The following is a 53,856-nucleotide window of genomic DNA, read 5'->3' on the forward strand; positions in this document are numbered from 1 at the left end:
GACATGTCCACCCCCACGGCCATGGCGCAGAGCTTCTCGCTGGCCAACATGGTGCCGCAGGACCCCAAGCAGAACGGCGGCCCCTGGGCCCGCATCGAGCAGGACACGCGGCGCTATGTGCTGCGTGCCCGGGGCGACGTGTACGTGATCACCGGCCCGGTCTTCACCGCCGAGAGTCCCACCATCGGTGGCAACCGGGTGCGCGTGCCGGCCTACCTGTTCAAGCTGGTGTACGACGCCAGCACGCAGCGCGCCTGGGCGCACTGGCAGGCCAACCGCGCGGGCGAGCGGGCAGGCCCGCCCATCAGCTACCAGGAGCTGGTGAAGAGGACGGGGGTGGAGTTTCTGCCGGCCCTGGCGGCGGCGCACTGACGGGCGCCGTCCGCAGACCGGGAGGGGCGAGGGAGGAGCGAGGAAGGAGCGGCATAGCGGCCAACAAAAACCGCATCTGCAAACTCGCATTCCTTCGTTGGAGGCGCTGGCCTGCCTGCGCAGAATGACACGGGTCGGTGCCAACAGGGGAACCAGGCGCCGGCCCCTTCGTCTCTCCTCCCAACGCAAGGACTTCACCATGTCACTGCTTCGCCACCCCGAACTCCTGGCGCCCCGTGCGCTGTCCGTGCTGCGCATCATCTCGGCCTTCCTGCTCATCCAGCACGGCTCGGCCAAGCTGCTGGGCTTTCCGCACGTTGCGTACTTCGACAACCTGCAGATCGTCTCCCTGCTCGGCCTGGCCGGCATCCTGGAGCTGGTGGGCGGGGTGCTGCTGCTCGTGGGCCTGTTCACGCGGCCCACGGCCTTCGTGCTCTCGGGCCTCACGGCATTCGCCTACTTCATCGGCCATGCCACCAAGGGACATGTGCTGGCGCCTTCGCTCAACCAGGGCGAGGCCGCCGTGCTGTTCTCCTTCGTGTTCCTGTACATCGCGGCCGCTGGCGCAGGGCCCTGGAGCATCGATGCGCGCCGCACCAGGGTGCCCACGCAGGCACCGCTGCCCGTAAGCGCCTGAGCCCCCACGCCCCCCGCGCTCACTCGGTTGATTTGGCTATATGCAACTGACGCAAAAGTCGTTCCATTGCGGCCACCCGCTTCCGACAATCGCGCCACACCGCTTGCCTGCGACGACGACGAACCTGGAGCCTGCGCCATGCTGCCCGTGACCACCGAAGACATCGACCTCAGTCCGCCCGACGGCGCCTTCTGGAAGGCGCTGCGCAACCTGGCCATCAGTGCGCTCGTGGTGTGCGCGGTCGCGCTGATCGCGGGCTTTCTGGTCGCCACCTCCGCCCAGGCACAGCCGGTGCAGCCAGGCAGCCCGGGCACGGCGGCCCGCGCCTGAATCCAGACCCCTCGCCATGGCCCGCGACGACGCTCTTCTTCCACCGGCATCACCCGCAGCGCAGGCACGCCGCGTGCTGGCCCTGACGGCGCAGGCCTGGGGCGTGGCACCAGACTCCCCCGCGGCACTGGCACGCCGCGCGCCGCACGGCCATGTGCGCACGCGGGTGCTGCGGCGCACAGAGGCCCAGGTGGCGGCTGCAGCGCAGGCGGCACGCGCCTCCCTGGCGGCCTCCTTGCCCCGCCCTCTTCTGGCGCATTCATGGTGAGCGGCCCCTTGCGGCGCACGCCCTGGCGCAACCTACCTCCACCCCTTTGACCCACAAGGCACACCCCATGTCATCCAGCATCAAGGCCATCAACGTCCGCAACCAGTTCCGCGGCAAGATCCGCGAGATCATCCGCGGCTCCGTCGTCTCCGAGGTCGACGTCGAGACGCCTTACGGCATCGTCACCTCCGTCATCACCACACGCTCGGTCGATGAGCTCTCGCTCGTGGTGGGCTCGGAGGTGGTGGCCCTGGTCAAGTCGACCGAAGTCTCCATCGCCAAACTCTGAGGCGGCGGCGGCACCCGCCACGCCCTCGTTCCAGTCTGCGCCCGCACTCCCTTCCAGGGGGTGGCGGGCGCGGTCGTTGCTCCACTGCCCACCATGACCACTCCCCGTCCCCAGATGCACCTCGGTGCCTTCTTCTTTGGCGTAGGCCACCACCTGGCCGCCTGGCGCCACCCCGACGTGGACCCGGCTGCGGCCGGCCGCATCGAGTCGCTCAAGGAATGGACGCGCATCGCCGAGGCCGCCAAGTTCGACGCCATCTTCTTCGCCGACAACGTGGGCCTGCCCGGCCCGCCGGACGAGGTGGTGGCCAAGAACGCCCTGTGGTATCCGCTCGATCCGCTCATCAGCCTGGCGGCGCTGTCGCAGTCCACCACGCACATCGGCCTGGTGGCCACGGTGTCTTCCACCTACCTGCCGCCCTACCACCTGGCGCGCAAGTACGCGTCACTGGACCAGGTGAGCGGCGGGCGCAGCGGCTGGAACCTGGTCACCTCGGGCAGCGATTTCGAGGCGCGCGCCTTCGGACTGGAGCAGCAGCTCGCGCATGCGCACCGCTATGCCCGGGCGCACGAGTACGTGAAGATCGTCAAGGGCCTGTGGGACACCTGGGAGGACGAGGCCTTCATCCACGACAAGGCGGCCAACCGCTTCTTCGACCCGGCCCGCTTGCACCGCGTGGCCCACACGGGCGAGCACTACAAGGTGCACGGCGGCCTGCAGACGCCGCGCGCGCCCCAGGGCTACCCGGTACTGGTGCAAGCCGGCTCCTCGGGCGATGGGCAGGACCTGGCCGCCGCCACGGCCGAGGTGGTGTTCACCGCGCAGCAGAGTGCGGCCGAGGCACGGGCCTTCTACAGCGGCCTCAAGGCACGGCTGCCCGCCCATGGCCGCACGCCCGAGCAGCTCAAGATCCTGCCCGGCATCTCGCCCTTCGTCGGGCGCACGCAGCAGGAGGCGCAGGACAAGTTCGATCAGTTGCAGGGCCTGATCGACCCGGTGCTGGGCGTGGGCCTGCTCTCCACCTTCCTGGGCAATGTGGACCTGTCGGGCTACGACATCGACGGACCGTTTCCGAACGACCTGCCGGTGACCGAGGGCTGGCGGAGCCGCCAGGAACTCTTCGAGGGCATGGCCCGGCGCGAGAACCTGTCCATCCGCCAGCTCTACGAGAAGGTGGCCGGCGCGCGCGGGCACTGGACCATCGTCGGCACGCCCGAATCCATTGCCGACCAGCTCGAGCACTGGTTCACCACCGGCGCGGCCGATGGCTTCAACGTGCTGGCACCCACCCTGCCGCACGGCCTCAAGGACTTTGCCGAGCTGGTGATCCCCGAGCTGCAGCGCCGCGGCCTGTTCCGCACCGAGTACCAGGGCCGCACGCTGCGCGAGCACCTGGGCCTGGCGCGGCCGGCGCACCCTGCGGTGCGGCGGCTTGCATAGATGAATTGGTTGTTAGGTATGCACGATTCATTCGTTCCCGCACACCCGGCTCGGCCCTAGAGTCTGCCGCTTGGACCAACGAACGAACGACTGAACAGGGAAACGACATGGCAGGATGGGGCAAGGAACAAGACACAGGCCTGGTGGCACGGGCAACGAACACGCAGGCACGGCAAGCCGCACAGCGCACCCGGCCTTCGCTGGTCCGGCGCACCCTCGCGCTGGCAGCCGCCACTCTGCTCGGCCTGGCGCCCCTGGCCGCGCAGGCCGAGGGCAAGATCAGCATTGCGCAGCAGTTCGGCATCGGTTACCTGATCCTGGACGTGGTGCGCGACCAGCAGCTCATCGAAAAGCATGGCAAGCAGCAGGGCCTGGATGTGCAGGTGGAGTGGGCCGCCATCTCGGGCGCCACGGGCATGAACGAGGCGCTGCTGGCCGGGTCGCTGGACGTGGTGTCCGCCGGCGTGCCGCCCATGCTCACGCTGTGGGACCGCACGCGCGGCAAGCAGAATGTGAAGGCCGTGGCGGCGCTGGGCTCGCTGCCCAACTACCTGCTGACCAACAGCCCCACGGTCAAGACCTTGAAGGACCTGGGCGAGAAGGACCGCATTGCTGTGCCAGCTGCGGGCGTGGGCTTCCAGTCGCGCACGCTGCAGATCGAGACGGCGCGCGTGTTCGGCAAGGACGACTTCAAGCGCTTCGACAAGATCTCGGTGAGCCTGCCGCACCCGGAGGCCACGGCCGCGCTGATCGCGGGTGCCACCGAGATCAACACGCACTTCTCGAGCGCGCCGTTCTACTACCAGGCCCTGGCCGCCAACAAGAACGTCCGCAAGCTCATCAGTTCCTACGACATCCTGGGTGGGCCGGCCACGTTCAACGTGCTCTACACCACGCAGAAGTTCCACGACGAGAACCCCAAGACCTACAAGGCGTTCTACGCCGCGCTGGTCGAGGCCGCGCAGATCATCAAGGCCGACAAGGCCAAGGCCGCCGACATCTTCATCCGCGTGCAGAAGTCCAAGCTCGCGCCCGAGCTGGTGCGCAAGATCGTGGAAGACCCGGAGAACGATTTCACCGTGTCGCCGCACCGCACCTTCGTCTATGCCGACGAGCTGGAAAAGCTCGGCGTGCTCAAGAACAAGGCCGCCTCGTGGAAGGACTATTTCTTCGAAGAGGCCTACGCGCAGCCCGGGTCCTGAGGCGGGACACCACCGTGCGGGTCTGGTAAGGTCCGCGCCCATGTCCACACCGCCCCTTCATCCTTCCACGCCGGCCCTGGCGGCATCGCTGATCGACGATCCGTTCTACCAGGCCGTCACCATCGATTTCGCGCACGATGCGGCTGCGCGCCTCGCGGTGCTGCAGCACTACCTGGACTGCGCCGTGCGCGAGGCGCAGCATGGCGGCCTGTGCCACACGCCCGACGATCCGCGCCTGGGCATGGCCATCTGGAGCCTGCCCCGTCCACCTGAAGCCGAAGCGGCCAGCGCACGCGCCAAGGAGGCGCAGCTAGCGGCCGTGCTGGGCCCGCGCGGCATGGACAACTACCACCGGATCATTGCCTTCATGGGCCCGCGCGCCAGCGGCGCCGAGCTGGCGGGCGCCTGGTACCTGTCGATCCTGGGCATCGCCCCTGCCGCCCAGGGCCAGGGGCTCGGCGCCCGGCTGCTGGCGCCCGCGCTGGCCTCGGCAGACCAGGCAGGCGCGGCTTGCTACCTGGAGACGTTTTCCGCACGCAACGAAAGCTTCTACGCCCGGATGGGGTTCCGCGCCCTGGCCTCGCACCTGGAGCCCGTGACAGGCGCCCCCTATACGATCATGCTGCGCGCAGCCCACGGGTAGGGGGACCCGGGGTCATCGCATGGTCATCGTGCACGTCCATGCCTCCATCAGAATAGAGGCTTCAAGGATTGTCACCTGCGCCCCTTCCCATGCACCTGCCTGACCTCTTCCACGCCGTCACCTCGCACCGCGGGGAATTCACCTGCGAGCGGATCAACCACCTGCCGCAACAGACCAAGTCCGTGCACTTTGCCCACACGGCGACCCCGCCCGGCGACAACGCCGGCCTGCCCGCCGTGGGCCGCCTGGCCGAGTTCTACGGCACCTTCGGCAGCGTTCTGTTCTATGTGGATGCCCTGACCGGAGAAGCCGCCAAGCACATCGTGCACCCGAGCCAATGGGCCGTGATGCACGACGATTTCAACGACTGGATCGAGCACCTGGACGACGAAGAGCGCGCGGAGATCCTGCCGCAATGGATAGACCACTGCACGGCCATCGGCGAGAGCCCGCGCACGGGCAACTACATCCTCATGGTGCTGGAGGGCGACGAGGCCGGCAAGGTGTTCGAGTTCGACCACGACGGCTTCGAGTTCATCGAGCGCGCCGACGACCTGGTGGCCTACGCAGAGAACCTGCTCGACCTGGATGCCGGGCTGCTGCTGGACATCGCCTCACACATGCGCTTCATCGAAGCCGACCAGGTGCAGTGGTGGATCCTGGAGATGCTGGACAACCGGGGGAACCGGGTCCGCACGGAGCGCTGAGCGCCTCAGCCCTGCCGCACGGGGTGGGCTGCTGCCCAGTCCTGTGCGGCCTGCCAGCTGGGCGGTACGCAACCACGCTCCTGTACGCACAGGCTGGCGCTGGCCAGGGCATGGTGCAGGGCCTGCTGGTAGGTAGCAGCAGGCAGGGCTGCAATGAAGTCTGCCATGCCGACGGGTGCCAGCGTGCCCTGCTGCGCCTGCGCGCGCAACAGGTAAGCGAGCAGGCCCGCGAGAAAGCTGTCACCAGCACCCACGGTATCGACCACGGCCAGCGGCTCGGCCTCCTTCGCGAACCATTGGCCACCGTCCTCTCCCTGCCGAAGCAGCCAGGCACCCTCGCCGCCCAGCGTCAGCGCCATGAGGCGGGCGCGCGGGTTGGCGGCAAGCAGGTGGCGGGCACGGGCCAGTGGCCCGGTGCCGGACACCTGCAGGTGGTCCAGGTCTTCGTCGCTGGCCTTGATCAGGTGCGCCTCGGCCAGGGCCGCATGCACCTGGGCCCGGTAGGCCGGCAGGTCGGGCATGACGGAAGGGCGCAGGTTGGCGTCCACCACCACGCAGCGGCCGGCCGCGCGCTGGGCCTGCAGCCAGGGCAGGTAGATGGCGGTATCGCGCGCATCCAGGGCCAGGGCGCCGGTGCAGACCACCTGCAGTGCGCCGCCATGGGCGGCACAGGCGGCGCCGAGCCCTGGCGCCGTCACGGTGCGGTCGGCCACACCTTCGCGGTAGAAGGCGTAGTCGGGGTGGCCCTGTTCGGTGAGGTTGACCACGGCCAGCGAGGTGACTTCACCCACAGGGATGGGCTGGGCCAGTTGCACCCCGTCCGCCACCAGCTGCGCCGCGAGTTCACGGCCAAAGCGGTCGCGCGACAGGGGGTTGAGGTACTGCGTGCCCACGCCCTGGCGCGCCAGCGCCCGGCCCAGGTTGTACAGCGCACCGCCCAGGCAGGGCTCGTAGTGGCCGTCGGCACGGCGGATGAGATCGATCAGCGCTTCGCCGGCAATGGCGACCTGCACGGGAGAGGGTGTGGACATGGTTGAAAGAACGAACGGTTCAGAAATGGGGCAGCAGCGCAGGGTACAGAGCCTTGAAGCGCGCATGGCGCTCCTGCAGCAGGGCCTGTTGCGCAGGCTGGGGGGTAAAGCGGGCCTCTGCTGGCAGGCCCAGGCACCACAGGGCTTCGTCGCCACCGCAGGCCATGGCGGCCAGGCGCGCGGCGCCCAGGGCGGCGGCGGCATGGGCACCTTCGGGCCGCTCCAGCGGGCAGCCCAGGCCGCTGGCCAGCAACTGGGCCCAGGCATCGCTGCGGGCACCACCGCCGACCAGGGCGAGGGATGCGTCCGACGATCCCACCGCCTCGCCAGCGGCCGCCTGCATGGCCTGCAGCCCGTCCATGAGGCCGAAGCCCACGCCCTCCATCACGGCGCAGGCCATGTCGGTGGCACCGTGCTCGGCGCGCAGGCCCATGAAGACGCCGGTGGCGGCCGCGTTGTTGTGGGGCGTGCGCTCGCCGCTCAGGTAGGGCAAGAAGATCGGGGCCTGTGCATGGCGCGCCAGATCCATGCCCTGCACGGCGGCGGACAGCTGAGCCTCGGACTGCCTGGTGATGCGGGCCAGCCAGCCAAAGGCACTGGCCGCGCTGAGCATCACAGCCATCTGGTGCCAGCGCCCTGGCAGCGCATGGGCGAACGCATGCACGGCGCTTTCGGTGGCCGGCGCGAACCGCTCGGACACCCGGAACACCACGCCCGAGGTACCCAGCGAGACAAAGCCTTGCCCTGCCTGGCGTGCGCCCACGCCCACCGCGCTGGCGGCGTTGTCGCCGCCGCCGCCGGCCATGACCACACCGGCGGGCAGCCCCCAGCGGGCAGCCACATCGGCGCGCAGCACACCGGTGGCATCGCTGCCCTCGGCCAGGCGCGGCATATGGGCGCGGGTCAGGCCGCAGGCGGCCAGCAGGGTGTCGCTCCAGTCGCGGCGCGCCACGTCCAGCCACAGGGTGCCCGACGCATCGGACATGTCGCTCACCGCATCGCCCGTGAGCTGCAGGCGCAGCCAGTCCTTGGGCAGCAGCACGCTGCGCGTGCGTGCAAAGACCTCGGGCTCGTGCTTGCGCAGCCAGAGCAGCTTGGGCGCCGTGAAGCCGGGCATGGCCAGGTTGCCGGTGATCTCGCGCGAGGTGGGCACAACCTGCTCCAGCTCGGCGCATTCGGCCGCGGCGCGGCCATCGTTCCAGAGGATGGCGGGGCGCAGCACCTCACCCTGCGCGCCCAGCACCACGGCGCCGTGCATGTGGCCCGACAGGCCGATACCGCGCACCTGGGCCCAGGCGGCAGGTGCCTGGGCGCGCAGCTGCGGCACGGCGGCCTCGGTGGCCGCCAGCCAGTGGGCCGGGTGCTGCTCGCTCCAGCCGGGTTGGGGGCGGTGCTGGGGCACGGGGGCATCGGCCACGGCGTGCACCTGCTGGTCCTCTCCCAACAACAGCAGCTTGACACCCGAGGTGCCCAAGTCAATACCCAGGTACATGCACTATTCCTGAAGCAGTGGGAGAAGTGCTGTCATGCCTTGATCCCGAACCGGCCGGCGCCCTGCTTGCGGTATTCGCTGGGCGTCATGCCCTTGATGTCCAAAAAGCGGCGGTTGAAGTTGGCCATGTTGTTGAAGCCCACGTCGTAGGCGATGTGGGTGATGTAGCGCTCGGACTCCATGAGCAACTGGCAGGCGCGGTTCACGCGCACCAGGTTCACGAAGTCGGTGAAGGTGTTGCCCGTGGCCCGGCGGAAGAAGCGCGAGAAGCGGCTTTCGGTCATGCCCAGCTCCTGCGCCAGGTCGGCGGCCGACAGGGGCTCGGCCAGGTGGTCGGTGATGCGGCTCACCACCGCATTGATCTGGTCGAGCTGGGTGTCGTTGTCCTCGCTTTGCAGCTGCGTGCTCGACAGCAGCCGAAAGTCGGTACAGCGGGCCAGGTCGCTCAAAAATTCGCAGAACGCGCCGAACCGGGCCAGCCCCTGGCGCGCCTTGATGCGGTGCCAATGCTCCTGCGCCTGTGCCTCCATGCCAAAGAACTCGATGCCGTGGCGGGCCCGCTCCAGCAGGGGCAGCACCTCGCGCAGCTCGGGGATGCTCTCGCTGCTGGCCATGAGCGGGGCATGCGAGAACTGGATCACCAGATCACGCAGCGGCACGCCGCCTTCGGGCAGGTCCATGCTGATCCAGTTGTGCGGCAGGCGCGGCCCGGTCAGCACCAGGTGGCCAGGCTGGAACTGGCCGATCCAGTCGCCCACGAACACCTTGCCCGAGGTGGCGGTGATCAGGTGCAGCTCGTACTCGTCGTGGTAGTGCCAGCGCGCCAGCGGCGTGGGAAAGCCGTGCGACAGGCAGCGGATGAAGCCCGCTGTTTCGGGCGGCTCGTAACCCAGCTCGGGCGAGCGCACATAGTCGTGCTCCAGCTCGGGCTTGGTCTGGCGCGGGGAGACAGGCGTGGTCTTCACGGTCATGGCGTCATTCCTGGGGGCAGGCTGCTCCACTTACCCCGGTGATTTTGCACGTTCCGCCACGAAAGCCTGCACCCGGGCGTAGGCTCTGCGCAGCGTAGCGACCAGGCGTGGGTCCGAGGCCATCTCGCCCCACAGCGTCGCATCGGCGGCGTACGCGGCGACCGGGTCGGCCGCATCGCAGATCGCGTGGGCCACGGCCGGGTCCATGGCCTGGTCCTGGTAGGCGTAGGGGATCTGCCCGGCATGCCAGCGCTGCAGGTAGGCCAGGAACAGCGCGGGCAGCATGGCCACGCTGTCGAACGAACCATTGCGCGCCAGCTGGTCGCGGATGGTGGGCGCGATCATGCCGGGGATCTTGGAGAACGCGTCCATGGCCACGCGCTGGTTGGTGTCGGCGATGGCGGGGTTGCCAAAGCGGTCCAGCACCACGTCGCGGTACTGCTCCAGGTTGATGGGGCATGGCTGCTCTGGGGTGTGGAGCACCGGGATCGCGTCGTCGGTCACGTAGTCGTAGGCCATCTGGCGGATGGCGGCGTCGTGCGTGCCTTCATGGATGTACTGGTAGCCCGCCAGCGTGCCCGCCCAGGCGATGCAGCTGTGGGTGGCGTTGAGCAAACGGATCTTGGCCTCTTCGTAGGCCTGCACCGAGTCCACCATCTCCACGCCGACCGCCTCCCATGCAGGGCGCCCGGCGATGAAGCGGTCCTCGATCACCCACTGGATGAAGCTCTCGCCCATGAGCGCGGCCTGGTCGTCCCAGCCGGTGGCGGCCTTCACGCGCTCGGCCACGTCCGGCGTGGGGCGCGGCGTGATGCGGTCGACCATGGCGTTGGGGCTGCTGGTGTGCTCCTGCACCCAGGCCTTGAGCGCGGCATCGCCCAGCGCGTCGATGAACTGCAGCAGGCCGCCGCGCGAGCGCTCGCCGTTGTGCCGCAGGTTGTCGCAGTTCATCAGCGTCAAGGGGCCGGCACCGGCGGCCATGCGCGCACGCAGGATGCCCACCAGGGCGCCGTAGATGCTGTGGCCCGCCTGGCCGGCCTGGACCGCTGCGAGATCGGCGCGCAGGTCCGGGAAATTGGCCCAGTCGAGCTGGTTGGCTGCATCCAGGTAGTAGCCGGCCTCGGTCACGGTGAACGAGACGATGCGCGTGGCGGCATCGGCACCGGCGGCGATCAGCGGGGCCAGGTCGTCCTGGTAGGGAATCACGCGCTCAATCGATTCGATGCGGGTGTAGCTGCGCTCGCCCTGGGGCGTGACGGTCTCCAGCGTATAGCGCCCGCCCTGGGCCTGCAGCGCGGCAATGGTCTCGGCCATGTCGGGGCGCAGGTTGCCCCCCACGATGGCCCAACTTGTATCGCCCTGCTGGCGCAGCTGGTGGACGTAGACGGCCTGGTGGGCACGGTGGAACGAGCCCAGGCCCAGGTGCAGGATGAAATTCATGGTGCGTGGATGCGAAAAAATGGGGATCTCAGAGGTCGAAATTGGTCGGCATCATCACGACGTCGCGGATGGTCATGCCGCGCGGGCGGGTGAGCATGAACAGCACCACCTCAGCCACCTCGGCGGCCTCGATGAGGCTGCCATTGGCCTTGGCCTCTTCGAGTTTTTCGGCAGGCCAGTCGGCCAGCAGCGAGGTGATGACCGGGCCCGGCGAGATGGCGCCCACGCGGATGCCGTGCTTGAACACCTGGCGGCGCACGGTCTGCACGAAGCAGTTCACCGCCCACTTGGAGGAGGCGTAGACGGGCTCCCACGGCGTGGGGAAATGGGCGGCCAGCGAACTCGTGACGATGATGTCCCCGCGGCCGCGCCCGATCATGTGGGGCAGCACGTTGTGCACGTTCTTCATCACCACGTTGACATTGAGCTGCAGCATGCGGTCGATGGCATCGGGGTCGGCATCGACCAGGTCGCCGCCCACGTAGAGCCCGGCATTGGCGTGGAAGACGTCGAGCTGGCCCGCGATGGCCAGCGTGCGCGTCAGCAGGCTTGCGCACTGCTTGGCGTCCAGCAGGTCCAGCACCAGCGGCGACGCTTGCTCACCGATGGCGGCGCATGCCTTGGCCAGGGCCGCTTCATCGCGGTCGATCAGCACCACGCGCGCGCCGGCATCCGCCATCGCCTTTGCGCTGGCAAAGCCGATGCCCGATGCCGCGCCGGTGACGGCGGCCACCTGGCCTTGCAGGGGATGCACGGCGGTCACGCGCCCTGCCCCGCCACGACGTGGCCTGCCGCATCGAACCAGTGCGCCTGCGAGGCGTCGATGTCCAGGCTCACGGCATCGCCCGCGCGCAGGCCGGTGCGGTCGTTCTGGCGCGAGACGAACTGCGCGCCGCCGGGCGTGCTCACGTAGATCAGCGTTTCGGCACCCAGCGCTTCGACCAGGTCCACCTGCCCGCCCACCGGCGTGGTACCGGCGTTGCGCACGGCGATGTTTTCCGGGCGCAGGCCGATGGCGCCGCCCGCCGCACCCGCCGGGGCCTGCTGCTGCACCGGCGCGGGCAACTGCTGCAAGGGCACCACGTTCATCTGCGGCGTGCCGATGAACTGGGCCACGAACTGGTTGGCCGGGCGGTCGTACAGCTCCAGCGGCGTGCCTACCTGTTCGATGAGCCCGTCGCGCAGCACCACCACGCGGTCGGCCAGGGTCATGGCCTCCACCTGGTCGTGCGTCACGTAGATGGTGGTAGCGCCCAGGTCACGGTGCAGCTTGGCAATCTCCACACGGGTCTGGCCGCGCAGGGCCGCGTCGAGGTTGGACAGCGGCTCGTCGAACAGAAACACCTTGGGCGCACGCACGATGGCACGGCCGATGGCCACGCGCTGGCGCTGGCCGCCCGAGAGTTCCTTGGGCGTGCGCTCCAGGTAGGTGGTGAGGTTCAGGATGGCCGCGGCGCGCTCGACCTTCTCGCGCACGATGGCCGGGTCGACCTTGGCGAGCTTGAGTGCGAAGCTCATGTTCTCGTACACGCTCATGTGCGGGTACAGCGCATAGCTCTGGAACACCATGGCCAGGTCACGCTTGCTCGAAGGCTGGTCGGTGATGTCGCGGCCATCGAGCATGAGCGAGCCGCCGTCGATGTTCTCCAGCCCCGCGATCAGGCGCAGCAGCGTGGACTTGCCGCAGCCCGAGGGGCCGACGAAGACGATGAACTCGCCTTGCTGGATGGTGAGGTCGATGCCCTTGATGGCGCGGTGCTCACCAAAGAATTTCTCGATGCCGCGCAGTTGAAGGTAGGCCATGGAATCGGGTTCCTGAAATCTTGAAAACTGGGAGAAAAACTGCAGCGCTTACTTGACCGCACCGAAGGTCAGGCCCTGAACGAGCTGCTTCTGGCTGAACCAGCCAAAGACCACGATGGGCGCGATGGCCATCAGCGAGGCGGCGGACAACTTGGCCCAGAACAGGCCCTCGGGGCTGGAGTACGAAGCGATCAGCGTGGCCAGCGTGCCGGCCTTGGCGGCGCTCAGGTTCAGGCTCCAGAACGCCTCGTTCCATGACAGCACCAGGCACAGGAGGCCGGTGGACGCCAGGCCGCCCATGCCCAGGGGCAGCAGCACCAGGCGCACCTCCTGCCACAGGGTGGCGCCGTCCATGCGCGCGGCCTCCAGGATCTCGCGCGGGATGTCCTTGAAGTGCGAGTACAGCATCCACACCATGATGGGCAGGTTGGACAGCGCGAACACGATGATCAGCGCCAGCTGCGTGTCGAGCAGGTGGCTCTTTTGCGCCAGCACGTAGATGGGCACCAGCGCGCCCACGGCGGGCATCATCTTGGTGGAGAGCATCCACATCAGGATGTCCTTGGTGTACTTGCCCTTGAAGAAGGCCATGGCATACGCCGCCGGCGCAGCCAGCATGAGCCCCACCACGGTGGAAAGCACGCTGGTGATGACCGAGTTCTTGGCGTACAGCAGGTAGTCGCTGCGCTCCTGCACCTCGTGGAAGTTTTCGAGCGTGGGGATGAAGAACAGCTGCGGCGGCACCGCGATGGCCTGCAGCTCGGTCTTGAACGCGGTGAGCAACAGCCAGGCCAGCGGGAAGAACAGCAGCAGGGCCACGCCCCAGGCGGCCACGGTGCGCAGGGCCAAGAGGCCCAGGGGGTAGGAGGATCGGCGTCGGGCAGATGCGGTCATGGTGGTGCTTCGTTTATTTGTCGAGGTTCTTGCCGACCATGCGGATCAGGAACACCGCCGCGATGTTGGCCAGCACCACCGCGAACAGCGCGCCGGCCGAGGCCACGCCCGCATCGAAGTTGAGCAGCGCCTGCTTGAAGATCAGGAAGGTGACGTTGGTGCTCGCATCGCCCGGGCCGCCACCGGTGGTGGTGTAGATCTCGGCGAAGATGCTGAGCAGGAAGATGAGTTCGATCATCACCACCACGGCCACCGAGCGCGCCAGGTGCGGCACATACAGGTAGCGCAGCTGCTGCAGGTAGTTGGCGCCATCCATGCGCGAGGCTTCGAGCTGCTCGTGGTTCATGCTCTGCAGCGCGGTCATGAAGATCAGCGTGGCAAACGGCAGCCACTGCCAGGAGACCATGACGATGACCGAGAACAGCGGGTGGTCGGTGAGCCAGTCCACCGGCTGCGCGCCGAAGAACATCCACACCTGGGCGAGTACGCCGTAGATGGGGTTCATCATCATGTTCTTCCACATCAGTGCGTTCACCGTGGGCATGACGAAGAATGGCGAGATCAGCAGCACCCGCACGATGCCCCGGCCCGCGAAGGGCTCGTTGATGAGCAGTGCGATGGCGATGCCGAACACCACCGTGATGAGGATCACGCTGCCGAGCAGCAGCAGCGTATTGACCACCGCCGTGCCGAACGAAGGATCGGTGACGAAGTACTCGAAGTTTTCCAGCCCGGCAAAGCCGGTCTGGTCCGGCTGCATCAGGTTGTAGCGGATCAGCGAGAAGTAGATCGTCATCACCAGCGGCACGATCATCCACAGGAAGAGCGTGGCCATGGCTGGCGTGAGCAGCAGGCGGGGGAGCAGGCGGTTCATGGGAATCCCGGGAGAAATCTGGCGTCGCCAGACAAGGTAGAAGCCGGTGCCAAGGACCTGGAGGCCGAAACTCCCCGCCGCACATGCGCGCAGCGAGGAGTCGCGGGCCCCGATCAGCCCTCGGTGGCCGGCCAGCGGCTTACTTGTAGTAGCCGCCCTTCTTCATTTCGCGATCGGCCGACACCTGGCTGGCCTTGAGCGCCGCGTCCACGCTGGTCTTGCCGGCCAGGGCTGCGCTCATCTGCTGGCCCACGGCGATGCCGATGGCCTGGAACTCAGGAATGGCCGCGAACTGCACGCCCACGTACGGGCTCTTGGGCAGGGTCGAATCGGTCGGGTTGGCCGAGTCGATGGCCACCTTCTCGGCCGCTGCAAAGCGGGCCGCCTTCTGGAACTCGGGGCTGGCGTAGGTGCTCTTGCGCGTGCCGGTGGGCACGTTGGCCCAGCCGTTGGTCTTGGCCACGAGCTGCACGTACTCCTTGCTGGTGGACCAGGTGATGAACTTCTGCGCGGCATCCACCTTCTTCGAACCGGCGGGGATGGCCAGGTTCCACGACCAGAGCCAGTTGGCGCCCTTGGGCGTGTTCATGGTGGGTGCCTGGGCAAAGGCCATCTGATCGGCCACCTTGGACTGCTTGGGATCGCTCACGAAGGATGCGGCGATGGTCGCGTCGATCCACATGCCGCACTTGCCGGAGTTGGTCAGCGCCAGGATCTCGTTGAAGCTGTTGGCCGACGAGCCGGGTGGGCCGTAGTTCTTGAGCAGGTCCACGTAGAAGGTGATCGCATCCTTCCAGGGCTTGGATTCGAGCTGCGGCTTCCACTGCATGTCGAACCACTGGCCGCCGAAGGTGTTGACCAGCGTGGTCAGGAAGGCCATGTTGTCACCCCAGCCCGGCTTGCCGCGCAGGCAGATGCCGTACACGCCGTTCTTGGGGTCGTGGATCTTGGCGGCCAGGTCCTTGATCTGGGGCCAGGTGGGGCGCTCGGGCACCTGTACGCCGGCCTTGTCGGCCAGGTCCTTGCGGTACATCAGCATCGAGCTTTCGCCGTAGAACGGTGCGGCGAACAGCTTGCCATCGATCGACAGGCCGTTGCGCACCGCGGGCAGCAGGTCGTCCACATCGTAGGCGGCGTCGGTCTTGAGCTCCTGCAGCCAGCCCTTCTTGCCCCAGATGGGGGCTTCGTACATGCCGATGGTCATCACGTCGAACTGGCCGCCCTTGGTGGCGATGTCGGTCGTCACGCGCTGGCGCAGCACGCCTTCTTCAAGGGTGACCCACTTGAGCTTGATGTCGGGGTTGGCCTGCTCGAAGTTCTTGGAGAGCTTCTGCATCTCGATCATGTGGCCGTTGTTCACGGTGGCAATCACGAGCTCGGTCTGCGCATGCGCAGCGGCGCCGCACAGCGATGCCGCCAGGGCGGCTACGGCCAGGGCCAGGCGGGTGTGTGGACGGGTGGAACGGGGCATCGAAACGTCTCCTGCGTAGTTGGTATGGATCTGCCATTCAACGCCGGTCGGATGGCTGGCATTGATGGCCTGAACGATACCGATGCTCTGATGCTCAGTTGATACTTTGAAAACCCATACACATACTAATTTTCGCCAGAATCTCAGGATTTATACCTAGATGAGTCAACTGGGTATGTGCATTGTCGGGCCTGCGGTGCCTGCCTTGCCCAGCAGAGAGCGGCCTGCACCGGGAGTCCATGCACCTCCCGTACGCGGTCGACTATTTCCAAAACTGGAACAGTCAGTTCGCGACTTGGTAGTTTTTCTCTGAACACCCCAGGCGTACAGTTCAACCCATCGATGAGCCGAACCCGCAAGGCGACTCACCGAACCCGGTCTGAAGTTGTTTTCTCTCCGGTTTTTTTGAGACGCTTTTTCACTTTAAGGATTTTCATCATGAACACGACCGCACGCTTCCTCTCCATCGCCGCTGTTGCCGCTTTCGCTTCCTTCGGTGCTTACGCCGACGAAGCCGACGCTTCGCAATTCGCCACCAAGTTCGAAACCAACCGCACCCGCGCCGAAGTGGCCGCTGAAGCCGCTACCGTGGCCCAGACCCGCAGCATCGAGCCCGCTGGTTCGCGTGTCGTGACCTACAAGTCCACGGCCGACCGCGCTGCCGTGCGTGCCCAGGCTGCTGACGCTGTGCGCACCGGCCAGATTTCCTCCGGCGAAATCGGCGCTCTGTAATCAGCGCCCCGGACTGAACCGACCCCCTACCCAATCAATAAACAAAGAATCGAGATCACCATGAACAAGACCGCACGTTTCCTGTCCATTGCCGCTGTGGCTGCTTTCTCCGCTTTTGGTGCCCACGCTGACGAAGCCGACAGCTCGCAGTTCGCCCTGAAGTTCGACACGAACCGCACCCGCGCTGAAGTGGCTGCAGAAGCCGCTACCGTGGCACAGACCCGCAGCATCGAGCCCGCTGGTTCGCGCGTTGTGACCTACAAGTCCACGGCCGACCGTGCTGCCGTGCGTGCCGCAGCCGCCGAAGCCGTGCGCCTGGGCCAGATCCCTTCGGGCGAAATCAGCGCCCTGTAAAGAATGCGGGCCTTCCCATGGTGGTGGTGTCTCACGGTCGTGGGCACCGCCACCATGTGGAAGTGTTTCCCCTGACTCCCTGAAAGGGCTCCCATGCGGGAGCCCTTTTTTTGACATCAGCCGCCGCTCAGGCCAACAGGGTCTTGAACATCACGTGGGCATCGACATAGCCCAGCGTGTGGTGCCTGAAGGCGCCCGGCAGCGTGCCCACGATCGCAAAGCCCAGGTGCTGCCACAGCCGCACGGCACGCACGTTGCTGGCCACCACCAGGTTGAACTGCATGGCCCGAAATCCCATGGCCATGGCCTGCTGCTGGGAGTGCTCGCACATCAGCGAAGCCACGCCCTGCCCTTGCGCGGCCGGCGCCACCACATAGCCGCAGTTGCACACATGGGCGCCTAGCCCGGCCTGGTTGGGCTTGATGAAATAGGTGCCCAGCAACTGCCCCTCGGCGCCACACGCGACAAAGGTGGCGGCGGGCAGTTCCACCCAGGCCCTGTGGATCTCGGCTTCACTGCTCTCGGGCGCGAAGGCATAGGTGTCGCCCGCCTGGAAGGTGGCCTGGAGCACAGGCCAGACGGCTGGCCAATCGGCGGGCATGAGGGGGCGGATGGTGATCGGGGCGGGCGAAGAGGTCATGGACAAAGCGGTCAGGAGCGGGGAGATACTCCATTGTCCCGCTCCGCATAAAATCCGCAGTCGGCAACGGCCATCCCCTGGTGGTCGCGCCCTCCCACCACGAGTGACCGATCCCATGACCCAGCCCTCTGCCACCCTGGCAGCCACTGCCCTGCCCGCCCGCCCCGTGCGCTCCCAGTACGAGGACTTCATGCGCCACGTGTTCACGCAGGGCGTGCACAAGTCCGACCGCACGGGCACGGGCACGACCAGCGTGTTCGGCCACCAGATGCGCTTCGACCTGAAGGAAGGCTTTCCACTGGTCACCACCAAGAAGGTGCATCTGCGCTCCATCATCCAGGAGCTGCTGTGGTTCCTCACCGGGTCGAGCAACAACAACTGGCTCAAGGAGCGCGGTGTCACCATCTGGGACGAGTGGGCGCGCGAGAACGGCGACCTGGGCCCCGTGTACGGCGTGCAGTGGCGCAGCTGGCCCACGCCGGACGGCGGCCACATCGACCAGATCAGCGATGTCATCAAGACCCTCAGGACCAACCCCGATTCGCGCCGCATCATCGTGAGCGCCTGGAACGTGGCCGAGCTGAACAAGATGGCGCTGATGCCCTGCCACGCCTTCTTCCAGTTCTATGTGGCGCCTGCCCAGGAGCCCGGGGGCCGCGGCACGCTCAGCTGCCAGCTCTACCAGCGCAGTGCCGACATCTTTCTCGGCGTGCCCTTCAACATCGCCAGCTACGCGCTGCTGACCCACATGGTGGCCCAGCAGTGCGACCTGGACGTGGGCGACTTCATCTGGACCGGCGGGGACTGCCACATCTACAGCAACCACCACGAACAGGTGCAGACCCAGCTGGCGCGCACGCCCTACCCCTACCCCACGCTGCACATCAAGCGCCGGCCGGACAGCATCTTCGACTACCAGTTCGAAGACTTCGAAGTGCTGGACTACCAGTGCCACCCCGCCATCAAGGCGCCCGTGGCGGTCTGAGCCCCCTCGCCTTCCCATGATTCCTGCAGTGCAGGCGCCGATGTGCCCTGCCTGACATCCCCTGTCTCCCTTCACGAACCACAAAGAGCACTCACTATGTCTTCCGGCGGATTTCACGTACACGGCCCCCACGACCACGCAGTGGAGCATGCAGCACAGGGCCACGGCCATGGCGACGACCATGCGGCCAGCCACGGCAGCGAAGGCGGCGGCTCGTCGATGAGCAAGATCGCAATGTTCACGGCCATCGTCGCCACGGTGGGCGCGATCTTCGCGTACATGGGCGGCGCCACGCAGGCCAATGCCGGCCTGCTCAAGAACGACGCGGCCATCAAGAAGACCGAGGCCTCCAACCAGTGGAACTACTTCCAGTCCAAGAGCACCAAGCAGTCCCTGGCCGAGCTGGCCCGTGACCTGGCGCCCGAGGACCGCAAGGCCACCTACCAGGCCAAGGTGGAGCGCTACGAGAGCGAAAAGAACGAGATCAAGGTCGTCGCTGAAAAGCTCGAGGCCGACAGCCACAAATTCGACCGCCAGAGCGAAGAGCAGATGCACCAGCACCACCGCTGGGCCCAGGCCACCACGGCGCTGCAGGTCGCGATCGCGCTGGCCGCCATCGCCCTGCTCACCCGCAAGAAATGGCTGGAGTACGGCATGTACGGCGTGGCCGGCATCGGCATCGTCGTCGGCGCGCTGGCCACCCTGCACATCTAAGAAGGCGTGACCGAACCCGCGTTCTACAGCCGGAGCAACCAGCTATGCCTCTGCATATGATCTACGCGCGCGCCGCCAACGGCGTGATCGGCAAGGACAACCACCTGCCCTGGCACCTGCCCGAAGACATGGCGCGCTTCAAGTCGCTGACCCAGGGCTGCCCTGTGGTCATGGGCCGCAAGACCTGGGATTCGCTGCCGCCGCGCTTTCGCCCGTTGCCGGGCCGCACCAACATCGTCATCACCCACCAGGCCGACTGGGTGGCCGAAGGGGCCGTGCGAGCCGCCAGCCTGCAGGACGCCCTGCAGCACGCGAGCGCCGGCCAGACGGTGTGGGTGATTGGCGGCGCGCAGGTCTATGCCGAGGCCCAGCCCCTGGCCGACCGCATCGAACTCACCGAGATTGCGCAGGACTTCGAGGGCGACGCCCACGCGCCCGTGCTCGATGCCGACTGGCACGAGACGGCGCGCAGCACGCACACGTCGACCAACGGGCTGCCCTTCAGCTTCGTGACGCTGGAGCGGCGGCGCGCCTGAACGGACACGCCCCTTGCTCGCCCGGCAGTATCAGAACAGCTTGGCGCAGTTCACCGGCAACTGGGCGGCCGTGGTCCCCTGCAGCACACCAATGCTGCCGATCAGGTTGCCCTGGCTCACCGACAGCGTGAATGGCAGGTTGAAGCTGGTGGCGCCCGTGAACGACGAGGCCGTGGCCGTGCCCATGCCGTAGCCATAGAGCGCATTGGCCGGGCCCAGGGCCGCGATGGTGAACATCGCAGGGCCGCTGGGCTGGCCACTGACCGTGATGAACACGCCGGTACCGGCCACCGCGCACTGGTAGACGCCGTCCAGCGGGCCGCCTGCGGCCATGCCCGCCCCCGAGGCCCCTGCCAGCAGCAGGGCTGCGGCTACCGATCTGAATGTATTGCTCATGCGTCTTGTTCCTTTGGTTTGCGTCACGCGTTCTGAATCACGGGACGCAAAGAAGTTCACAGCCGCCAACCCGCAAAAAAAAGCCCGCACGGAGGCGGGCAGCAACTTGCTTGTCGCAAGAGGGGATGCCGCTTGGAGGCCGGCAGGGAAATCATAGGCATCCCCCGCCCGCAAGGCTGTGACGCGGAGCACAGGTTGCTGCGCATTGCCGCGGCGGCCCCACGCGCCTCAGATGGCGCTGGTCCCCACCAGCGTGATGTCGACCAGACGTGTGCTCACATGGCCGTGGCCGTCGTCCAGGGTCACGGTGAACTGGTCGTGGCGCTGCTGGCCGCTGGCCAGCAGCGGGTCAATGGCCTGGTTGCCCACGGTGTAGAGCCAGTTGACCTGGCCGGTGTGGCCATCGGAGCGCACCTGGGCGGTCAGCGTCCCCAGGGCCCCGGCCGTGGGTGTGACGCTGACGGTGTGCGAGGCGAAGGCCGGGTCGGCAAAGCTGAAGCCGCCGGCCGTGGCCAGCGTGGCCGTGGCGTTGCTGCCGCCCAGGTCGGCCACCTTGCCGGGGGCGCTCCATTGGTAGGACTGGTTGAAACCCAGCGTGGCCGAGGCCACCTTTTGCAGCGCCACGGCCGTGGTCGCGTCGATGCCCAGGTCGCTCGCCACCTTGTCGCCCGCCCCCAGCGAGCGCGCGTCCAGGCCGGTGAGCGTCTCGAACAGCACCAGGCCCGAAAGGTAGGATCCGTACTTGCTCGCATGCAGGTTGTCGTCGTGCCAGAGGTTGATCTTGCCGCCGTTGGCGACGCTGGCACCGCCCGTCTCGGTGTAGGGGTCGCGGATGGACAGCCCGTTCTGCACGGCAGCCATGAAGGCCGTGCCCACCGGCGCAACCCCCACGAAGTCGGGGTTGACGGCCGCCAGGTTGGCATAGGCGTTCTGCAGGTCGGTGGTCATGCCCTCGAGCGTCAGGTAGTAGGCGCTGGCCTGGGTGTCCGAGCGGCTGATGTCCCCCGTGCCTTCGTAGGCGCCAGCACCGTTCAGCGTGCGCGAGGTGAGCATGTCGTAGGCGCCGGCCACCATGTCGGGCCGGGCCCAGGTGGCGTAGAGATACATGTCGGTCGAGGCGTCCGCATTCGGGTTGCCCGGGATCGTGGTGCCGGGCTGGGTGGTAGTGTCGGCCGCGCCGGTGTGCACGAAATTCTCGATCGCCGTGGCGTACTTCTGGAACTCGCCGATGTCGGCATTGGCGCCCGAGGTGGTGGTGAGCGTGGCGTTGGCAGAGATGCCGAAATCCGATTTGGACGGATCCGCCGCGAAGTAGGTGGCCGTGCCGTCGGCCGTGAAGTTCACCGTGAGCGCGGCACTGGTATCGCCGCTGCGCGTGAAGGTGTAGACCAGGTTCTGGCCGGCGTTCTCGTACACGCCTGCGGCCGAGCTCAGGCCCAGCGTCACGTTGGGCAGGCTGGTGTCGGTGCCCACCGCGAAGTCGTCGTTGACGATGGTGCCGCTGACGGCGCCCAGCGTGCCCAGGTTGTAGTCCGTGCCGGTGGTCGGGTGCGCCAGCGTGATGCGGATCCCCTCGTCGGCCTCCACCGTGCTGTCGACGCGCGGGTCCAGCGTGATGCTGGCCGAAGTCTGGCCCGCCTTGATGGTGATGGTGCCGGTGTTGCTGGTGAAGGAGACGGCGCCCGTGGTGGTGGCCGCACCCGTATCGGCGCTGGTCGCAAAGCCCCCGCCACTGGTGAAGCGATAGGGTGAAGTGCCTGCGCCTCCCGCAGCCGAGAATGCGCCGCTGGCGGTGTTGTACAGCTCCAGATCCTGGCTTGCGGAAACCGCGTTCGAGACCGATGGCGACGTGCTGCCGTCGCGGAAGGCGGTGAAGCCCACGACCAGGTCGCTGGTCGTGGGACCGGTGCGCGTGAAGGTGAAAACCAGGTTGGCCGTGCCGTCCTCCGTCACCTGGCCAGGGCTGGCCACCAGGGTCACCGTGGCCAGGGCCGGGTTGGTGGCGGGGGCGGTGGGGTCGTCGTTGAGGATGGTGGTGCCCACGGCGGAGCTGGTGCCCACGCGGTAATCGCCGGCCGAAGCGGCCAGCTTCAGCGCCAGGGTCTCGTCGTATTCCTTCGCGCCATCGGCCGTGGGCGTGATGACCAGGTTGGCCGTGGCACTGCCTGCCGCAAAGGTGATGCTGCCCGAGCCCGAAGGCAGCGGTTCGTCCGTCTGGTCCTGCAGCACCACCAGCTCCCATTTCTGGCTGGCAATGTTGCCGCGCATGTCCCAGCCCGCGGCCGAGGAGTTCAGGTAATGGCCCTTGAGCGTGGCCGCGTTGCGGGTGGAGAGCGACACGTCGTAGCCCAGGCCCACCTGGTCGGCGAACTTGTCGAACAGGCCCGCCACGCCGCCCCAGGGGTGCGGCTCGTAGAGGTTGGCGCCCGTGAGATTGGTGAAGGTGCCACTATTGGCCGGCGAGGTCAGGTCGTGCACGCCGAAGGGATTGGTCGCCCCATCGTAGGTGTTGTACGACATGGCCGGGTCTATGCGCGCAAAGGTCGCGCTGTTGCCCACGAACAGCACCGGGTTGAACACCGTGGCGATGTCCACGGCCGCGGCTGCGCCCTTGTTGCCGGCCGCATCGCTGTAGCTGTCCTTGGCCACGGCGATGTGCCCGCCCGTGTCGAGGTTGGCGGATGCGGTGGCCGTGAAGGTGGCCGTGCGCATCAGGCCCGTGCCGCTCAGTGCGCCCAGCGTGCCGCCAGACGCCGTGATGTCTGCCGCGGTGAAGCTCGCGCCCGGATCTTCGGTGAAGGTGAAGGTGATGGTTGCGGTGCCGCCGGTCTTGAGCGCAGCGGCAGAGCTGGTGATGGTCAGCACCGGGGCCTGCGTGTCCACCTGGCCTGGCGCGTCGCCTCCACCGCCGGATGCCGGTGGCGCGGGTGGGTTGCTGCCCTGGCCCGCGGACACGCCGGGCGCCAGTTCCCCCACGGCCTGCTGCTGCACCGCGGCCGTGAAGGCTGCGCCCGTGTAGCCGTTGGCCGCAGCCTGGAAGTTGCCCGTGGCCACCGAGCCCGCCGCATCGGTGGCCGCAGCCGCCACCTGGCCCAGCACCGCCACCGTGCTCGCAGCGTCGGCCGCATCGTTGGCGGCGTCCACCACCTTGCCGATGAGGTCCAGGCTGGTGGAATCCAGCCGCAGGCCATAGTCGCCCGCGGCATCGGCCACGATGGCGCGCAGGAAGGTGGCATCCGACAGGTTCACCATGCCGGCGCTGCCCCCCGCTGCGTCGGCGAGGGCATCCGCCAGGGACGCGATCAGCGTGCCCGCCGCCGCGCCTGGCTGGCCCGCATGCGGCGTGGCCACGCCCGGCTGGCCGGCCTTGGCCTCGGCCGCATCCAGCGCGGCCGCGCCGATGCTGACCACGTTCACCAGCGCCACTGCCACCTTCTGGTAGCCCAAGGCCACGGCCTTGTCGGCAGCACTGGCGCTGCTGCTGGCCAGCACGGCCAGCGGGTCGTAGGTCAGCAGGTTCACGCCGGCAGGCAGCCCCAGCGCCTTGGCGACCAGGGCGGTGGCCTGCTCCACCGTGGTGGTGGCGCCGCCCTTGTCCATCAGCGCTTTCACCAGGGTCGTGATGGGGTTCAGCACCGTGCTACCGGCAGGTGCGGTGAGCAGGCCCTTGAAGGCCTTGTTCGTGAGCAGGTCGGTCCCGCCGGTGGCCACCAGCGTCCCCTGCACGTTGGCCGGCAGCGTGAAGCCGCCCGCGCCATCGGTGGTGGCGGACCATTCGCCCGCGTCCAGCCTGTGGTTGCCATTGGCGTCGGCAAACACGGTGGCACCCTTCACATAGCCATCGGCCACACGCCCCTGGATGCCCGCCGCGGTGAGTCTGCCGGCCAGGGCCTGCACACCGCTGATGCCCATGGCCGCGCTGGCATCGGTGGCACCAATGCCCTGCAGCAGGGTGTGCACGGCCGCCGACACGCCCTCTCCGCTGAACAGCGCGCCCTTGTTCTGGCTGGCCAGCGCACTGTTGAAGGCGTTGGCCGCTTCGGCACGGTGGTCCAGCGTGGTGTAGACCCCCCCATCGGCGTTGACCAGGAAATCCATCAGCCTGGCCCAGGTGGTGAGGCCCTGCTCCTGCGCCAGCCGCGCGATGGCCAGGCCGTCGTCCGCCGAGAGCACCACGCCCAGGCCGTTGAGCGCCAATTGCTGCACCGTGCCGCCCACGCCACGGCTGGCGACCATCTGGCCCATGGCCATCTCGAAGGCTGCGGCCACCCGGCCATAGTTGCCATCGGCAGTGACCACCGCCTCGAATTCGGCGAGCAAAGGGGCGGGGGCTGCATGGCCGGTGGCGAGGATGAAGATCTGCTGCAGGACGTGGGATGCGTTGGGCGTGGACATGGCGATGCCTTCCAGGTACGGAATACGAAGTGGGAAGTTGGGAGCGAGGGGACAACCACGAGGCCCGGCAGGCGGCCTCGGACTGGCGGGTCAGGCGGCGGCACAGGCCCCGCCCGGGCTCAGACGGGCAGTCGCCTGTCCGGGAGCGGGGGCATGGAATCGAATGGCAAGGCTTGTCTCCAGCGTTGTAATTTGCCGCAACGATAAGCCGGCAGCTTCATCAAATCCAATAGTATTTTCAGGGCATCTGCATATGTTGTGCATATGCATTTTTTCGCTCCGAAATGCCTCCGCGATCATCCCCGCCAATCAAGGATAGGATGCACCCCAGTGCAATCGCCATGAGCGATTGAGATTGAACAAGCAAGGACCGATGATGGTGATGAAGATCGCGACGTGGAACGTCAATTCCCTCTCCGTGCGCCTGCCCCAGGTGCTGGCCTGGCTGGCAGCCAACCCGGTGGACGCCATCGGCCTGCAGGAGCTGAAACTCACCGACGACAAGTTCCCGCACGACGCCTTCAAGGAGGCCGGCTACGAGGCCGTGGCCTTCGGCCAGAAGACCTACAACGGCGTCGCCATCCTGAGCCGCCACCCCCTGGCCGACGTGGTGCGCAACATCCCGGCGCACGAGGACGAGCAGGCGCGCGTGATCATCGCCACGCTGGACACGCCCACCGGCCCGCTGCGCCTCATCAACGGCTACTTCGTCAACGGCCAGGAGCCGGGCTCGGAAAAGTTCGCCTACAAGATGCGCTGGCTGCAGGCCCTGCAGGACCTGGTGCGCGCCGAGATGGCGGCGCACCCGCGCCTGGCCCTGGTGGGCGACTTCAACGTGGCGCCGGAGGACCGCGACTCCTACGACCCGGTGGGCCTGCGCGAGACCATCCACCACACGACCGAAGAGCGCAACCACTTCAAGGCGCTGCTGGAGCTGGGCCTCACGGACAGCTTCCGCATGTTCGAGCAGCCCGAGAAGATCTACTCCTGGTGGGACTACCGCATGCTCGGCTTCCAGAAGAACCGGGGCCTGCGCATCGACCACATCCTGGTGAGCGAGGCCCTGCGCGCCAGCGTCACGGCCTGCGTGGTGGACCGCGCCCCCCGCAAGAACCCGCAGCCCAGCGACCACGCACCGGTGGTGGTCACGCTGGAGTAGCCTGCGCCTTTGGGCTGGGGGTCAGCGCGGGCGGCTCGGCTCCTGGCCTGTCTCATGCAGGCCCAGCGTGCAACCGAACGGATCGAGGAGCATGGCGGCCTGGGCGCCCAGGTCCGTCACCATGGGCCCGCGGTATCGCCTAGCGCCCCGGGCCTCCAAAAACTGGAGGGTGGCCGCCAAGTCTTTTACCTCCCAATAAGCCGTGGTCCCGCCAATCCCACCGGGGCATTTGCTGTCCACGGGATGGAAGCCGAGCAGCACACCGGGCGCGCGGATGAAGGCGTATTGCGCATTCTCATGCTCCACCTGCGCCCCGAAGATCTCTGCATACCATTGCGCGGCGGCATCGATGTCGGGCACGAACAGGACGACGGATTCCAGATGTTTGAGCAAGGCAGTTTCCAGGCGGTGGCGCAAAGCGCCCATTCGGGCACGCCATTGGCGGCCCCGGGGGTGATCGGTTGCGTGATCGTACCGACCCCGACCGGGCTCCGCCGCGAATCCATCCATGCAACGCCCGGTTGCACGCCCACCGCCTAGGGCCTGGCAGGTGCCGCTGAAAACGCGTAGTGCGAGAACTTCCACTGCCCATCGCGCTGCTTGCGCAGCATGAACAGCTCCTTGAACGCTGCCGGCCCTGCGGGCTGGGCGTTGCCCTGCACCTTGAGCGTGCCCGCCGAGTGGCTGCGCAGCAGCGCCGCGTCCTTGCCCAGCAGCTGGATCTCGTCCACGGTGAAGGCCAGTTGGAGCGCAATCGCCTGGAACGTGCCGGCGTAAGCGCTGCGCAAAGCCTCCCGTCCTGTGACGGCAGGCGCATCGGGCGCCATCTGCACACCATCGTCCGTGTACAGCTGCACGATGTCGGCGGTGTCGGCGCGGTTGAGCGCGTCTTCATAGCGCTGCAGGGTCTGGCGGATGGCGGCGGTGTCATCCGCTCCCGCAGCGACCGCCACCGGAGAGACCGCGCCCAGGGCCAGCAGGGCGGTGGTCGCGAAAACGGCCGCCAGGCTGCGGCGTGGCAAGGGGAAGTGTTGCATGGAAGGCTTTCGATGGAATGGTGAGAAAGAAGGGTCTGCTTGCACTTGCATGAGCACTCGCACTCAGACGCGCACCCAGGCCGGCGCAGCCGCCGGGCCCCAGCCCAGGAAGAAGCCGAACTGGATGTTCATGCCGCCCAGGGGCTCCAGGTAGCGGCTGTTGCGCAGCGGGCCGGCGTCCACGGGCTCGAAGCCCAGCACGCGTGCCAGTTCGTGTACCCGGCCCTTGGCGTCGGCCGCATCGCCCGCCACGAACACCTGCAGCGGCGCCTTGCCCGGGCGCGCACCGGCTGCCAGCAACTGGGCAAAGATGGTGTTGAAGGCCTTGACCACCTGCGCCCCCGGCGCGGCGGCCTGGATGGCTTCGGCGGCCGAGGTGGTGGTGCCCAATTGCAGGCCCTGGAAGTCGGCCGTCACCGGGTTGCTGATGTCCACCAGCACCTTGCCCTGCAGCGCCGCGGCAGGCAGGGCCTGGAGCACCTCCACGCTGGCACCATAGGGCAGCGCCAGCACCACCACCTCGGCTGCGGCGACCGCAGCCGCCACGTCCAGGACCCGTACGCGGCCCCCGGCGAGTGCAGCCGCCTTGCCGCCAGCCTCGCGCACGCCCAGCGCCACCTCCACGCCGGCCGCCGCCAGCGCCGTGGCCAGGCCACCGCCCATGTTGCCCGCGCCGATCACTGCAATGTTTGCTGTCGTCATGACTTTTCCTTTGTCCATTGGTTGGTTGAAACAAGGACTTCAGTGTCGATTCAGACCCAATTCAGATAAATACCTAGAATGTTGCGATATTCGAAACGATTGGATTGCAATGGACCGTTTCACGGGCATGGCGGTGTTCGTCAAGGCGGTGGAGCTGGGCTCGTTCCGCGCTGCGGGCGATGCGCTGCAGATGTCGTCGCAGTTCGTGGGCAAGCATGTGCAGGCGCTGGAGCAGCACCTGGGCGTGCGCCTGCTGCACCGCACCACCCGGCGGCAGAGCCTCACGGACTTCGGGCGTGCCTACGTCGAGCGCGCCCGGCTGATCCTGGCCGAGCTGGAGCAGGCCGAGCAACTGGCGGCCGAGGCGCGCTCCGTGCCCAGCGGGCGGCTGCGCATCAATGCGCCCGCGAGCTTTGGCATCCACAGCCTGGCACCGCTGTTGCCCGCGTACATGAAGGCGCATCCGCAGGTCGAGGTGGAACTCACCACCTCGAACCGCGCGGTGGACCTGGTGGACGAGGGCTACGACGCGGTGTTCCGCGTGGGCGTGCTGCAGGACAGCGGCCTGATTGCGCGGGCGCTTGCGCCCTATCGGCTGGTGGCATGCGCCTCTCCGGGCTACCTACAGGCGCACCCGCAGCCGCTGTCGACCCCCGGGGACCTGCAGCAGCACGAATGCCTGGGCTTTGCCCACACCGAGCTGCGCACCCACTGGAGCTTCGATGGCCCCGAGGGCCGGATCGTCGTGCCCGTGCACAGCCGCCTGGTGGCCGACCATGGCGAGCCCCTGGTGCACGCCGCCCTGGCGGGCCTGGGCATCATCCTGCAGCCGCTGGATGCCGTGCAGCATGCCCTGCACGGCGGCCAGCTGGTGCCGGTGTTGCAGGGCTATGCCGTGCCCTCGCGTCCCCTGCACCTGGTCTATGCGCCGGACCGGCGGGTGACGCCCAAGCTGCGCAGCTTCATCGATTTTGCGCTGGAACACTTCGCGCCACCATGAGGTCCCAGGCCCAACGCACACCGCCGCCATGGGCGCAAACCCATGGCGGCGGTGGCGGGGAGCCGCAGCGGTACCTTGTGGTTCAAAGCACGGCCACGGCCCTCACGGAGGCGGCCTGCCCGTTCCCTGCCCGCCTGCGTACAGGCGGGCAGGAGGCCGGGAGGGCCGGCGAACCGGTCAACGTGCAGGGCTGAAGCTGTCGCGCAAGGCCTTCACCTCGTCGTGGTTGCGCTGGGCGCCATCGGCCTGGCGCTGGACCAGGGCGCGCAGGTCCTGCGGCAGGCTGGCCTTCAGGGCCTTGCGGTAGCGGGCCACGGCCGCATCCTCGCCGCGTTCGCACTCTTCCAGCACGGCCTTGTCGTCCTGCGTGGACAGGGCCGTCTTCACGGACACCCAGCCGCGGTGCAGTGCGCCGGCCACGGTACCGCCGCTGACAGGTTCACCGCCACGGGCGCGGATCTCGCGTTCGAGTTCGGCGGCAGCGGCCGCGCATTCACGCGAGTGGCGCTGGAAGATTCCCTTGAGCTGGCCCGAATCGGCATGCTCGGCGCTGGCGTGAAAGCCGTACTCACCATCGCGGGCCGATTCCAGCAGGTCGTTCAGGGTGTCGATCACGTCGTCGTTGTCGATCTCGCCCGCCACGTCCAGCGGTTGGCTGTTGTAGGCACGCTCATAGGCGGCGCGGGTGGCGGGCTGCACATCGGTCCAGGCCAGGCCATCGTCGCCATGGCGGGCGCGCCAATCATCGGCCAGGCGGGGCTCGACGGCGTCGTAGTCGCCTTCATAGCGGCCCACCGAACTCCAGCCCAATTCATAAGCGGGGCGGTACTGGTCGTACGTCCGGCCGCCCACGTAGTAAGGCTCGCGGTGGTAGTTCTCGCGCCAGTAAGCATCTTCATTGGTGGGGTTGACGGCTTCGCCGGCCGCCTTGCCAGCCAGCCCGCCCGCTACCGCACCAGCCACACCGCCGATGGCGGCGCCCACAGGACCACCGAAAGCGCCGGCTGCGGCACCCGCGGCAGCACCGCCGAGGGCAGCGCCCACGCCTGTGCCCACGGGGTGTGCACCAGGTTCATTCGTCAGGGGGTCACGGTTCGCATCGTTGAAATCGGCCATAAGAGGTCTCCGGTTGGTTGGACAGTGGGTTCATTGTGGGAGGCCCCTCGCGCCCCATGGGTCGGCATGCAGAGGGTGCCGGTGTAGGACATTCGGCCCCTTGTGCAGAGGCCTCGAAACAGCCTGAAACAGATGCCGCCGCCACCCCTGCAGGCCGTCCGGGCAATCGCACGGGACAATGCCGCATGAGCCTGCCAACCGCCCCCACCGCCCCTGTGATTTGCTACCTCGAATCGGCCGAGCACGGTGAATTCATCGAACTGCTGCTGTACGAAGGTGGCACCCGCTTGCGCGTGCGCAGCGGCACCATCGGCAAGCCCTGCCTGGTGCTCAACGCCACCTACGGAACGGCCAGCAAGGCGCAAGCCCACTGCCAGCGCCTGCAGGCCGAATGGCATGAACGGGGCTACATGCCCTGCGACCCGACACTGCCGGTGGCCGATGGCAGCGTGGCCGACGAGCTGTTCTGCGACGGGCGCATACCGCACGCGCTGCTCGATGCCTTCCTGGCCATCAACGGGGCCGACGAACTGCGCGGCCAGCCCCGCAGGCTGGCGCTGTTCCGCCACGGGCTGCGCTGGCACACGGATTTCGACCTGGAGCGCATCGCCGAATTCGGCCTGCATGCCGGCGTCATCGTGGAGGGGGATGTCAAGGTCGCTGGCGTGTTCAGCCAGCTGACCTACACCTACCCGGGGCAGACGCTGGTGAGCGGCACCATCCACGCCACGAGCTTCGGCCATGGTGACGGCCACATGCGCGTGATGGGCGACGTGAAGGTGGCCAACATCATCTACGGCGAGTACAACGACGGCAGCCTGGTGATCAATGGTGCGATGCACGGCCGCGCCTTCATCACCCTGGACCATGACATGTACGCCGAAGGCGGCTACCACCTGCCGATCTGCGAGTGGAATTCGCACGAGAACTGGGACGGCTGTCTGGAACCCGAACTGTTCGAGTTCGACGACGAGGACGCAGACGAGCCGGGCAGCATGATTGCGGCAGAGGCGATACGCCGCTTCATGCGCGAGGGACGCGATCCCTTTCGCCCCGGCGCACAGCCGGTGATGCGGGAGCCGGCACCCGAGCCTCCTCCACCGCCACCACCGCTGTCACCGTTCGCCCAGCGCGTGCGCGAACTGGCGGATGCAGAGGACGTGGAAGGCCTCACCCAACTGATCGAGACCTGGCCCGACCACGGCGAGGAATGGGAGCAGGCACTGGTCGGGCGCCTGTACGCCCCCAGCACGACGCCGGAACAGCGGTTGCGGCTGAAGGCCTTGCAGAAGAAAAAGCCGTAGCTCAGGCCGCAGCCACCTCGACCTGCACTCCGGCAGCCAGCTCCAGCACCTCGCGGGCCTGGTCTGCCCCCAGCTCGGCACCACGGCCGGTCCAGGCGACGAACTGGTCCGGGCGCACCAGCACCAGGCGGGCGTCGTAGCGCTCGTGCTCGCCAGCGCCTTGCGCCTGCACCACCGCCAGGGGCAGCGACTGCTCGGCGGCGGCATCGCGGAAGGCCTGGACCTCCTGCGCGCTGGCGCCGAAGGCCAGCAGGGTAAAGCCGGCGCCCAGCTCCTCGTACACATTGCGGCCCGAGGGCAGCAGGGCCGGCGCCAGATGGTGCCCGGGCCGTGCATCGAAGCGGTGCGAGCCCTTGGCGCTGCTGGCACGGCCCGCGCTGTCCCAGACCACGGCCGAGCCCTCGTAGTGGGGTTCGAAGGCATGCACCTCGCCCACCGCGCCCTGGGCCCGCGCCCTCCAGGCGGCCTCGAAGGCGGCCAGGTCTTGTGCGGGGTCATGCGCATCGAGGAACGCGCGGTCCGTGTCGATGGACTTGGCGATGAAATCGTTGATGGTGGAGGCGAACACCGGGCGCCGTTCGGCATCGTAGGAGTCGAGCAGGCGCTCGCCGCCCCAGCCCTGCAGGGTGGCAGCCAGCTTCCAGCCCAGGTTGCGCGCATCCTCGAGCCCCGAGTTCACGCCATAACCGCCGTAGGGCGGGTGGCTGTGCGCCGCATCGCCGGCCACGAAGACCCGGCCCTGGCGGTAGCGGTCGGCCAGCATGAAGCGCAAGTCCCAGAATCCGACGTGCTCGAACTCCACGTCGAACTGCGCACCCACCGCTTCGTGCAGGTAGGCCGCGAAGTCGAAGTTGTCCTTGGTCGTGCCCGGTGGCACGGGCGCATGGAAGAACCAGGTGCTCCCCAGGTCCACGCGGCCGAAGAACTTCCAGTAGCCCTTGAGTTCAGGCTGCAGCACGTTGTAGTAGGACTTGCCGGGGTAGCGCTCGAGCAGCTGGTGCAGCCCGTGCGAGCGGAATACCAGCAGCACCATCATGCGGTCATGGTCCGTGCGGGTCTGCGGGATGCCGGCCTGCTCGCGCACGACGGAACGGGCGCCGTCCGAACCCACGGCATAGGCACTGCGCAGCACGCGCTCGACACCGCTGCCGCCGCGCTCCGCGATGGTGATGGACACCCCATCGGCATCCTGTACCACGGCCTTGGCTTCCCAGCCGTAGAGGGTCTGCACCGAAGGCAGCTCGGCCACGCGCGCGCGCAGCACGGCCTCCGTCGCGTACTGCGGCAGACGCTCATTGCCGGTGAAGTAGTAGGGCTTGACCAGGTCGCGCTGCAGCCAGTCGTAGGTGTGGGGGCCGAGCAGCGTGCCATGCGCCGTCAGCCCGCCGATGCCGTATTCCACGGGGATGGTGCGCGCTGCACGCAATGGCTTCTCCGCCCCCCAGAAATGGAAATGCTCCATGGTCCGCTGGGTCAGGTTCTGGCCCTTGGGGATGGGCTGGGGCTGTGGATAGCGTTCCACCACGATGGTGCGCACGCCGCGCTGGCCCAGCTCGATCGCCAGGCCCATGCCCACGGGCCCACCGCCGGCGATGACCACTTCGGCGTCCTGCGCCAGATCCTTGTTCGATGCGTTCATTGCGTCTGCTGCTTTCGTCATCATCATCATTCGGCGGTGATGCCCTGGGCCTTGATCAGGTCGGCCCAGCGCTTGGCGTCGGCCGCCACCAGCTTCTTGAAGGCATCGGGTGTGCTGTGGGCAGGTGTCATGCCCTGGGTCTCGAAGGCCTTGGCCACGGCGGGTGCCGCCAGCACCTCGCGCAGCTCGGTGTTCAGACGCTCCACATAGGCGCGCGGCGTGCCGGCCGGAGCGAACACGCCGTACCACATGTCCACGTTCAGGTCGCCCACCTTCAGGCTGTTCAGCGAAGGCACCTCGGGCAGCAGCGGATGGGGTGTTTCGGAACTGATGGCCAGCGCCTTGAGCTTGCCCGCCTTCACGTGCTGCAGGGCCACGTGGATGGGCAGGAACATGGCGTCGATCTGCCCGCCGAGCAGATCGGTCACGGCCGGTGCCGTGCCACGGTAGCTGATGTGCGTGAGCGAGACCTTGGCGCGGTTCTTGAGCAGCTCCATGGCCAGGTGGTGCGGCGTGCCCGCGCCGGGCGAGCCGTAGTTGAGCGCACCGGGTTTGGCCCTGGCGCGCTCGACCAGCTCCTTGAGCGACTGGATCTTCGAGCCCTCGCTGGCCACCAGCAGCAGTTGCCCCCAGCTCGTCTGCCCCACGGGCTGCAGGTCGGTCAGCGGGTTGAAGCCCTGCTTGGGGTACAGCGCCATGTTCATCACGAGCGTATTGACGCTCACCAGCAAGGTGGCCCCATCGGCCGGCGCACGCACCACTTCCTGCGTGCCGATGATGCCCGAGGCACCCGCCTTGTTGTCCACGAAGAAGGGGCGCTTGAGCCGCTCGGACAACGGGGCTGCGATCTGGCGCGCGATCAGGTCGATGCCGGTGCCGGGCGTGAACGGAACGACCAGGCGCACGGGCGTGTCCGCACCACTGCCCTGCGCACGGACCAGGGGCGCCGCCACCGTGGCCAGGGCGCCGAGCACGATGCGTCGGCGTGGAAGGGAGGACGGCTGCAACGGGGCTGCAAGGGTCATGGCTTTGTCTCTTTGGAAGTTGGACCACAATTACAACGACAGTCTTGATTTGAATCAAACGGAAATTTCTGATGAATTCGTCAACAAAGCTGATGAATGTGAGTAGCCGCCAGCTCCACGCTTTTTTGGAGGTGACACGCCTGCAGAGCTTTGCCAAGGCAGCCGAGCAGGTGTACCTGTCCCCCTCGGGCATGAGCATGCTGGTCAAGGAGCTGGAGGAGCAGATGGGCGCACGCCTGTTCCACCGCACGACCCGCTCGCTCACACTCACCGATGCGGGCCGGCGGCTGCAGCCGGTGGCCGAACGCATCGTCGGCGAGCTGCGCACGCTGGGCGCCGTGCTCGATGGCAGCGAGGCAGCCGTGCGCTCGCGCCTGCTGGTGGCGGCCACGCCCATGATCTCGGCCAGCCTGCTGCCCGATGTGGTGCGCGGCTTTGCCCAGAGCCATCCCCAGGTGCAGGTGCACCTGGCCGACGTCGAGGTGGGCACAGTGCGCCAGGAGGTGCTGGAGGGCGAGGCCGACATCGGCTTCGGCTTCTTCGTCAAGCCGGCCGTGGGCCTGTCGCGCCAGCCGCTGTGCAAGTTCCGGCTCATGCGCATCAGCCCGCCCGGCGCCGGCAGCGGCCTGGCGGAAAGCCTGCCGTGGAGCAGCCTGGCGGGCCTGCCCCTGGTGAGCCTGCCTTCGGGCAACCCGATCCAGGTGGTGATCGAAAAGCACCTGTCCCGCCTGGGCCGCACGCACGAGGAGCGCCCGCGCATGAACCTGCTGGGCACCATCATCGGCATGGTGCGCGCCGGCCGGGGCCATGCCGTCATCCCTTCGTTCGCGATGGAGGAATGCCTGCGCCAGGGCCTGGGGGTGGCCATGCTGCGCGAGCCAGTGGCCCACCTGGACCTGTACCTGGTGTCACGCCGCGGCACCCAGCCCAAGCCTGCAGCGCTGGCATTTGCGGCGGCGCTCAAACGCGCCGCGGCGCGTCTACCGGGCTAGCGTCGCAAGGACGCCAGCAGCGCGGCGAGCAGGATCAGCGAGCCCCCGAGCACCGTGCGCGCCTCCAGCTGCGAGGCCGACAGCAGCACCGAGGACACGCTGGCAAACACCACTTCGGACAGCATGACCACCGCCGTGGTGCCCGCCTTCAGGCGCGATGCGCCGAACTGCAGGGCCCAGTTGCCCAGCATCAGCACGCCCGACAGCAGCAGCCCCGTGATGGCCCAGGTGGCGTTGAAGGCCGGGAAGGCCTCCACCACGCCGAACTGCATGCCGACGACCGCCGCCACCAGCGCCATGAGCATGCAGCCGCCGAACATGGCGAACATGCGCGCCTGCCCCGGCACATCGTGCAGGCGGCGCACCGTCACATTGACCAGCGCGAACATGAAGCCGCCCATCAAGGCCAGGCCATCGGCCATGGACAGGCCCTGCAGCAGGCTGGCCGGCGAGGCGTCCCCGGGCAGCAGAACCAGGACCACACCGGTGAAGGCCAGCACCAGCCGCGCGATGGCCATGGGCGTGGGCCGCTCGCCCAGGATGCGCCAGGCCAGCAGCACCGCCCAGGCGGGCATGAGGTAGAACAGCAGGATCACGCGCACCACGTCGCCCACCGTCACGGCCCAGTTGAAGGCCACGTTGTTGAAGCCCGAGGCCAGCGCCAGCAGCCACAGCCCCGGGTGCTGGCGCACCTGCGCGAGGATGCCCGGCCGCAGGGTCAGCAGGCCGAGCAGCACCACGGCGTACATGGCCGCAGTGGCCCACAGCGGGTGCAGCCCGGCACCATGCATCAACCGGAACGGCCACCAGGCCAGGCCCCAGACGAAGGCGTTGAACAGCAGGGCGAAGACGGGCAGCGGCGATTGCATGGAAAAAAAGGAGGCGCCCGCAAGCACTCCGGGCGCGGGCATCGGTCAACGAAAGGGACGTGGCGCAAAAGGCCGACAACCGGCAGGGCCAAGGCCCTGTCGCCGGGCGATTGTGCCTGCCCTTCGGTGCCCGTGCTGGTCAGCCACGTTCGGCCGCCTGCAGCAGGTCCCCGGGCGTGTAGCCGAAGGAGCGGCGGAACCAGCGCGTGAAGTGCGCCTGGTCGGCAAACCCGCACTCCGCTGCGACCGCGGCGGCCGGCTCGCCCGCCAGCAACAGCTGCCGGGCGCGGTGCAGGCGCACGGCCCGCAGGTAGTCGCCCGGTGCCATGCCCACCCATTGCGTGAGCACGCGGTGGATGCGCTCGCGGCTCACCCCGCAGCGGTTTGCCAGGTCCGCCACCGACAGGTCGCTGCCAGCCACGGCCTGCTGCACCCGCTCGATCAGGGCGCGCACCGCGGCACTCGGGGGCACCGGCTCCACGGCAGATGGATCGGCAGGCAGGCTGCGGCGCAGGGCCGGCACGGCGCGCCGCAGCCAGGCCTGCACCTCGGCCGTGGTGACCAGGCCGCGCGCCTTTTCGGCCAGCCGGGGCATGCGCGCCACGCCGCTGCGCGGGGGAGGCCGCAGCCCTTCGTGCACGAGCCAGTCGCTGGGCACATACAGCATGGCCACCAGCACGCTCCCCTGGTACTGCGGCGCGCTCAGCGCCCCCGTGTGGACCACGCCCGGCGCAATCGCGATCACGTCGCCCGTGCGCGCCACGAACGGACGGCCTGCCACGCAGCAGCGGCATTCGCCGCGCACGATCGCGCCGAACGACCATTCCTCGTGCCAGTGCGGCACCCACTCCTGCCCCGGCTCCTGGTGCCGCACCTGCTCCAGGTCGAACACGCGCAGCCGGCGCACCTCGGAGCGCAGGTTCAGCGCCATGGTGGCAGGCCCTGCGGGGCGGCAGCCCTGCGCTCAGGCATCGACCGCGCCTGCGACGGTGATGCCGATCCAGCCGGCGCTGGCATCCCCCGCCACCAGCCCACCCAGCAGGCCGATGTCCTCGCACGGATGGGGGGTGAGCTGCAGCGTGGCCGTGGCCTCATGCCAGCCCGCCCCGACGCGCTCCCCGATGGCCGGTTTCACCAAGGCCAGGGCCGGCAGCTGCGCGGGCTGCCGCAGGTCCGGCCAGCCCACGGCGCCGATGGTCGGCATGCCCAGAAAACCCAGCGCCCGGCCGGGCTGGCCCGTGAGCGTGGCCTGCGCCTCGAACACCCGGCGGTCCTTCACCGCCAGGCTAGCGCCCAGCCGGCTGCCGGCGCGCAGCGGTGCGGCTGCGGGGTGGTCCAACGGCAGGCTGCGCGTGAGCCAGGTGCTGCCCAGCTTCTTGGGCCAACCCTGCAGCAGCCCGCGCACCAGGGAGATGTCCTGGTCCACCCAGATCGCCGGGCAGTACATGGCGCGGCTGCCATCGGGCCGCTCCACCTCCAGCACGACGATGGTCTCGCGGTACTGCGCCAGCACCGGGTCGAGCAGTTCCTCGCCGTGCAGCGTGCACGCCTGCCAGTCGGCAAAGTGCACGCAGCCCGTCCCCAGCGGCCGGCCCGCCGCCGGCGGCACCAGCGGCACTGCGCACTCGGCATCGAACTGGAAAGCCACGCTGAGCAGCCAGCCGGCGTAGTGCCACGGTGGCGGCGGCACCAGGGCCGAGCGGCCCGTGGTAGTGAAGGGTGCGGTAAAGCCCTGGTGGGACCAGGCCGGGAGAGAAGCAGCAGATGAAGAGGTCATGCCCGCGATGGTGCCCACGGCCTGCACGCACGGCTAGAACGGATGTGAACCGGACACCGGTGCTGTACCGCCATGCGCGTCGGACCGGCGGGCCCGGTAGGGCTGCACGAACAGATAGAGCCCCGTCAGCAGCAGCACGGCCAGTGGAGCCAAGGGCGCGTAGGTGATCCACGCAGGCGGTGCTCCCCGGCCCAGGCCCATGGCCGCGAAGTTGGCCACGACAGTCAGCGTGAAGGCGATCGATACCCAGCGGTGGACCTGCCGGAGCCGGTTGCCGCCGCCGCTCATCGCGCCGCCCCCGCAGCGCGCTGGATGACCTTCCAGCCATTGCCGGCCGGGTCGCGAAAGCCCGCATCCACATTGCCGTAGCGGTCCACCGGCTCCTGGGTGAACTCCACGCCCCGCTCGCGCAGTTGCGCGCAGGTCGCGCGGCAGTCGGCCACATGCCAGACCAGCGGCGGCATGGCCCCCTTGGCGACCATGGCGCGCAGGGTCTGCGCCGTGGCGTCATCGTGCAGGGGCGCCCCCGGGGTGAACAGGCCGAGCTGGAACGAGGGCTGCTCCGGGTCCTGCACCGTGAGCCAGCGGTAGCTGCCATTGCGCACATCGGTGTGCACGCGAAAGCCGAGCTGCTCCACGTAGAAGGCCAGCGCTTCGTCCTGGTCGTCCACGTACACGCCCACCACACCGATGCCCTGGCTAGGCGGGTTCATCAAGCTTGTCATCGTCATCGTTCGATCTCCTGGGTTGTCGAAGACCTGTTTGTACCGTCCGCCGCGCGCCGACGCTTCTCCAAAACTGCGATCGTGAGGTCCGGCCGCTCCGCCGCCTTGACGATGCACCCCGGCACGCTGGCCAGCGGCCCGGCCTCGGCCCGGGCCTCGCGCCGCAGCGCGCTGGGGCTCTTGCCGGTGATGTCGCGAAAGATGCGGCCGAAGGTGCCCAGGCTTTCCCAGCCGGTGGCGAACGCAATGTCGGTGATGGGCTGGTCGGTGTCCCGCAGCAGGGTCGACGCCTGCTCGATGCGGCGCGTGAGCAGGTAGCGGTGCGGCGGCACGCCGAAGGCCTGCTTGAACGAACGCGCGAAATGCGCCTCGGACACCCCGCTCACCTCGGCCAGCCGGCTGACCGGCCAGGCCTCGTGCGACGCGGCGTCCATGCGGTCCTTGGCGCGCAGCAGGCGCCTGAGCAGGGCCGGGTCCTGCAAGCCGGCCACGGCCGGTGGTGCAGGGGGAGAGGGTTCGGGAGTAGCGGGTGGGGTCATGCGTCCTCGGATCAGCAGCCCCATTGTCGGCGACCCCAGCCGGCCTCTGCCAGGGCGGGTTGCGGTGAGCGCTGCACATATGCAACAATGAAAGTTACTTAACTTTCGTCCCGCCATGCCCACCGCATCCACCCGCGAAAATCCGAACGCGCCATTCGCCGATCCCCAGGCCCTGGCCTCCTACGCCGACCGCACCCGCCGCCTCGTGCCCGGTTGGGACGATCTGCAAAAGATGGCCGGCGTGCTGTTGGCCGAGCGTGCACCGCCACAGGCCCAGGTGCTCGTTGTCGGCGCCGGCGGCGGCGCCGAACTGGGCGTCTTCGCCCGGGCGCAACCGCAGTGGCGCTTCGTGGGCGTGGACCCGTCCGAACCCATGCTGCAATTGGCGCAGGCCACGCTCGGACCGCTGGCGGCGCGCGTGGACTTTCACCAGGGTTATGTGCACACCGCTCCTGCGGGCCCCTTCGATGCCGCGACCTGCCTGCTCACCCTGCATTTCGTGCCCCTTCAGGAGAGGCTGGCCACCCTGCGGGCCATCCACCAGCGCCTGCAGCCCGGCGCCCCGCTGGTGACGGCCCACCTGAGTTTCCCGCTGGCACCACCCGAAGAGCGCGCGCAGTGGCTGGCCCGCTATGCGGCCTTCGCCATCGCCTCGGGCGTGGACCCAGAGGCCGCGCACCGCGCCTCCACGGCCATCGACACCGCCCTGCCCCTGCTCAGCCCGGGCGAGGAGGAAGCGCTGCTGGCGCAGGCCGGCTTTGGCGGCATCCGTCTGTTCTATGCGGGGCTGGCGTTCCGGGGGTGGGTTGCCCATGCCTGACGGGCTATTCCTTCAACCCGTGCCGCTCATGCCACTCGGCCAGTGATTCGGACGGAAACGCCTGGTAGTGCCGGTGGCCCTTGCCTTTGGGCACATCGACCCAGTTGGCGACGAATTCGAGCATGCCCTCGACCACTTCGGGTGGCTTGGGCAATGGCGTGTCGATGGCCGAGGCGTGGGGGTGGACCAGCTCGGGCCAGCGCGGATCCCACAGCCACAGGGCGCTGCCGCATTGCAGGCAGAACTTGCGTTCCGCCTTGGAGCGCTTGCTGCGCTGGCCTTCCTCGCGCACCACGGCATGGTAGGTGCCCAAGTGCCTGGCGCCCCGGACCTTGAGTGTGCGTGCATCGCCGCCCAGGTTGACGGCATAGCCGCCCCCACCTGCCGTCTTGCGGCAGATGGAGCAGTGGCAGTGCATGAAGGGCACGGGGCTGTCGGCTTCGAGCGAGAAGCGGACGGCGCGGCAATGGCAGGAGCCTTCGAGGTGCATGGGGCGTCCAGAGCGTTGGGGTGAGCCCTGCAGCCTACACAGCCGCGTGATCGCGGCGTGTAGGAGCACCACGCATCGCCCCCCACCCTGCCCCCCAAGAAAAAGAGCCCCGGGATTCCGAGGCTCTTTTCTTGCACCAGCGGCGCCCCAGGCGCTCAACCCTCGTCCGGCGCGTCCAGACCCAGCTCCTGGATCTTGCGGGTGATGGTGTTGCGGCCGATGCCCAGGCGCTGCGCGGCCTCCATGCGCCGGCCATGGGTAGCCACCAGGGCGGTGCGGATCAGGCGCGATTCGAAGCGGCGCGTGAGCGCATCCCATACCTCGGGCTGGCCGCCGGACAGGAGCTTCTGCGCCTCGGCCTCCAGCGCCTGTTCCCAGCTCAACACGGGGCTTGTCGCCGCGGCAGCGGGCGCTGCCAGGCCCACGGCAGCGTCTGCAGCCCAGGTGGCTGCCGGCGCGGCCGCCGCGAACTGCGGTGCCGAAGGTGCCACGGCATGCAGGCCACCCACCATTTCGGGCGCAGGTGCGATGGCCGCCACGGGCATGGCAATCACCGGCTGCGGCGCCACGGCCTGACCGTCGGCCACGGCGGGACGGGCAGGTGCCTGGAACACCGGGGCCTCGAGCACTTCGGGCGGCAGGTCCTGCAGCGAGATCACCTGCGCGGGCGCCATCACGGTGAGCCAGTGGCAGATGTTCTCGAGTTGGCGCACGTTGCCAGGAAAGGCAAACTGCTCCAGCCGCACCAGTGCCGAATCGGCGATGCGCTTGGGCTCCACGCCCAGCTGCCGCGCGCTTTGCTGCAGGAAGTGGCGCGTGAGCATGGGCACGTCTTCATGGCGCTCGCGCAGCGCGGGCAGGCGCAGGCGGATGACGTTCAGGCGGTGGAACAAGTCCTCGCGGAAACCGCCTTCCTTGACGCGCTTTTCCAGGTCCTGGTGGGTGGCCGCGATCACGCGCACATGGGCCTTCACGGCCGCATGGCCGCCCACGCGGTAGAACTGGCCGTCCGACAGCACGCGCAAGAGGCGCGTCTGCAGGTCGAACGGCATGTCGCCGATTTCGTCGAGGAACAGCGTACCGCCCTCGGCCTGCTCGAAGCGGCCGCGCCGCTGCGTCTGCGCACCGGTGAAGGCACCGCGCTCGTGGCCGAAGAGTTCGGATTCGAGCAGGTCCTTGGGGATGGCCGCGGTGTTGATGGCCACGAAGGGGCCGTCCGCACACGGCGAATGCTTGTGCAGCGCACGTGCCACCAGTTCCTTGCCCGAGCCCGATTCGCCGGTGATCAGCACCGTCACCTGGCTCTGGCTGAGCCGGCCGATGGCGCGGAACACGTCCTGCATGGCGGGCGCCTGGCCCAGCATCTCGGGGGTTTCGGCCTGGCGCTCTTCGGTCACTTCCTCGCGCTGGCTTTCCTCCACGGCGCGGCGGATCAGCTCCACCGCCTTGGGCAGGTCGAAGGGCTTGGGCAGGTACTCGAACGCGCCGCGCTGGAAGGCCGACACGGCGCTGTCCAGGTCGGAGTACGCCGTCATGATGATGACGGGCAGGCCGGGCTGCAGTTCGCGTACTTTCTCGAGCAGCTGCAGGCCCGATCCCCCGGGCATGCGGATGTCGCTCACCAGGACCTGCGGTGCCTGGCGGGCGGGGTCGCCGGCGGTGATGTCGGCCAGCGCGTCGAGCACTTCGCGCGGATGGGTGAAGCTGCGCGTGGGCAGGTTCTCCCGGGCCAGCGCCTTTTCCAGGACGAAGCGGATCGAGGGGTCGTCATCTACTATCCAGATCGGCTTCATATCTTTTTCTTACCTTCCCTGTGGTTGCGTGTCAGGGACCTCAGGGCAAGGGGATCAGGATACGGAAGTCGGTGCGACCCGGCACGCTGTCGCATTCGATCAATCCGTGGTGCCGCTGTACGAAGGTTTGCGCCAACGTAAGTCCCAGCCCCGATCCGCCGTCCCGACCCGACACCAGAGGGTAGAAAATACGCTCTTTGATGGCATCGGGTACGCCCGGTCCGTTGTCGATGACATGCAATTCCAGTGCCAGCCGGTAGCGCTGGCGACCAAACGTTACTTGTCGGGCCACGCGGGTGCGCAGGGTGATCACCGCATCGCCTGCGGCCACACGCTCGGACAGGGCCTGGGCCGCGTTCTGGACCACGTTGAGCAGGGCCTGGATGAGCTGCGCCCGGTCGCCACGGAACTCGGGGATGGAGGTGTCGTAGTCGCGCTGCACGCGCAGGCCGTGCGGGTACTCGACCAGCACCAGCGAGCGAACGCGCTCGCACACTTCGTGGATGTTGACGTCGCCCACCAGGTGCGGGTGGCGGTGCGGGGCCAGGAGGCGATCAACCAGGCTCTGCAGGCGGTCGGCCTCGTGGATGATGACTTGGGTGTACTCCGTGAGCTCGCGGCTCTCGAGCTCCATCTCCAGCAGCTGCGCAGCGCCGCGGATGCCCCCCAGCGGGTTCTTGATCTCGTGGGCCAGGTTGCGGATCAGCTCCTTGTTGGCCTGGGCCTGGTCGAGCAGGCGCTCCTCACGGTCCTGGCGGGCCTGCTGCTCCAGGGGCCACAGCTCAACCAGAATCTCGCCGGCCTGCTCGGCCGCCGCCACGTTGACATGCACGGGCACGGGGTCCTGGTGCAGGCGCTTCAGGCTGGCCTCGTAGCGCAGCGCCGCAAAGTCCTGCACGCGGGCACCGGCCAGCGCGGTCTGCAGCAGGGCCGGATCGGTGAAGAAGGTGGAGAAGTCGCCGCCCTCCAGCGTGCGGCGCGACAGGCCCAGGGTGTTTTCCAGTGCGGCATTGGCGAACTGCACGGCGCCATCGGCGCGCAGCACCGCCACCAGCGTGGACATCAGGTCCAGCGAATGGAACCGCTCGGTCTCGGACAGGGAGGTGGTGTCGGGTGGAGTGCTCACGCGCGGGGTCGGCTCAGAAGGTGTGAATGAATCCGGCGTGTCCGAGCAGGCCGCCACAACGCGTGCGGTCTAGGCGCAAAGCACAGCCATAGCTCGAGCTATGGCGAGCATTTGCAACGACGAGCGCGCGTGTTTTGGAGGGATGAGCGGGCATGGCGGGTTCTTTCACACCGTCTCAGTTGGCGGGTGCCACGCGGCCCAGCTCGCGCTTGATGCCGGCGATGTCGCTCTCGCTGCGCGAGACGCTGGCCTTGAGTTCGGCCGTGCGCTCCATGTAGCGCTGCGGGTTGCGCAGATCCAGCGCATTGCGCTCGGGCGCGCCGCCGTTGTATTCCTTGACCAGCTCGGCATGGCGCGCCTCGGCCTTGCGCAGCTCGGACTCGAGGATGGCACGCGCATCGGCGTCGCGGGCCTTCTGGTCGTTGGTGTTCACGCGCGGGGCGCCGGGTGGCGATGCGGACGGGGCACTGCCCGCAGCAGGCGCGGCGGCGCCGCCCGCAGCCGCGGCCGGGCGTGCGCCCTGCACCACGGTGACATTGCCGCCTTCGACCAGCTTGCAGCCGCGCTCCTTGGCCTGGGTGGCATTGTTCGTGTACTCGTTGCCACAGCGGTAGATGCGGTCCTGCGCCCAGCCGGCAACGGGGGCCAGGGCGGCAAGCAACAACAGGGTGGTGACAGTCTTCTTCATGGAAATTCCTCGCGCAGCAGCTTATGCAGGGGACAACCAGAGAGTATCCCCCAATCATCCCGCATCGCCAATTGAGCAAGTACCGCGGCCATGGGGGCTTCGGGGCGGGCCTTGGGACGGACAACGGGCCTGGGGCATGGCTGCAGACAGTGCGCCCAAGCTCTACAGAGGCGCCGCCGCCTGCGTTGGTTCCGCAGCCAGTGTTGTGCCGACGCCATGAAAAAAGGCGGCTTGCGCCGCCTTTTCGGGGTAATCGCCGGGTGGGCAGATTACAGCGAGTAGTACATGTCGTACTCGACAGGGTGGGGAGCCATGCGGAAACGCGTGACTTCGGTCATCTTCAGATCGATGTAGGCATCGAGCATGGAGTCGGTGAACACGCCACCCTTGGTCAGGAAGCTGCGGTCCTTGTCGAGGTATTCCAGGGCTTGGTCCAGGCTGTGGCACACGGTAGGCACCAGCTTGTCTTCCTCGGGTGGCAGATGGTACAGATCCTTCGTGGCGGCTTCGCCGGGATGGATCTTGTTTTCCACGCCGTCCAGGCCGGCCATCATCAGGGCCGAGAAGGCCAGGTAAGGGTTGGCCGATGGATCGGGGAAGCGCGCTTCGATGCGGCGGCCCTTGGGGTTGGCAACGTAAGGGATGCGGATCGAGGCCGAGCGGTTGCGGGCCGAGTAGGCCAGCTTCACAGGGGCTTCGAAGCCGGGCACCAGGCGCTTGTACGAGTTCGTGCCGGGGTTGGTGATGGCGTTCAGGGCACGGGCGTGCTTGATGATGCCGCCGATGTAGTACAGCGCGAAGTCCGACAGGCCGGCATAGCCGTCGCCTGCGAACAGGTTCTTGCCGTCCTTCCAGATGGACTGGTGCACGTGCATGCCGGAGCCGTTGTCGCCAGCGTAGGGCTTGGGCATGAAGGTGGCGGTCTTGCCGTAGGCGTTGGCCACGTTCCAGACCACGTACTTCAGGACCTGCGTCCAGTCGGCGCGCTCGACCAGCGTGCTGAAACGCGTGCCGATTTCGTTCTGGCCAGCGCCTGCCACTTCGTGGTGGAACACTTCGACCGGGATGCCCAGGGATTCGAGGATCAGGGACATTTCAGCGCGCATGTCCTGCGTGCTGTCGACGGGAGGCACGGGGAAGTAGCCGCCCTTGACGGTGGGACGGTGGCCACGGTTGCCGCCTTCGAGCTTGGCACCCGAATTCCAGGGGGCTTCGTACTCTTCGATCTCGAACATGACCTTGCCGGGTTCGTTGGACCAGCGCACGCCGTCGAAGATGAAAAATTCTGGCTCGGGACCGAAGAAGGCCGTGTCGCCCAGGCCGGAGGCCTTCAGGTAGGCTTCAGCGCGCTTGGCGATGGAGCGTGGGTCGCGGTCGTAGGCCTTGCCGTCACCGGGTTCGATCACATCGCACTGCAGGAACAGCGTGGTTTCTTCGAAGAAGGGGTCGATGTTGGCGGTGTTGGGGTCGGGCATGAGTTGCATGTCCGAGGCTTCGATGCCCTTCCAGCCAGCCACCGACGAACCGTCAAATGCGTGGCCCGACGTGAACTTGTCTTCATCGAAGTGGGAAACCGGCACGGTCACGTGCTGTTCCTTGCCCCGGGTATCGGTAAAACGGAAGTCAACGAACTTGACCTCGTTTTCCTTCACGATCTTCATCACGTCTGCAACGGTCTTGGCCATCAGGTTCTCCTGGGTAAAGCGCTTGTTGAAAAAAGAATTTGCCGAAATAAAAGCAGTTTGCGTGCCAGCGGGGTGCAATCACCGCACTATCGCGGAGCAGCGGCCCGACCTGGGCTCTGGCAAGGGCCATCGAATGCACAAATTTGGTGCATCACAACCACCCCCACTGCACATCACAGGTTGCGCACCATTTCGGGGCCAAGTTCTGCACCAAATTCGTGCAGTCCATTTTTGAGGTCCGTCCATGCCGCGGGAAGCGCCTGGGCCGGGCCTTTGACGCCCAGTTCGATATGCCGCCCGTATTGTGGATGATCCACGCTGGGCAAACTGAACACCCGAACGCCTTGGTGCGATTTTTCTATGCGCTCCATGAGCGGAGTGAGTGCCGCCTCCATGGCGCCGAAGACCACCACCGAATGCTCGGTCTGGGGCGTGCGGTTGAAGTGCTCGGCATACAGGGTGTCCAGCACCCATTCCATCATCGGCCAGGCCATCACCGGAAAGCCCGGCACGAAGTGCACGGCCCCACCCTGCCCGCCCGGGCTGGCGCAGGTGAACCCCGGGATCTTGTTGTAGGGGTTGGGGATGGTCTGGGCTCCCGCCGGGAACATGCCCATGTTCAGGCGGTGCACGTTGTCGTGGCGCTCGGGCTCGTAGGGCAGGCCCTGCTCGCGCGCCACGTCCTGCATGCGTTCGCGGATCAGGCGCTCGGCCTCGGGGTGCAGGGCCAGGTCCGCCCCGAGTGCCCGCGCCGCGCACTGGCGGGTGTGGTCGTCGGGCGTGGCGCCGATGCCGCCGCACGAGAACACCACGTCGCCCGAGGCAAAGGCGCGCTGCAGCGTGGCGGTGATGCGTGCCGGGTCGTCGCCCACGTAGTCGGCGTAGGAAAGCGCCAGGCCGCGCGCCGCCAGCAGCTCGATGGCTTTGGGCATGTGCTTGTCGGCGCGCTTGCCCGAGAGGATTTCGTCGCCGACGATGATGAGGCCGAAAGTGGGGATCATGGAGTGCTACGGGGATCGGTTGGGAGTGCGCTAGGGGCCGGCAGGGTGGCCGCCGCAGGGGCGGGTGCACTGGCAGGGGACGGTGCGGTGTCTGCCATGGCTGGCGCAGGTGCCAGCGCATCGAGCGGCAGGCGCGAGGGCACGGGCATGGTGGCCCGCACGTCGTCCTCGCGCAGCTCCTGCAGGGCCGCCAGGCAGAAATGCGTGAACCACAGCGAGGAGAAGGCAAACACCAGCATGTAGATCCAGATCGCCAATGGCACCAGGACGGCAAACGCCGCCACGAACAGCACGCCCGAGGCCCAGACGATGCTGGGCGCGGCGCCCAGGTAGCCGGTGATGATGCCGATGCCCAGCAGGCTGGCTCGGTGGCGCTCGAACAGGCGTTTGCGCTCTTCCTTGCTGGCATGCTCGGCCAGCGCGTCGAAGGCCATCACACGGTAGGTCAGCCAGCCCCAGATCAGCGGCGGCAGCACCAGCACCAGCGGCGGCACCAGCCACAGCGGCACGGACACCGCCAGCGCCACCAGCGCCAGGGCCGTGGAGCCCACGGACCAGGCCAGGCTGGCGAAGAACGAGCCGCCCTTCTTGCGCACCAGTTCGGGAAAGCGCCGCTCGGCCACCAGGGTCACCAGGGCCGGCGTCATGAGTACGGCCACCAGCAGCAGCGAGACCACCACCAGCACCGGCGTCGCCGTGAGGATGACCATCATAGGCGCCAGCACCGCCACCACACTGCCCAGGCCCCAGCCTTCAAGCCAGCTCCAGAAATTCTTGAGCATGGGGGAGGCATCCAGAAGTGAGTGCATGCTCTGCACCGCCACGTCCCAGTAGAAGTAGCCCAGCCCGAACGCAAGCCCCGCCATCAGCATCAATGGCAGCAGCGACAGGAGGATGACGCGGGGGCGCATGCAATACGCCGCGGCGCGCCAGAAGGAGTCCAGCAGTAGTCCCATGCGCGTGAGCATACCGCGAGCCTTGCCCCGTGCCGATGACACCCGTGCGTGCGTGCTTATGCAGCCGGAACCGGCGTGCCCGCGGGCTTGGCAAATTCACCCAGCACGACCCCGGCAATGGCGGCAAAGGCCTGGCCCGGCACTTCCAGCGTGCTGGTGCGCTCGCCCGAGCCGCAGAACGCCAGCGGCAACGCGGGCACCTGCCGATCCACCAGCACGCGCACCCCGTCCTGCTGCACAAAGGGCCCCACACCGCCGGCCTGCATGCCCAGGCGCTCGCGCAGCAGCTCTTCATCCAGGGGCGCCAGTTTGGCGCGGGACGTCCCCACGGCCCGCGCGACGGCCGCATAGTCCACCGGATCCAGGGCGCGCAGGGCCACCAGCACGATGCCGCCATCGCCGGCCTGGAACGCCAGCGTCTTGACCATCTGCGGCACCGGAAAGCCCAGCCCCATGAACTGCTGCGTGGTGTGCGCTTCGGGGTGCTCATGCACCCGGTAGGCCACCTGGCCCTGCGCCAGAAGGGTGGCCGAGACAGGGACGAGGGGCATGGCGATCAACTCCTTGGGGACGGCAGGGAAATGCTCCCACGGTGTGCGGGCACGGCTCGGGACAGCATAGCCGAGCCGCCCCCACCCACTCAGGCGCGCGTTTCCGCCGCAGCCGCACCCTGCCCCGCCGGCACCTGGGCCGCGGCCTCGCGCCGCGCATAGCGCTGCGCGAGCACGCCACAGACCATGAGCTGCATCTGGTGGAACAGCATCAGCGGCAGCACGATGGCGCCCGCCACATTGGCGGCAAACAGCACGTTGGCCATGGGCACGCCGCTCACCAGGCTCTTCTTGGAGCCGCAGAAGACGATGGTGATCTCATCCTCCTTCGAAAAGCCCATGCGCCGTGCGCTCCAGGTGGTGAGGGTCAGCACCAGCGCCAGCAGCACCGCGCACACGGCCAGCAGGCCGGCCAGGGCCATGGGCGGCACCTGGGACCACAGCCCGTCGATGACGGCATGGCTGAAGGCGGCATACACCACGAGCAGGATGGAGCCCTGGTCCACCACCTTCATGACGGATGCGCGCTGCTGCAGAAAGCCGCTGATCCACGGGCGCAGCAGGTGACCGATGGCAAAGGGCAGCAACAACTGCACGCCGATGCGGCCCATCGCCGCCAGCGGATCGCCCATGGCCGCGTTCTGCGACATCAGCAGGCCCACGAGCAGCGGGGTGAAGGCCACCCCCAGCAGCGTGGAGGCCGAGGCGCTGCAGACGGCCGCAGGGATGTTGCCCCGCGCCATGGAGACGAAGGCGATCGCCGACTGCACCGTGGCCGGCAGCGCGCACAGGTACAGGATGCCGGTGTACAGGTCGCGCGTGACCAGCGGCTCCAGCACCGGGCGCAGCGCCCAGCCCAGCAGCGGAAACAGCACGAAGGTGCTGGCCACCACCACCAGGTGCAGGCGCCAATGGCCGATGCCGGCCAGGATGGCCTGGCGCGAAAGCTTTGCGCCATGCAGGAAGAACAGCAGGCTCACGGCCACGGTGGTGGCCACCTCGAGCGCCCGGGCGAAGCCGCCGGAGGCCGGCAGCAGGCTGGCGGCGACGACCGTGGCGACGAGGTAGAGCGTGAAATTGTCGGGAAGCAGACGGGAACGGGCCATGGGAACAGGGGCGCGAGGGCCTCAAGAGAAACGGGTTGCACCGATTGGACCTGCTTTGCCACCCCAAGAGAAATGGATTGATTTGATGAATTTATAATTTCCCTGCATGAATCAAGGGTGTGCCATGGCCTATTTCCCCACGCGCGGCCCACGGCGTGCGGCGTCTGCTTTGTCGCACGGCTTGCCCATGGCCCGCCATGGGCTGCGCCGCGCTTCGCGCATCCATCCCCACGCCATGGCCCGCGCGAAGGGGAAATAGGCCATGGCACACCCTAGCTTGCGCCAGTTGCGCGTCTTCCAGGCCGTGGCCCTGCACAGCAGCTTCACGCGCGCTGGCGACCAGATCGGCCTCACCCAGCCGGCCGTGAGCCGCTGCGTGACCGAGCTGGAACAGCACCTGGGCATCAAGCTGCTGGACCGCACCACGCGTGAGGTGGTGCTGACCGAGGCGGGCCGCAGCCTGGCGGTGCGCCTGGCGCGTGTGCTGGAGGACCTGGACACCGTGCTGCTGGATGTGCGTGGCCTGGCCACGCAGCGCCAGGGCCGGGTGCGGGTGGCCAGCAGCCCCACCCTGTCGGCCAACCTGCTGCCCGAGTGCATTGCGCGCTGCCGGCAGGACCACCCGGGGCTGGAGCTGCTGCTGCTGGACCGCATGCAGCACGATGCCCTCGCCAGCGTGCTCTCGGGAGAGGTGGATTTCGGCGTGGTGATCGAGCCCGAGCCGGGGCGCAACGACGAGCTGCATGCCGAGCCCATCCTCTCCGAGCCCTTCTGCCTGGTCTGCCCGCCCACGCACCGGCTGGCCAGACAGCGCAGCGTGCGTTGGGCGGCCCTGGCCGGTGAACCCCTGGTGCTGCTCGACCACGCCTCAGGCAGCCGCCGGCTGATCGACGATGCGCTGCGCCAGCACGGCGTGCAGGCGCCCGTGGCGCAGGAGGTGGGCCATGTGACGACCATCTTCCGCATGCTCGATGCGGGCCTGGGCATCTCGGTCGTGCCGACGCTGGCACTGCCGCCCGCCGGACTTCAGGGCCTGGAGGTGCGACCACTCACACCGCGTGTGGAACGCGCCATCGTTCTGGTGCGGCGCGCCAACCGCGCGCTGGCGCCCGTAGCTGCCGTGGCCTGGGGGCTGGTGCGCGATGTCGCCGCGCGGCGGACCTAGGCTTTTCCGACCAGGCGCAGCACCCCACGCCACTGCTGCGACCAGAAGCCGCGGCCATAGTCGCGTGTGCGGCCGTCGGGCCCGGGCTCGACCTGGTCGCGCACGCCCGTGGGGTCGTAGCGCTGCTCGAAGTTGGCGGTGCGCATGAGCATGTCCCACCAGGGCAGCAGCACGCCGAAGTTGTGGCCGCCCAGCACCACGCGCGGGGCCTTGTCACCCGCGGCCGCGGGCTTGATGGTCTCGTGCCCGATGCCGATGCTGTGGTGCAGCCGGTGAAAGCGCGGACTCACCCACAGCCGCTCGCCCACACGGCCGAACCACAGGCGCACATTGGCGTGCTGGAAACTTTCGCTCAGCTGCGTGATGGCCACGATGGCCACGAACTGCCCCGGCGCCACGCCGATGAGCTGGGCCACGACCACGAGGATGGTGTCGCGCAGCATGTCGTCCAGCAGGTGGTTGCGGTTGTCGCTCCACATGGTCATCTGCTGCTGCGCGTGGTGCAGCGAATGCAGCTTCCACCACCACCCGAAATGGTGCTGGCCGCGGTGGATCCAGTAGTCCACGAAGTCGAACACCACCAGGTACAGCAGCAGGCTGACCCAGGCCACGTCGGTCACGCCGGGCCAGAGGCCATCGAGGTGGAAGGTGCTGACGCCCGACATGCGCAGCTCGCCGAACACGGCGTCCATCAGCGGGTCGATGGCGAAGAACAGGCCGACCCGGAACAGGCCCAGGCGGTGCAGCAGGGTGTAGAGGATGTCGGTGCGGATCGTGGCGCGGTTGGTCACCGGCTCCACGGGGCGCCAGCGCTGGATGGGGCCGATGATGGCGATGATCACCGCCAGCTGCAGCAGGCCCACCAGCAGCCAGCCGGTGGCGTCGTAGCCGTCCTCGAGCAGGTTGCCCAGGCCGCCCGCGAACATCAGCGGCTGCACCACGGTCTCGAACAGCCACTGCTGCGCCCCGTCGAATATCGCGCTCAACCACTCCATTGCGTTCGCTGCTCCTGTTGCTGTGCCATCGCTGCCGTGATCGCCCGGCGTCACCGCACGGGCTTTGTACCGTAGTCCGGGTGCTCGCGCAGTGTTCTGAAGCAAAAGCCCCGCTCTTTCAGGCCCACGATCAGGGGCTCCAGCACCGCGGGCGCCCAAGGATCGGTGCGCGACCAGATACCGAGGTGCGCCAGCAGGATGTCACCCGCACGGATATCGCGCAGCGCCTTGCGCAGCAGCGCATCGTTGCTGGCCTGTGCGGTGGACAGCTCGTCGCCCAAAAAGCCCGCGGGCGACCAGCCCACGTGGGTGTAGCCGCAGGCCTGGGCACTGGCCAGCAATTGCGGCGATGTCTTGCCCCCCGGCGCACGGAACAGCGGCAGCACCTTCTGGCCGGTGATGGCCTGCAGGCGGTCGGCGGCCTTGTTGATCTCGGCGCAATACTCTGCCGCCGTCATCGTGAAGTCCTGCCCCGCGCGCGGGCCGGCCGATGGGCGCACCTTGAAGGAGGGCCTGGCGGCCGTGCCCAGGTCGGCGCGCCAGTAGGTGTGGTCCCAGGTGTGGGAGGCAAAGGCATGGCCTTCGGCGGCCCGTGCGCGCCACCAAGGGGCCCAGTGCTCGCCCAGGCTGCCGTCACCTTCCTTGGTGCGCTCCTGCGCCGCGAAGAAGGTCACCTGCACGTTCTGGCGCTTGAGCACATCGGCCATCAGCGGCGCCACCTCCATGTGGCCGGTGTCCAGGGTCAGGTAGACGGGCTTGGTGCAGGGGCTGGCCTGCGCCAGGCCGGCAGGCGAACCGGCCAGCAAGGCCAGGGGCAGCACGGCCTGCAGGCACCAGCGGGGCACGGCGCGAGCCGCAGCCATGCGGGGCGGCATGCCGGCGGTCATTGCCACTACCGGGGAGCGTGCTGCAGCGTCCAGACGCCGTGCGGGGACTTGCCCACGGGCACCTGGCGCACCACCTTCTTGGCCTCGGTGTCCACCACCGAGAGCTTGCGCGCCCAGCGCGAACTGACGTAGATGAAACGGCCATCGGCCGAGACCTCCATGCAGTCCGGCCCGCCGGGCACGGGGTAGCTGTCCACCACGGCCATGCTGGCCATGTCGATCTTGCTGATCGAATTGGCGACGCGGTTGCTCACATACAGGTGCTTGCCATCGCCCGCCGCACGGAACGCGTGCGCGCCGTTGCCGGTCTTGATCTTGCGCACGCTGCGCGGCTCGCGGCCCGAGACGTCGAACACCTCGACACTGTCACCACCCGTGAGGCCCACGAAGACATGCTTGTCGTCGGGGGTTCCATACACGTCGGCCGGCATGGGTCCGGTCTTGAGGCGCCACTTGACCACCTGCGTGGCGATGTCGATGGCCACCAACTCGTCGCTGTCCTGCATGGACACGTAGACGGTGGTGCTGCGGCTGTCGATCCACATATGGCTCGGCGTGCGGGCGGTGTTCACGCGCGCCACCAGCGTGGGCTCCTTGCCGTCCCAGCGGTAGAAGTCCACGTGGTTGAGCCGGTTGGCGGCCGTGATCAGCCACTTCATGTCGGGCGTGAAGCGCAGATGGTAGGGGTCCACGATGCCCCGTACCGTGCGCTGCACCTGGGCCGTGCGCGGGTCCAGGAAGGTCAGAGTGTCACCGAGCGCATTGGCCACGATGAGCGAGCGCTCGTCGGGCGTGAGGTACAGGTGGTGCGGCTCCTTGCCGGTGGGGATGCGCGAGGTTTCCGTCCACGTCAGCGGATCGATCACACTGACATTGGCCTCCAGCGAGTTCAGCACGAAAATCGGCGGCACAGGCGCTGCGGCTGGTGCGGCCGCCACGCTGGCGCCCCACAGCAAGACCAGGCCAGCCAGGGCGGCGCTCACGCGCGCGGGAGAGAAAATCTTCACAAACAACCAAGCACTTTCAGGACAGTATGCAAGTGTAGCGCCGGGAGTCCGGGCTCCTGTGCCGCAAGGCGTAACATCTGCACAGGACAAGGCCTGGATCAAGGAAGTTCCACCTGCGGGCCAATTTGCAGATGCCGGGATCCCCGGCAGGGCGCTCAGAGCGGCGATGCCACCAGGACCCGGAGATCGTCTGCGCTGAGCCAGCGCCATTGCCCGGGCGCCAGATCCGCCGGCAGCGCCATGCTGCCGATCTGCGAGCGGTGCAAGCCCTCCACGCGGTTGCTCACGGCGGCCAGCATGCGCTTGACCTGGTGGTACTTGCCTTCGGTCAGGGTCAGGTCCAGGCGGTGCGTGTCCACCAGCGCACAGGCGGCGGCGCGCACCGGCTTGGGATCGTCATCGAGCACCACGCCAGCCAGCAGCTTGTTCACCTGCACCTCGTCCACGGGGTGCTTGGTGGTGACCTGGTAGACCTTGGGCACATGCTTCTTGGGCGAACTCATGCGGTGGATGAACTGGCCATCGTCGCTGAGCAGCAGCATGCCGGTCGTGTCCTGGTCCAGCCGGCCCACGGCCTGGATGCCTTGCACCGCCGTCTTGCTCGGCCGCTGGCGCAGCGGGGCGGGCAACAGGGTGTAGATGCTCGGGTAGGTCGAAGGCTTTTGCGAGCACTCGGTACCCACAGGCTTGTGCAGCAGCACATAGGCCTTCTCGTGGTACGGCCAGTCCACGCCCTGCACACGCAGCTGCAGGCCCTCGGCCTCGAAGTCGGCGGCCGCCTCGGTGCACGGCACATACTCGCCCTGCACCCCGGTGGTGCTTACCGCCACCCAGCCTTGCTGCACCAATCCGGCGCATACGCGCCGGGTTCCAAATCCCTGGGAATACAGAATGTCTTGCAGCTGCATGGTGGTCGAACGAAGGTGAGAAACAGGTGGGGAATCAAGGCAGGCACCTCGCGCCAGCCCTGACAAAGCCGATGGTTCCGCGGGATTTCAGCAAATTTGCCTTCCCCAAACGCAAAACCCCCCAGTCCTTTGGGGACTGAGGGGATTTGGGGCTGTAAGAGCCTGACGATGACCTACT

Annotated in this window: 57 protein-coding genes (1 of these 57 only partly in view); 20 read left to right on the forward strand and 37 right to left on the reverse strand. The window is 67.9% G+C overall.

Going from position 1 to position 53,856, the window contains the following annotated elements:
• The 9 genes from AC07PA_RS19040 to AC07PA_RS19080 form a co-directional block, all read left to right on the forward strand.
• Positions 1-372, forward strand: the final stretch of a protein-coding gene (locus AC07PA_RS19040) for a DNA/RNA non-specific endonuclease (protein ID WP_007859008.1). Its footprint begins 432 nt before the window's first position; 372 of the gene's 804 nt are visible here — the last part of the coding sequence; the start codon falls outside the window, past its left edge; the stop codon is at positions 370-372.
• Positions 373-571: 199 nt separating this feature from the next.
• Positions 572-1,009, forward strand: coding sequence for a DoxX family protein (locus AC07PA_RS19045; protein WP_007859010.1), 438 nt, complete (start codon positions 572-574; stop codon positions 1,007-1,009).
• Positions 1,010-1,147: 138 nt separating this feature from the next.
• The gene (locus AC07PA_RS19050; RefSeq protein WP_007859012.1) at positions 1,148-1,339 is read left to right on the forward strand and encodes a hypothetical protein; all 192 of its coding nucleotides are present in this window, start codon (positions 1,148-1,150) and stop codon (positions 1,337-1,339) included.
• Between the two features lie 16 nt (positions 1,340-1,355).
• Positions 1,356-1,607 (forward strand): hypothetical protein, encoded by a 252-nt coding sequence (locus AC07PA_RS19055; RefSeq protein ID WP_494609997.1) that lies wholly within the window; start codon positions 1,356-1,358, stop codon positions 1,605-1,607.
• A 67-nt stretch (positions 1,608-1,674) separates the two neighbouring features.
• Positions 1,675-1,896 carry a TOBE domain-containing protein gene (locus tag AC07PA_RS19060; protein WP_145698063.1) on the forward strand — a complete coding sequence of 74 codons (222 nt, stop codon included), beginning with the start codon at positions 1,675-1,677 and terminating at the stop codon, positions 1,894-1,896.
• A gap of 93 nt (positions 1,897-1,989) precedes the next feature.
• On the forward strand, positions 1,990-3,336 hold the full coding sequence (locus AC07PA_RS19065; RefSeq protein WP_494609998.1) for an LLM class flavin-dependent oxidoreductase: 1,347 nt from the start codon (positions 1,990-1,992) through the stop codon (positions 3,334-3,336).
• 107 nt (positions 3,337-3,443) lie between these two features.
• Positions 3,444-4,538, forward strand: a complete 1,095-nt coding sequence (locus AC07PA_RS19070; protein WP_494609999.1) for an ABC transporter substrate-binding protein — start codon at positions 3,444-3,446, stop codon at positions 4,536-4,538.
• A 40-nt stretch (positions 4,539-4,578) separates the two neighbouring features.
• Positions 4,579-5,181 carry a GNAT family N-acetyltransferase gene (locus AC07PA_RS19075; protein ID WP_494610000.1) on the forward strand — a complete coding sequence of 201 codons (603 nt, stop codon included), beginning with the start codon at positions 4,579-4,581 and terminating at the stop codon, positions 5,179-5,181.
• Between the two features lie 89 nt (positions 5,182-5,270).
• Complete coding sequence (locus AC07PA_RS19080) at positions 5,271-5,888, forward strand: hypothetical protein (protein WP_494610001.1); 618 nt, start codon at positions 5,271-5,273, stop codon at positions 5,886-5,888.
• A 5-nt stretch (positions 5,889-5,893) separates the two neighbouring features.
• Here the strand turns inward: AC07PA_RS19080 and AC07PA_RS19085 are convergent, their stop codons facing one another.
• The 9 genes from AC07PA_RS19085 to AC07PA_RS19125 form a co-directional block, all read right to left on the reverse strand.
• Positions 5,894-6,919, reverse strand: coding sequence for a PfkB family carbohydrate kinase (locus AC07PA_RS19085; RefSeq protein ID WP_494610002.1), 1,026 nt, complete (start codon positions 6,917-6,919; stop codon positions 5,894-5,896).
• Positions 6,920-6,938: 19 nt separating this feature from the next.
• Entirely contained in the window at positions 6,939-8,411 is a 1,473-nt protein-coding gene (gene xylB, locus AC07PA_RS19090; protein WP_494610003.1) for a xylulokinase, read from the reverse strand.
• A gap of 32 nt (positions 8,412-8,443) precedes the next feature.
• Positions 8,444-9,382, reverse strand: coding sequence for a helix-turn-helix domain-containing protein (locus tag AC07PA_RS19095; protein ID WP_007859027.1), 939 nt, complete (start codon positions 9,380-9,382; stop codon positions 8,444-8,446).
• 30 nt (positions 9,383-9,412) lie between these two features.
• A complete protein-coding gene (dalD, locus tag AC07PA_RS19100) occupies positions 9,413-10,822 on the reverse strand; it encodes a D-arabinitol 4-dehydrogenase (RefSeq protein ID WP_494610004.1) in 1,410 nt (469 codons plus the stop codon).
• 28 nt (positions 10,823-10,850) lie between these two features.
• On the reverse strand, positions 10,851-11,585 hold the full coding sequence (locus tag AC07PA_RS19105; RefSeq protein WP_494610005.1) for an SDR family oxidoreductase: 735 nt from the start codon (positions 11,583-11,585) through the stop codon (positions 10,851-10,853).
• Positions 11,582-12,625 carry an ABC transporter ATP-binding protein gene (locus AC07PA_RS19110; protein WP_494610006.1) on the reverse strand — a complete coding sequence of 348 codons (1,044 nt, stop codon included), beginning with the start codon at positions 12,623-12,625 and terminating at the stop codon, positions 11,582-11,584. Before AC07PA_RS19110 ends, AC07PA_RS19105 begins: the two co-directional genes overlap by 4 nt.
• Positions 12,626-12,673: 48 nt before the next feature.
• Positions 12,674-13,519, reverse strand: coding sequence for a carbohydrate ABC transporter permease (locus AC07PA_RS19115; RefSeq protein WP_007859034.1), 846 nt, complete (start codon positions 13,517-13,519; stop codon positions 12,674-12,676).
• A gap of 13 nt (positions 13,520-13,532) precedes the next feature.
• Complete coding sequence (locus AC07PA_RS19120) at positions 13,533-14,393, reverse strand: carbohydrate ABC transporter permease (RefSeq protein ID WP_007859036.1); 861 nt, start codon at positions 14,391-14,393, stop codon at positions 13,533-13,535.
• 139 nt (positions 14,394-14,532) lie between these two features.
• Positions 14,533-15,864: an ABC transporter substrate-binding protein gene (locus tag AC07PA_RS19125; RefSeq protein ID WP_145698074.1), complete on the reverse strand. Its 1,332-nt coding sequence runs from the start codon at positions 15,862-15,864 to the stop codon at positions 14,533-14,535.
• Positions 15,865-16,302: 438 nt separating this feature from the next.
• Between AC07PA_RS19125 and AC07PA_RS19130 the strand changes: the two genes are divergently transcribed.
• Together AC07PA_RS19130 and AC07PA_RS19135 are read left to right on the forward strand one after the other, a co-directional pair.
• Positions 16,303-16,596 carry a hypothetical protein gene (locus AC07PA_RS19130; protein ID WP_007857805.1) on the forward strand — a complete coding sequence of 98 codons (294 nt, stop codon included), beginning with the start codon at positions 16,303-16,305 and terminating at the stop codon, positions 16,594-16,596.
• 60 nt (positions 16,597-16,656) lie between these two features.
• The gene (locus AC07PA_RS19135) at positions 16,657-16,950 is read left to right on the forward strand and encodes a DUF4148 domain-containing protein (protein WP_145693723.1); all 294 of its coding nucleotides are present in this window, start codon (positions 16,657-16,659) and stop codon (positions 16,948-16,950) included.
• Positions 16,951-17,077: 127 nt separating this feature from the next.
• Here the strand turns inward: AC07PA_RS19135 and AC07PA_RS19140 are convergent, their stop codons facing one another.
• Positions 17,078-17,590: a GNAT family N-acetyltransferase gene (locus tag AC07PA_RS19140; RefSeq protein ID WP_494610008.1), complete on the reverse strand. Its 513-nt coding sequence runs from the start codon at positions 17,588-17,590 to the stop codon at positions 17,078-17,080.
• 115 nt (positions 17,591-17,705) lie between these two features.
• On the opposite strand from AC07PA_RS19140, the gene AC07PA_RS19145 reads away from it, so the two are divergent.
• The 3 genes from AC07PA_RS19145 (at position 17,706) to AC07PA_RS19155 (ending at position 19,825) form a co-directional block, all read left to right on the forward strand.
• Positions 17,706-18,575 carry a thymidylate synthase gene (locus AC07PA_RS19145; protein ID WP_007856748.1) on the forward strand — a complete coding sequence of 290 codons (870 nt, stop codon included), beginning with the start codon at positions 17,706-17,708 and terminating at the stop codon, positions 18,573-18,575.
• Between the two features lie 96 nt (positions 18,576-18,671).
• On the forward strand, positions 18,672-19,289 hold the full coding sequence (locus AC07PA_RS19150) for a DUF4337 domain-containing protein (RefSeq protein ID WP_007856749.1): 618 nt from the start codon (positions 18,672-18,674) through the stop codon (positions 19,287-19,289).
• A 44-nt stretch (positions 19,290-19,333) separates the two neighbouring features.
• On the forward strand, positions 19,334-19,825 hold the full coding sequence (locus AC07PA_RS19155; protein WP_494610009.1) for a dihydrofolate reductase: 492 nt from the start codon (positions 19,334-19,336) through the stop codon (positions 19,823-19,825).
• A gap of 30 nt (positions 19,826-19,855) precedes the next feature.
• Here AC07PA_RS19155 and AC07PA_RS19160 read toward each other — a convergent pair whose 3' ends face one another.
• Together AC07PA_RS19160 and AC07PA_RS19165 are read right to left on the reverse strand one after the other, a co-directional pair.
• On the reverse strand, positions 19,856-20,221 hold the full coding sequence (locus AC07PA_RS19160; RefSeq protein ID WP_494610010.1) for a hypothetical protein: 366 nt from the start codon (positions 20,219-20,221) through the stop codon (positions 19,856-19,858).
• A 228-nt stretch (positions 20,222-20,449) separates the two neighbouring features.
• On the reverse strand, positions 20,450-24,616 hold the full coding sequence (locus tag AC07PA_RS19165) for a beta strand repeat-containing protein (protein ID WP_494610011.1): 4,167 nt from the start codon (positions 24,614-24,616) through the stop codon (positions 20,450-20,452).
• 382 nt (positions 24,617-24,998) lie between these two features.
• Between AC07PA_RS19165 and xth the strand changes: the two genes are divergently transcribed.
• Positions 24,999-25,775, forward strand: a complete 777-nt coding sequence (xth, locus tag AC07PA_RS19170; protein WP_145698110.1) for an exodeoxyribonuclease III — start codon at positions 24,999-25,001, stop codon at positions 25,773-25,775.
• A 21-nt stretch (positions 25,776-25,796) separates the two neighbouring features.
• Here the strand turns inward: xth and AC07PA_RS19175 are convergent, their stop codons facing one another.
• The 3 genes from AC07PA_RS19175 to AC07PA_RS19185 form a co-directional block, all read right to left on the reverse strand.
• Positions 25,797-26,168, reverse strand: coding sequence for a VOC family protein (locus tag AC07PA_RS19175; protein WP_494610012.1), 372 nt, complete (start codon positions 26,166-26,168; stop codon positions 25,797-25,799).
• A 143-nt stretch (positions 26,169-26,311) separates the two neighbouring features.
• On the reverse strand, positions 26,312-26,812 hold the full coding sequence (locus AC07PA_RS19180) for a YybH family protein (RefSeq protein ID WP_494610013.1): 501 nt from the start codon (positions 26,810-26,812) through the stop codon (positions 26,312-26,314).
• Positions 26,813-26,875: 63 nt separating this feature from the next.
• Positions 26,876-27,514 carry an NADPH-dependent F420 reductase gene (locus tag AC07PA_RS19185; RefSeq protein WP_494610014.1) on the reverse strand — a complete coding sequence of 213 codons (639 nt, stop codon included), beginning with the start codon at positions 27,512-27,514 and terminating at the stop codon, positions 26,876-26,878.
• Positions 27,515-27,623: 109 nt separating this feature from the next.
• Here AC07PA_RS19185 and AC07PA_RS19190 point away from each other — a divergent pair, with 109 nt between their 5' ends.
• A complete protein-coding gene (locus tag AC07PA_RS19190; protein ID WP_494610015.1) occupies positions 27,624-28,514 on the forward strand; it encodes a LysR family transcriptional regulator in 891 nt (296 codons plus the stop codon).
• A 177-nt stretch (positions 28,515-28,691) separates the two neighbouring features.
• On the opposite strand, the gene AC07PA_RS19195 is transcribed toward AC07PA_RS19190, so the two are convergent.
• A complete protein-coding gene (locus tag AC07PA_RS19195; protein WP_494610016.1) occupies positions 28,692-29,630 on the reverse strand; it encodes a ferritin-like domain-containing protein in 939 nt (312 codons plus the stop codon).
• A 185-nt stretch (positions 29,631-29,815) separates the two neighbouring features.
• Here AC07PA_RS19195 and AC07PA_RS19200 point away from each other — a divergent pair, with 185 nt between their 5' ends.
• Entirely contained in the window at positions 29,816-30,934 is a 1,119-nt protein-coding gene (locus tag AC07PA_RS19200; protein WP_494610017.1) for a hypothetical protein, read from the forward strand.
• 1 nt (position 30,935) lies between these two features.
• Here AC07PA_RS19200 and AC07PA_RS19205 read toward each other — a convergent pair whose 3' ends face one another.
• Positions 30,936-32,573 carry an FAD-dependent monooxygenase gene (locus tag AC07PA_RS19205; RefSeq protein ID WP_494610018.1) on the reverse strand — a complete coding sequence of 546 codons (1,638 nt, stop codon included), beginning with the start codon at positions 32,571-32,573 and terminating at the stop codon, positions 30,936-30,938.
• Between the two features lie 26 nt (positions 32,574-32,599).
• Positions 32,600-33,598, reverse strand: coding sequence for a Bug family tripartite tricarboxylate transporter substrate binding protein (locus tag AC07PA_RS19210; RefSeq protein WP_007856764.1), 999 nt, complete (start codon positions 33,596-33,598; stop codon positions 32,600-32,602).
• A 71-nt stretch (positions 33,599-33,669) separates the two neighbouring features.
• Here AC07PA_RS19210 and AC07PA_RS19215 point away from each other — a divergent pair, with 71 nt between their 5' ends.
• Entirely contained in the window at positions 33,670-34,590 is a 921-nt protein-coding gene (locus AC07PA_RS19215) for a LysR family transcriptional regulator (RefSeq protein ID WP_494610019.1), read from the forward strand.
• On the opposite strand, the gene AC07PA_RS19220 is transcribed toward AC07PA_RS19215, so the two are convergent.
• The 6 genes from AC07PA_RS19220 to AC07PA_RS19245 all read right to left on the reverse strand — a co-directional run bounded on the left by AC07PA_RS19220 (position 34,587) and on the right by AC07PA_RS19245 (position 38,500).
• Positions 34,587-35,459, reverse strand: a complete 873-nt coding sequence (locus tag AC07PA_RS19220; RefSeq protein WP_494610020.1) for a DMT family transporter — start codon at positions 35,457-35,459, stop codon at positions 34,587-34,589. The genes AC07PA_RS19215 and AC07PA_RS19220 overlap by 4 nt on opposite strands.
• Positions 35,460-35,598: 139 nt before the next feature.
• The gene (locus tag AC07PA_RS19225; RefSeq protein ID WP_494610021.1) at positions 35,599-36,390 is read right to left on the reverse strand and encodes a helix-turn-helix transcriptional regulator; all 792 of its coding nucleotides are present in this window, start codon (positions 36,388-36,390) and stop codon (positions 35,599-35,601) included.
• Between the two features lie 33 nt (positions 36,391-36,423).
• Positions 36,424-37,236 (reverse strand): acetoacetate decarboxylase family protein, encoded by an 813-nt coding sequence (locus tag AC07PA_RS19230; protein WP_494610022.1) that lies wholly within the window; start codon positions 37,234-37,236, stop codon positions 36,424-36,426.
• Between the two features lie 33 nt (positions 37,237-37,269).
• The gene (locus tag AC07PA_RS19235; RefSeq protein ID WP_494610023.1) at positions 37,270-37,524 is read right to left on the reverse strand and encodes a hypothetical protein; all 255 of its coding nucleotides are present in this window, start codon (positions 37,522-37,524) and stop codon (positions 37,270-37,272) included.
• Positions 37,521-37,967 (reverse strand): VOC family protein, encoded by a 447-nt coding sequence (locus tag AC07PA_RS19240; RefSeq protein WP_494610024.1) that lies wholly within the window; start codon positions 37,965-37,967, stop codon positions 37,521-37,523. The genes AC07PA_RS19235 and AC07PA_RS19240 overlap by 4 nt, the downstream gene beginning before the upstream one ends.
• On the reverse strand, positions 37,964-38,500 hold the full coding sequence (locus AC07PA_RS19245) for a helix-turn-helix domain-containing protein (RefSeq protein WP_494610025.1): 537 nt from the start codon (positions 38,498-38,500) through the stop codon (positions 37,964-37,966). Before AC07PA_RS19245 ends, AC07PA_RS19240 begins: the two co-directional genes overlap by 4 nt.
• Positions 38,501-38,615: 115 nt before the next feature.
• Between AC07PA_RS19245 and AC07PA_RS19250 the strand changes: the two genes are divergently transcribed.
• Positions 38,616-39,320: a class I SAM-dependent methyltransferase gene (locus tag AC07PA_RS19250; RefSeq protein ID WP_494610026.1), complete on the forward strand. Its 705-nt coding sequence runs from the start codon at positions 38,616-38,618 to the stop codon at positions 39,318-39,320.
• Between the two features lie 4 nt (positions 39,321-39,324).
• Here AC07PA_RS19250 and AC07PA_RS19255 read toward each other — a convergent pair whose 3' ends face one another.
• The 9 genes from AC07PA_RS19255 to AC07PA_RS19295 all read right to left on the reverse strand — a co-directional run bounded on the left by AC07PA_RS19255 (position 39,325) and on the right by AC07PA_RS19295 (position 48,716).
• A complete protein-coding gene (locus AC07PA_RS19255; RefSeq protein ID WP_494610027.1) occupies positions 39,325-39,810 on the reverse strand; it encodes a GFA family protein in 486 nt (161 codons plus the stop codon).
• A 155-nt stretch (positions 39,811-39,965) separates the two neighbouring features.
• Positions 39,966-41,603: a nitrogen regulation protein NR(I) gene (ntrC, locus tag AC07PA_RS19260; protein ID WP_007854210.1), complete on the reverse strand. Its 1,638-nt coding sequence runs from the start codon at positions 41,601-41,603 to the stop codon at positions 39,966-39,968.
• 40 nt (positions 41,604-41,643) lie between these two features.
• Positions 41,644-42,666, reverse strand: a complete 1,023-nt coding sequence (gene glnL / locus AC07PA_RS19265; RefSeq protein WP_035203374.1) for a nitrogen regulation protein NR(II) — start codon at positions 42,664-42,666, stop codon at positions 41,644-41,646.
• A 238-nt stretch (positions 42,667-42,904) separates the two neighbouring features.
• A complete protein-coding gene (locus tag AC07PA_RS19270; protein WP_007854207.1) occupies positions 42,905-43,417 on the reverse strand; it encodes a hypothetical protein in 513 nt (170 codons plus the stop codon).
• A gap of 269 nt (positions 43,418-43,686) precedes the next feature.
• Positions 43,687-45,102, reverse strand: a complete 1,416-nt coding sequence (glnA, locus tag AC07PA_RS19275) for a type I glutamate--ammonia ligase (RefSeq protein ID WP_007854205.1) — start codon at positions 45,100-45,102, stop codon at positions 43,687-43,689.
• Between the two features lie 173 nt (positions 45,103-45,275).
• The gene (locus AC07PA_RS19280; RefSeq protein ID WP_494610028.1) at positions 45,276-46,103 is read right to left on the reverse strand and encodes a competence/damage-inducible protein A; all 828 of its coding nucleotides are present in this window, start codon (positions 46,101-46,103) and stop codon (positions 45,276-45,278) included.
• Entirely contained in the window at positions 46,100-47,071 is a 972-nt protein-coding gene (locus AC07PA_RS19285) for an EI24 domain-containing protein (RefSeq protein ID WP_494610029.1), read from the reverse strand. Before AC07PA_RS19285 ends, AC07PA_RS19280 begins: the two co-directional genes overlap by 4 nt.
• A 44-nt stretch (positions 47,072-47,115) precedes the next feature.
• Positions 47,116-47,610 (reverse strand): aminoacyl-tRNA deacylase, encoded by a 495-nt coding sequence (locus AC07PA_RS19290; protein WP_494610030.1) that lies wholly within the window; start codon positions 47,608-47,610, stop codon positions 47,116-47,118.
• An 89-nt stretch (positions 47,611-47,699) separates the two neighbouring features.
• Positions 47,700-48,716: a bile acid:sodium symporter family protein gene (locus AC07PA_RS19295; protein WP_007854200.1), complete on the reverse strand. Its 1,017-nt coding sequence runs from the start codon at positions 48,714-48,716 to the stop codon at positions 47,700-47,702.
• A 262-nt stretch (positions 48,717-48,978) separates the two neighbouring features.
• Between AC07PA_RS19295 and AC07PA_RS19300 the strand changes: the two genes are divergently transcribed.
• Positions 48,979-49,881: a LysR family transcriptional regulator gene (locus AC07PA_RS19300; protein WP_145698100.1), complete on the forward strand. Its 903-nt coding sequence runs from the start codon at positions 48,979-48,981 to the stop codon at positions 49,879-49,881.
• On the opposite strand, the gene AC07PA_RS19305 is transcribed toward AC07PA_RS19300, so the two are convergent.
• From AC07PA_RS19305 to AC07PA_RS19320, 4 genes are all read right to left on the reverse strand, one after another.
• On the reverse strand, positions 49,878-50,876 hold the full coding sequence (locus tag AC07PA_RS19305; RefSeq protein WP_145698101.1) for a sterol desaturase family protein: 999 nt from the start codon (positions 50,874-50,876) through the stop codon (positions 49,878-49,880). The two genes, AC07PA_RS19300 and AC07PA_RS19305, sit on opposite strands and share 4 nt — an antisense overlap.
• A 50-nt stretch (positions 50,877-50,926) precedes the next feature.
• Positions 50,927-51,751: a polysaccharide deacetylase family protein gene (locus AC07PA_RS19310; protein ID WP_494655383.1), complete on the reverse strand. Its 825-nt coding sequence runs from the start codon at positions 51,749-51,751 to the stop codon at positions 50,927-50,929.
• Between the two features lie 17 nt (positions 51,752-51,768).
• Positions 51,769-52,770 (reverse strand): YncE family protein, encoded by a 1,002-nt coding sequence (locus AC07PA_RS19315; RefSeq protein WP_007854192.1) that lies wholly within the window; start codon positions 52,768-52,770, stop codon positions 51,769-51,771.
• A 155-nt stretch (positions 52,771-52,925) separates the two neighbouring features.
• Positions 52,926-53,678, reverse strand: coding sequence for a 16S rRNA pseudouridine(516) synthase (locus AC07PA_RS19320; RefSeq protein ID WP_494610031.1), 753 nt, complete (start codon positions 53,676-53,678; stop codon positions 52,926-52,928).
• Between the last annotated feature and the right edge of the window lie 178 nt (positions 53,679-53,856).

This window comes from Acidovorax sp. GW821-FHT09B03, from assembly GCF_059418305.1.

Coding starts and splice junctions, on each gene's coding strand:
- AC07PA_RS19160 (WP_494610010.1), bottom strand. CDS start 20,221: ATGAGCAATACATTCAGATCGGTAGCCGCAGCCCTGCTGCTGGCAGGG.
- AC07PA_RS19245 (WP_494610025.1), bottom strand. CDS start 38,500: ATGACCCCACCCGCTACTCCCGAACCCTCTCCCCCTGCACCACCGGCC.
- AC07PA_RS19305 (WP_145698101.1), bottom strand. CDS start 50,876: ATGGAGTGGTTGAGCGCGATATTCGACGGGGCGCAGCAGTGGCTGTTC.
- AC07PA_RS19250 (WP_494610026.1), top strand. CDS start 38,616: ATGCCCACCGCATCCACCCGCGAAAATCCGAACGCGCCATTCGCCGAT.
- AC07PA_RS19115 (WP_007859034.1), bottom strand. CDS start 13,519: ATGACCGCATCTGCCCGACGCCGATCCTCCTACCCCCTGGGCCTCTTG.
- xth (WP_145698110.1), top strand. CDS start 24,999: ATGAAGATCGCGACGTGGAACGTCAATTCCCTCTCCGTGCGCCTGCCC.
- AC07PA_RS19125 (WP_145698074.1), bottom strand. CDS start 15,864: ATGCCCCGTTCCACCCGTCCACACACCCGCCTGGCCCTGGCCGTAGCC.
- AC07PA_RS19180 (WP_494610013.1), bottom strand. CDS start 26,812: ATGCAACACTTCCCCTTGCCACGCCGCAGCCTGGCGGCCGTTTTCGCG.
- dalD (WP_494610004.1), bottom strand. CDS start 10,822: ATGAATTTCATCCTGCACCTGGGCCTGGGCTCGTTCCACCGTGCCCAC.
- AC07PA_RS19295 (WP_007854200.1), bottom strand. CDS start 48,716: ATGGCCCGTTCCCGTCTGCTTCCCGACAATTTCACGCTCTACCTCGTC.
- AC07PA_RS19280 (WP_494610028.1), bottom strand. CDS start 46,103: ATGATCCCCACTTTCGGCCTCATCATCGTCGGCGACGAAATCCTCTCG.
- AC07PA_RS19285 (WP_494610029.1), bottom strand. CDS start 47,071: ATGCTCACGCGCATGGGACTACTGCTGGACTCCTTCTGGCGCGCCGCG.
- AC07PA_RS19270 (WP_007854207.1), bottom strand. CDS start 43,417: ATGAAGAAGACTGTCACCACCCTGTTGTTGCTTGCCGCCCTGGCCCCC.
- AC07PA_RS19055 (WP_494609997.1), top strand. CDS start 1,356: ATGGCCCGCGACGACGCTCTTCTTCCACCGGCATCACCCGCAGCGCAG.
- AC07PA_RS19200 (WP_494610017.1), top strand. CDS start 29,816: ATGAGCCTGCCAACCGCCCCCACCGCCCCTGTGATTTGCTACCTCGAA.
- AC07PA_RS19225 (WP_494610021.1), bottom strand. CDS start 36,390: ATGGCGCTGAACCTGCGCTCCGAGGTGCGCCGGCTGCGCGTGTTCGAC.
- glnA (WP_007854205.1), bottom strand. CDS start 45,102: ATGGCCAAGACCGTTGCAGACGTGATGAAGATCGTGAAGGAAAACGAG.
- AC07PA_RS19195 (WP_494610016.1), bottom strand. CDS start 29,630: ATGGCCGATTTCAACGATGCGAACCGTGACCCCCTGACGAATGAACCT.
- AC07PA_RS19300 (WP_145698100.1), top strand. CDS start 48,979: ATGGCACACCCTAGCTTGCGCCAGTTGCGCGTCTTCCAGGCCGTGGCC.
- AC07PA_RS19310 (WP_494655383.1), bottom strand. CDS start 51,751: ATGCCGCCCCGCATGGCTGCGGCTCGCGCCGTGCCCCGCTGGTGCCTG.
- AC07PA_RS19185 (WP_494610014.1), bottom strand. CDS start 27,514: ATGACGACAGCAAACATTGCAGTGATCGGCGCGGGCAACATGGGCGGT.
- AC07PA_RS19140 (WP_494610008.1), bottom strand. CDS start 17,590: ATGACCTCTTCGCCCGCCCCGATCACCATCCGCCCCCTCATGCCCGCC.
- AC07PA_RS19145 (WP_007856748.1), top strand. CDS start 17,706: ATGACCCAGCCCTCTGCCACCCTGGCAGCCACTGCCCTGCCCGCCCGC.
- AC07PA_RS19065 (WP_494609998.1), top strand. CDS start 1,990: ATGACCACTCCCCGTCCCCAGATGCACCTCGGTGCCTTCTTCTTTGGC.
- AC07PA_RS19255 (WP_494610027.1), bottom strand. CDS start 39,810: ATGCACCTCGAAGGCTCCTGCCATTGCCGCGCCGTCCGCTTCTCGCTC.
- AC07PA_RS19190 (WP_494610015.1), top strand. CDS start 27,624: ATGGACCGTTTCACGGGCATGGCGGTGTTCGTCAAGGCGGTGGAGCTG.
- ntrC (WP_007854210.1), bottom strand. CDS start 41,603: ATGAAGCCGATCTGGATAGTAGATGACGACCCCTCGATCCGCTTCGTC.
- AC07PA_RS19165 (WP_494610011.1), bottom strand. CDS start 24,616: ATGTCCACGCCCAACGCATCCCACGTCCTGCAGCAGATCTTCATCCTC.
- AC07PA_RS19110 (WP_494610006.1), bottom strand. CDS start 12,625: ATGGCCTACCTTCAACTGCGCGGCATCGAGAAATTCTTTGGTGAGCAC.
- AC07PA_RS19215 (WP_494610019.1), top strand. CDS start 33,670: ATGAATTCGTCAACAAAGCTGATGAATGTGAGTAGCCGCCAGCTCCAC.
- AC07PA_RS19060 (WP_145698063.1), top strand. CDS start 1,675: ATGTCATCCAGCATCAAGGCCATCAACGTCCGCAACCAGTTCCGCGGC.
- AC07PA_RS19120 (WP_007859036.1), bottom strand. CDS start 14,393: ATGAACCGCCTGCTCCCCCGCCTGCTGCTCACGCCAGCCATGGCCACG.
- AC07PA_RS19210 (WP_007856764.1), bottom strand. CDS start 33,598: ATGACCCTTGCAGCCCCGTTGCAGCCGTCCTCCCTTCCACGCCGACGC.
- AC07PA_RS19230 (WP_494610022.1), bottom strand. CDS start 37,236: ATGACCTCTTCATCTGCTGCTTCTCTCCCGGCCTGGTCCCACCAGGGC.
- AC07PA_RS19320 (WP_494610031.1), bottom strand. CDS start 53,678: ATGCAGCTGCAAGACATTCTGTATTCCCAGGGATTTGGAACCCGGCGC.
- AC07PA_RS19220 (WP_494610020.1), bottom strand. CDS start 35,459: ATGCAATCGCCGCTGCCCGTCTTCGCCCTGCTGTTCAACGCCTTCGTC.
- AC07PA_RS19095 (WP_007859027.1), bottom strand. CDS start 9,382: ATGACCGTGAAGACCACGCCTGTCTCCCCGCGCCAGACCAAGCCCGAG.
- AC07PA_RS19050 (WP_007859012.1), top strand. CDS start 1,148: ATGCTGCCCGTGACCACCGAAGACATCGACCTCAGTCCGCCCGACGGC.
- AC07PA_RS19240 (WP_494610024.1), bottom strand. CDS start 37,967: ATGACGATGACAAGCTTGATGAACCCGCCTAGCCAGGGCATCGGTGTG.
- AC07PA_RS19070 (WP_494609999.1), top strand. CDS start 3,444: ATGGCAGGATGGGGCAAGGAACAAGACACAGGCCTGGTGGCACGGGCA.
- xylB (WP_494610003.1), bottom strand. CDS start 8,411: ATGTACCTGGGTATTGACTTGGGCACCTCGGGTGTCAAGCTGCTGTTG.
- AC07PA_RS19135 (WP_145693723.1), top strand. CDS start 16,657: ATGAACAAGACCGCACGTTTCCTGTCCATTGCCGCTGTGGCTGCTTTC.
- AC07PA_RS19130 (WP_007857805.1), top strand. CDS start 16,303: ATGAACACGACCGCACGCTTCCTCTCCATCGCCGCTGTTGCCGCTTTC.
- AC07PA_RS19235 (WP_494610023.1), bottom strand. CDS start 37,524: ATGAGCGGCGGCGGCAACCGGCTCCGGCAGGTCCACCGCTGGGTATCG.
- AC07PA_RS19290 (WP_494610030.1), bottom strand. CDS start 47,610: ATGCCCCTCGTCCCTGTCTCGGCCACCCTTCTGGCGCAGGGCCAGGTG.
- AC07PA_RS19205 (WP_494610018.1), bottom strand. CDS start 32,573: ATGAACGCATCGAACAAGGATCTGGCGCAGGACGCCGAAGTGGTCATC.
- AC07PA_RS19045 (WP_007859010.1), top strand. CDS start 572: ATGTCACTGCTTCGCCACCCCGAACTCCTGGCGCCCCGTGCGCTGTCC.
- AC07PA_RS19150 (WP_007856749.1), top strand. CDS start 18,672: ATGTCTTCCGGCGGATTTCACGTACACGGCCCCCACGACCACGCAGTG.
- glnL (WP_035203374.1), bottom strand. CDS start 42,666: ATGTCCACGCTGGTGGCGGTGCTGCGCGCCGATGGCGCCGTGCAGTTC.
- AC07PA_RS19075 (WP_494610000.1), top strand. CDS start 4,579: ATGTCCACACCGCCCCTTCATCCTTCCACGCCGGCCCTGGCGGCATCG.
- AC07PA_RS19155 (WP_494610009.1), top strand. CDS start 19,334: ATGCCTCTGCATATGATCTACGCGCGCGCCGCCAACGGCGTGATCGGC.
- AC07PA_RS19085 (WP_494610002.1), bottom strand. CDS start 6,919: ATGTCCACACCCTCTCCCGTGCAGGTCGCCATTGCCGGCGAAGCGCTG.
- AC07PA_RS19080 (WP_494610001.1), top strand. CDS start 5,271: ATGCACCTGCCTGACCTCTTCCACGCCGTCACCTCGCACCGCGGGGAA.